Source organism: Bradyrhizobium sp. JYMT SZCCT0180, from assembly GCF_018130165.1.
In the GTDB taxonomy this organism is placed as follows: domain Bacteria; phylum Pseudomonadota; class Alphaproteobacteria; order Rhizobiales; family Xanthobacteraceae; genus Bradyrhizobium.
This window is the reverse complement of sequence record NZ_JAFCLZ010000019.1, coordinates 114,661-170,697: the sequence shown is the minus strand read 5'-3', so window position 1 is coordinate 170,697 and position 56,037 is coordinate 114,661. Positions and strand designations below refer to the sequence as shown.

Genomic DNA, 56,037 nt, shown 5'->3' with positions numbered 1-56,037 from the left:
CACCGTATCGCCGCCTTCGGAGACGCCAGGCCATGGCATCGCCCGGTGCCGGTCGATCTTCGAGGCCAGCCGATCGAGGGCACAGGCGGAAAGATAATCAAGAACATTCTCGGTCATGGCGTCCGGATCTCCGATAATCCGGTCGCGGACCAGGAAAGCCTGCTTTGTCGCTTCCACCAATCCATGCAAATGTTCGAAGCCTTCGGCCTCCCTGACGCCGAGCCTATCAAACAGCGCCAGAATCATCAGAGAAGACAGGCCCTGAGTCGGAGGCGGAAAATTATACAGCTCGGCATTCGCCACGCGAACGGACAAAGGCACGCGAACGCGCGACCGATGAGCGGCGAGATCGCCGAGGCTGACGGGAGAACCACAACGAGCCAGATCAGCGGCGATGCTCGCCGCGAGTTCACCGCGGTAGAAGTCGGCGGCGCCGAATTCTCCGATCCGACGCAACGTACGCGCCAGCGCCGGCAGCTTCATGACTTCGCCAGCAAGCGGCGGATGACCATCGCGCAGATAGGTGGCCGCAAAGCCCGGCACATCTCGCAGTTCGGCGAGTTTCGCAGCGGTCAGTTCAGCCTGGCTTTGCGTGACGGCAAAGCCATTCTCGGCGTACCAGACGGCATCCTCGACCAGACGCGACAGCGGCAAACGGCCGCCCAGGCGCCGGCTTTCGTTGACGGCTGCATCCCAGCCGGAAATTGTACCTGCCACCGTGTTGGCGGCAAGTGGGCCCCGGGTCGGAATCGCGGTCAAGCCGGCCGCGTGGTAGAATTCAGGAGTCGCGGCATCCGCCACGCTCCCACAGCCCTCGATCGCAACTGGATCACCTCCTTGCGCCGCGATCAGCCAGAATCCATCCCCGCCGATGCCGGTCATGTGCGGATAGACCGCGGCCAGCGTCGCGGCCATCGCGAGCGTGGCTTCGATTGCGTTTCCACCCTCGCGCAGGATTCTAAGTCCAGCCTCGCTGGCAAGGTGATGCGGCGAGGTGACCATTCCCCGAAGCGATCGCGGCGTGTTCAGCATGTCGAACGGCCCCCATTCGAATTTGACGAGCGGAAGGGCTGCGATATCACCTGAGGAGCCGTGTGTCCAAGGCTAGCCCTTGGCCGCGCGTTCGGAAAGATAGGCGCCGGACGCCGATGCTTTTCTGGCAATGGCGACCGGATCGGCGCCGACCAAACTACCGGCGTGCTTCTTCACGACTCCACCCACGATGACGGTATCGACATCGGCGACGGTTGCCGCTGAAACGACTGCCCCGATCGCGTCGGCCGGCGAAGACAGGCCGGGTCTATCGGCCCGCAGCAACACGAGGTCTGCCCGCTTGCCTGCCTTCAGGCTGCCTATCTTGCTGTCGAGGCCAATGGTTCGAGCGGCATCGATTGTTGCGAACCCAAGAACGTCGCGGGCGGTGATTGGAGGAAAAGCCTTGTCCTGGAATGCCTGCATTCGCGCGACCTGGTGCGCCGCATGCATCTGCGTAAACATGTCTCCTCCGGTCGTCGTGACGACGTCAACGCCCAGGCCCGGACGCATCCCCGCGGCAAGCGTCGCGTTGATCGCTGGAATCCCGAAATCCATCATCATCTCAACCGATGGAGTGGAGATGCAATGGCCGCCGCTGTCGCGAATAAGCTTGCGATCCTCGGTGCTCAACGTGACGCAATGGACATAGTTGGTGCCTTCGAACAGCAATCCGGCGTCGCGCAACTTGCGCAGCGACTGATACGGCACGCCACCGTTACCGATACCCACATGGACCGATACAGGCAGGCCGAGTTCCTTGGCCAGCGTCCAGTCGCTGCGCGTGACATCGAGTGTCGACATGAACTCGGGACCCCGCAAGGCCAGCGCCATCGTCGCCAATCCGTCGCTTGCGGTGAAATACATCTCGCGCACGCGCTTGACGTCGTCCCGCACCAACGGCTTCTTGCTCTCGTAGAACCACTCTGCCGAAGTATTCGGAAACCCGTACCCGAACACCACGCGAATGCCGCTGTTGCGGTGCGCCCGCACGGCCTCATCGGCATGGGCCGGCGTGTTCATGATATGAGCCCAGTCATAGACGGTGGTAATGCCTGCGTTGAGAGCCTCGATGTCGCTCGACATTGTGCCGGCATAGACGTCATCTGGACGATAATGCGGTGCGAGTTTAGCCAGTATGTTGCCGAAGTAAGCGCCGAGATCCGTGTCTACGGCAGCATGGCGAATCGACCCCTGCCAGCAATGCCGATGCGCATCAACGAAGCCCGGAAGCACGATCATGTCGCGAGCATCGATAATGGTGGCATCGGTTGCAGAAAGATTGCTGCCAATCGCAGCAATGTATCCGCCATCGAGGAGAACATCGTTTGCCCGCAGCACACCAGCACCTTCCATGGTGATGATGGTCCCGCCCTTGATCAGCAACCGCGACGGCGACTTCTGGCCGGTTTGTCCCATCGCGGGTATCGGGAGCCCCTGCGTAGCGGCAACCGCGCCTGCTGCGGAAGCGATCATGAGTGCGCGCCTGTCAATCATCATACGTTCTCCATTGCATTGCTTTGAAAATCCACTCAACACCGCTGGCAGTCGATCGGCCATGCGACGGCTATCGGCGCACCGGGAAAGACATCAGGACACCGGACCCGCCGGTTCAGTGCCGCAATCCAGGGAACGTGCTATTTTTCGTTATCCGCGCCGCGCGCCATGCGACTGGGATCGAGCGCCAGTGCCAGGGCAGCACCAAGAAGAGACATTGCCGTAATCTGAATGAGACCGGCCTGTGCCCAGCCAACCAGGCCGGCGAGCGCTCCGATCAGATATCCCGCGATTGCGCCCGCACTGTAGATGCTGGTGACAAAGATACCGGAGGCGCGACTGCCCAGCGTTCCCACGACCGCCTTCACATGATAGCCGGCAAGATTGACATAAATGGTCCCGCTGACCACCAGGCCCCAGGTAAACGAGAGCCCGGCCTGGATCGCAAATGCGCTGCCGGCATGAAACAACAGGTAACCGAGCAGCGCGGCCACAAGGAAAGTCAGGCCAAACACCAACCGGGGCGAAAACCGGTCTCCGAGCCATCCGCCGGCGATGGAGGCCAACACCCCAAGTCCAAAGATGCCCATCACAGAACTTGTGGCGCCGGGCGTGTAGCCAAGTTGTTCTCGCAGATAGGTCGGATACATGCCGAGGTAACCGTAGATAATCAAACCACCGATCATGCTCATCAAGGTCAGCAGCACCGTATTGCGGTTCAGCAATTTGGGCGATCCCTGCGAATTGATGCCTCCCTGCATCTGGGCCCGCGTCTCGGTCAGCCACGGCTTGACACCGAACGCAATGAAAGCCATCGCGACGAACCCCAGCAACCCGAACGCAATCATGGGCGCACGCCATGTACCATACTGCGCAAGCAAGACACCGCCGAGCATCGGCCCGATGATCGCGCCGATCCCGAAGCAGAAGTTCACCGAACCGACGGCCGCTGCGCGGTAACGCGTGAAATAGCTCGTCGCGATCGCCAGCAAAGCAGTCAATTGCATCGCCTCGCCGATACCCGTGACGGCCCGGTAGGCAAGCATGTCGGCAAAGCCGTAAGAGAATGCAGTGAGCGCCGTACCAACCGAGAAGATTGCGATACCTATCTGTCCCACGGCTTTGCGTGAGAAGCGCGCCAGGAGGTAGCCGGTGGGAACGCCCGCAACCGCCATGCCGAGCGTGAATACGGTCGACAGCAATCCGGTATGGGAGAGAGCGAAGCCGTATTCCTTGCGAACGTCGGCGGCAAGCAACGGAAATATTTGACGATCCATCGCGTTGACGGCGTAGGAGGCGAGCAAGATTCCGAACATGACGAGCGCCATCGTGTGCTGGCTGCTCGCCTTCGCAACGGTCGAACCCGGAAGGCTGTCGACCTCTCCAGCAAAACCCGTGTCCCGCATAATGCTTCCTTTCGAAATGGCGTGATGAGGCTCAACGTCGGGAACAGTTGTTCCCGACGATTTCCGTTCAAAGGCTGCTTGCCGCTCGGAATCCTGCGCGAAAGCTTGAAGCTGGGCTCTAGGTAGCTGTGCTCGCGACGTACCAATCAAAGATCTGTTCGCCCGTCGCAAACATGACCTGCGGACGCTGCGCGATGTGCTGCAGCGCCTCCTTGAAGTAGCGCAGGCGATGTGGCGCACCCATGATGTAGGGATGAACGACGAGCGCCATGATGCGAGCCGAAGCTTCCGCGTCGGCGTAGAGTTGCTCGAACTGATCGATGGCACGATCGCGATATTCGGAAGCCTTGTGATGCTGGATCAGCATCATCGCGACATCGTTGCATTCTTGCGTATAAGGAATGTTGACGATGGGGCGGCCCCGCGTTTTCAGCGTGACGGGCTGATCGTCGAGCACCCAATCGCAAACGTAATCATATCCTTCTTCGGCAAGGATATCCGGCGTCTCCCAGGTTTCGGTCAAACCAGGCCCCAGCCATCCACGCGGCGGACGGCCGGTATAGTCGCGGATTGCAGCCGACGTCCTGGTGATATCGGCGCGTTCGTCGGCCACCTTCTGCATGTTCTTCTGGGTGAAGCCGTGACCAATGAACTCCCAGCGCCGGTCCAGCGCGGCCTTTGCTATCGGCTCATAGGCCTTTATCGCCGAGCCGTTGATCGCGAGCACGGCCGGAATCTTGAGCTGGTCGAGAACCGGCAGCATGCGCCAGAACCCGACGCGGTTGCCGTACTCGTGCCAGGCCCAATTGGGAATGTCGGGACTGGGAACGCCACCGGCCGGCGGCGTCAGTACCGTTCGCGGCATCGGCTGCTGCGGATCCCATTCTTCGACGTTGACGATGACCCATACCGCAAGCCGCGCGTCGTTGGGCAGTTGAAGCCGCGGACGGGCGGAAATCGGAGAATATTTTATGCGCTCTGTAGGCAGCATCGACGTCAAGCCTCCCTTGAACCGATAGTCAGCGCCAGCTTTCCTATCGAAGCGATCTCCGCGACCAGCCTGTCACCGGGCCCAACGGGACCCACGCCGGCTGGAGTGCCGGTGAAGATGAGATCTCCCGCAGCCAACGCATATTGAAGGGAGAGATTGGCGACGATCTCCGAACAGTTCCAGATCATCTGGGCGATGTCGCCGGTTTGCCGTGTATCGCCGTTTACGCTGAGCGTGACCTTGCCGGCAGACAGATGTCCGATATCGGCGGCCCGACAAATGGGGCCGCACGGCGCCGAAGCATCGAATGATTTTCCGACCTCCCACGGCAAACCTGCGGCTCGCGCGTCGCGTTGGCGGTCCCGCCTCGTCAGATCGATGCCGACGGCGTAACCGAACACGTGATCCAGCGCACTTGCGATGCCGATGCTGCGTCCACCGCGTCCCACCGCAATGACAAGCTCAACTTCGTACTGGAAGTCCGAAGTGTGCGGAGGATAAGGCACCTCTGCGCCGTGCTCGACGATGGCGTCGGCTGGCTTTTGAAAGAAGAAGGGCGGATCGCGCTCGTCGCCCTCCTTCATTTCGCGGATGTGATCGACGTAATTTCGTCCAACGCAATAGATGCGGCGAACCGGAAATCGCATCGACTGCCCCGCAATCGCGACAGACGTCACCTCCGGTTCATAGACATATTTCCTGACACCAGCGTTCATATCAGCACCACCTCAGTTCCATCAATTATGGATACACTTAGGCCATTGTCAACAAGAATTGTACACACTTTGGCGGTACAGGAGGATAACTAGAACAATGTTCGTTATTTCGGACTACGGCTGATACACTTGCAACTGCGTTCGCGGATGGTCCAACCGCCGGAAATTGGGAGAGCAATGAGAACTGCAACTGAAACTGACGCGAGCGATCTGCCACGATCGCAGACGGTCCTTGATATGCTGCGCGCGCTCCTGCTCGACGGTCGCCTGGCGGCGGACACACGGCTGAACGAAGTACACCTCAGTCACGAATTCGACGTTTCACGCACGCCGATTCGGGCAGCACTGCAAACTTTGGCGGGCGAAGGTCTGCTCGAATATCTGCCAAATCGCGGCTACAAAGTTCGGGCCATTCCGTTGTCCGAGATCGTTGACGCCTACGAGATGCGCGCCCTGGCGGAGGGCCTTGCCGCCCGGCTGGCCGCGGAACGCGGACTTACACCGCTGCAACAGGGCGAGATCGAGAGCGCGCTTGCGTTGGGCGACGACATTTTGAATGCTCCCGGGGAGACCCTCGACAACCAGCGCTCTGCATACGGCGCGATCAACGACCGCTTTCACCGCAATATTCGTGACGCCGCGGAATCGCGTCTGGTCAGGGACGTCGTGCAGCTATGTCAACGCGTGCCGCACGCTTCGGCGCACAACATCGTTGCGTTCGAGATCGATGACGTACGCAAGCGCCACGGTGAGCATCACAAGATATATGAAGCAATTCTGTTCCGAGAACCAAAAAAGGCCGAAGCACTTATGCAAGCTCATGTGCTCGGGGTGAAATCCGCCGCGGCGCGCGCAGTCGCGCGGCTGGAATTCGAGAAGGGCTCCAGCGTTCAAACCGGGAGACAACGTCAACGCCGCGCATAAGGCGGTGCTGACGTCGTACCGGGTCGGCGCCTCTTGGCACCCGCATGCGCCCGTGCTGACCGTCACTGGCCGTAACTCAGCGGCGCCAGATTCTATCCTCGCTCCAGCCGAGCTCCGCGAACTCGCCTGCGCGCAATGGCGCCTCTTCCGCGGCAAAGAATTCGTCGAGTTGCGGCGGACGGACACCGGTCGCGCTCAACATCGCATGCGCCTGGCCGCGATGATGGATCTGGTGCTGGAACAGATGCAGCAGCAGCCGGTCCATCCGCTCATGTTGAATGCGACTGCCGCGGTGGACGTTGACGATGCGATCGAGGCCTTCAGCGCCGAGGCGCTCGACGAAGGTGATCAACCGGCGGTCCATCTCGCCTTGTGCGTCGCGGAGAATGCTGACGGTTTCGCACGGCTCCTGGTTGGCCCAGGCCGCCGGCCCCAATGTGCCGCCTTCCAGGGCATCGATGTAGAAGCGATCGATGATCAGGATGTGATTGAGGGTGGCGCGCAAGCTTGGAAAGAAGCCGGTGCGCGGCGCGGTGAATTCGGCCTGTGATAGCGCTGCACAGGCGGTCAGCAGGCGATGATTGGCCCAGCCATTGTTGTAGGCCATGGTGCGGAAAGGAAGCACGGCATCCATCGCATCTGCTCCCGCCTGACGGCTCAGACCTTGACGAGGCGCACGCGCGTGCCCCAGGGGTCGGCGGCCTCGAGACCACCAGCAACAGACGCGACCTGGACGCCGGCCTGACGCAGGCGCTCTTCCTTTGCCGCGAACAAATCCGCCTTCTCGATCTCCAGCGAAAACCAGGCGAGGCCGGTGGCCGCGTCGTTCCGTTGCCCGGCGCCGGCGCTTTGCCAGACGTTGAGACCGAGATGGTGATGGTAGCGCCCGGAGGACAGGAACGCGGCGCCGCTGCGCGCCCGCGTCGGATCGAAGCCGAGCGTGCCGCGGTAGAAGCCGTCGGCCTTCGCGAGATCGCCGACGCGCAGATGCATGTGTCCGATGCGCAAGCCGTCGGGCGCCTTGGCGTAATCGCTGACGTTGGTGTTGGTGAGCGAGACGAGGTTGTCGATATCGAGTTGGTCGGTTCCCATCGTCACGGTGCCCTCGCTCCATTGCCAGAGCGAGGGATCGCGATCGGCATAGACCTCGATGCCGTTCCCCTCGGGGTCGTCGAGATAGACGGATTCGCTGACGCGATGATCGGCAAAACCCGACAACGGAACGCGGTGGATCGCGGCGTTGACCAGCCAGCGCGCGAGATCCTTGCGCGTCGGCATCAGGAAGGCGGCGTGATAAAGCCCGGCTGCGCTGCGGGCTTCGTTCGCGGCGTCCGGGCGCGCCTCGAGCACCAGGAGCTTCACCCCGCCGGCGCCGAGCACCGCGCCGGTGGCCGAGCGTTCCATCACGGCAAGGCCGAGCACGTCGCGATAATAATCCGCCACCACATCGAGCTTGCGGACGCGGATCGTCACCATGCCGATCCGCATCGGCGTGCGGTTGGCGAAAGTCGGCCCACCGCCGCTGCCGCCCTGCTCGGCGCGCGCCGCGGCCGTGGCGGCCGCTGCGAGTGAGGAGGCGCCGGCGAGATGCAGCAAGGTGCGACGGGTCATATCGAGGTTCATGGTGAGCGTGTTGCCTGGGTTCGAATGGGATGACGGCGGGTCTATCACATTTTCGATCGGCGAACTGCCCGCCATCGCGCGCGTTTCAATCACATCTGCGTCGGCGGAATGGCAGTCACCCGGAGGTTACCAGGCCTACCCCAGCGCGCGATAAATCCCGCGCTCGAACTGCCGGTAGGCCACCAGCGCCTGTTTGTCGACGAAGGGCAGGATCTGCATCATGATCACGCCCGCAATGCGTTTTTTCGGATCGATCCAGTAATAGGTATTGAACAGGCCGGCCCAGGTGAGACTGCCGGCCGCGCGACCCTCGCGGACCGGATCGACATTGATCATGTGGCCAAGCCCCCAGCGCAGATGGACGCCCGGGAAAAAATCCACGTCGTTTGAAAGCGCGGGATTGGCGGTCTTGAGAATTCCTGCTTCGATATTGCCGATCTGGTTGGTCGACATCATTGCGACGGTATCCGGCCGCAACAGGCTTGTGCCGCGAAAACGTCCGCCGCTCAGCAACGCCTGCAGCAGGACCAGATAGTCCGGCGCCGTCGAATAGATGCCGCCGCCGCCGGAAAAGGCTGATGTCGGGGCCAGCTTCTCGAACGGTTTTGGGACGAGCTTTCCGCCGGCGTCGCGCACATGCAGGCTGGCCTGACGGGCGCGCTGCTGCTCGGTGATGACAAAGCCGGTGTCGCTCATGCCGAGCGGGCCGGTGATGTGTTCACTGAAATAGCGATCGATGCTTTGCCCGCTGGCGATCTCAACCAGCTGGCTGACATTGTCGATGCTGCCGCCATAGGCCCATCGTGCGCCTGGCTCGAACATCAGCGGCCGGCGCGGCAGCGCCGGATCGGACCGCGCCGCTTTCTGGTAGCGAACCACATTTGGATCCCACAGCGGGTAGCTGAAGCCGGATGTGTGCGTCAGCAGGTTGCGCAGCGTGATCGGCTTGTGCGCCGGTCGCAACTGCGGTGTGCCTTTGGCATCGAAGCCTGCGAGGACCTGGGGCGAGGCAAGCGTCGGATCGATGTTGGCTGATGGTTCATCCAGTTTCAGTTTGCCGCGCTCGACCAGCTGCAATGCGGCCACCGAGGTCAGCAATTTGACCATCGAGGCGATACGAAAAACCGTATCTGACGACATCGGCGTTGCGGCCGCGACGTTGCGGGTGCCGAACGTGCCCTGATACACGACCGAGGTTTCGTTCGCGGCCATCGCGACCACGCCGGGTATTTCCCTGGCAGCAACTTTCGCCTGCAACGCGGCGTCGATCGCATCGCCTGAAACCGGCTTGCGGGCGGGTGCGGCAAAACCCGCATTAGAAACCAGGCCTGCCGCCGCAAGCCCGGCGCTCCGCACCAACACATCACGCCGACTGAGCAATCCTGTCATCGCGTTCCCGAATGCCGCGCCGAGATTCGGGCATTCTAGACGCTTCGAAACCGATGACGCCAGTGGGCTGAACCGGCGCGGCGACGCCGCGCCGGGCGCGTTCGCTTCAGCCTATTTCCATTTCGTCAGATAGAAGCGCGGCAGCTCGTCCGAATAGGGGGTGAAGTCGAGCTGCCTGGAATAGCCGTAGGTCGTCACATAGGTGTGCAGCGGCGCGAAATAGGCCTGCTGGGTGACCCGCTGGATCACGGCCGAGTAGGCCTTGTTGCGGACTTCCGTGTCGATGGATGAACCGCCTTCGATCAGCCATTTCTGCACGTCGGGATCGCGCGCATAGTCGTCGGCGCCGCCGTCAAGGAAGTTCGGCATGAAGGCCGACACGTCGTTGATCGAGTAACTGCCCCAGCTTCCGATGTAGGTGCGCAGTTCGCCGGCCTTCGCCTTCTGGATCAGTGCCGCCGTCTGCAGCTGGTTGAGCTTGGCGCGAATGCCGACGGCGATCAGATAGTTCTGCACCGCCGAGCCCCATTGCGGCAGCACATAGCTCGCCACTTCGAGGTCGAAGCCATCGGGATAGCCGGCCTCGGCGAGAAGCTGCTTTGCCTTGGCAGGATTGTAGTCGTACAGCGTCGCGGCCTCGCCGTTGCAGCCGAACTGGGTCGGGAAGCAGGGCGCCGCCGGAACACGGCTGCCGCCGGTGACGAGCTTGTCGGCCATCGCCTGCCGGTCGATCGCGTGCCAGATCGCCTGGCGTACCTTGAGCTTGGTGATCGGATTATCCGCGCCGGTGCGACCGGCCGCGTCGAGCGAGAGATAGCCGACCCGCATCGATTCCTTGCGCACGGCCGCAATGTGCGGAAGCTTGTTCACGTTTTCGAACTGGTCGGGATTCATGTTCCAGATCCAGTCCGCACGGCTGGCCAGCAACTCCGTCATTTCCGTGGTCGCGTCCGGCACGAAACGCACGCTCATCTTCTTGATCGCCGGCTTGCCCTTGGGGCTGCCGGCCCAATAATCCTCGAAACGCTCGAAGTCGATGGAGGCGCCCGCTTCGACCTTGGTGATCTTGTAGGGGCCGGCGCCGACCGGCGCCTTGGCGTAGCCTTCCGCGCCAACCTTCTCGCGGTAGGCCTTCGGATAGATCGGCACGACCATGGCGAAATAATCCAGCGCCGCGGGCGTCGGCCGCTTCAGCTTGACGCGTACCGACAGGTCGCCGGTCTTCTCGGCCTTTTCAATCCAGTTGTAGTTCGCGGGCGTCGACACCTTGCTCCCGGGATCGGACACCAGATTGAGCGTGTAGACGACGTCATCGGCCGTGAACGCGCTGCCGTCGTGGAATTTGACACCCGGCCGCAGCGTGAATTCGATCGTGGTCGTATCCGGCAGCTTCCACTCGGTGGCGAGCAGCGGCTCGTTCTTGAACGTTTCAGGATTGCGGTAAACCAGCCCGTCCCAGGCCTGGTGGTGCATCACCACGCCGGTGCGCAGATTGTTGTAGTAGGGATCGACGTTCGGCAGCGCGTCACGCATCGTGATCCGCAACGTGTCGGCGGACTTCTGCGCCAGCGCCGGGGAAGCGCCGGCACCGACCAGTGCCGCCGCGAGGATCGCCGCACCAAATCTCAATTGCACGCCCATGCCGTCCTCCTTTGGTTCCGATCGCAAGACCGATTTCAAGCACACTCTATGCCAGATGGCACTCTACCATTCCCTGGGGGGCGCGGGCCATGGGCGTTGGTGCCACACGGCGGCAGCGTTCGACCGCGATACCGCAGCGCGGATTGAACCGGCAGCCCGGGGGAATATTGGCCGGATCCGGCATGGCGTCGCCGAGGCCGATATCGGGCACGCCGCGGCCCGGCTCCGGCGTCAGCACGCTTTGCAGCAACGCCTGCGTGTAGGGATGACCGGGCGCACGAAACAGTGCGTCGGTTTCGTTGCGCTCGACGAAACGACCGAGATACATCACCGCGACCTCGCTCGCGACATGCTCCACGACAGCCAGATTGTGGCTGATGAACAGATAGGTCAGTCCGAGATCGCGGCGCAGATCGGCGAGCAGATTGAGGATTTGCGCCTGCACGGAAACGTCGAGCGCGCTGGTCGGCTCGTCGCAGATCACGATCCGCGGCTCGAGCACCAGCGCACGGGCAATCGCCGCCCGCTGGCGCTGCCCGCCGGAGAGTTGCGAGGGCATGCGCTCGCCCATCGCCGCCGAAAGCCCGACGCGTTCGAGAATTTGAGCGACCCGGCGCTCGATGTCCGCGCGTGAGAAGGTGCCCTGGGCGGTCAATGGCAGCGCGACGATGTCCTTGATGCGGTGGCGCGGATTGAGCGAGGCGAACGGATCCTGGAACACCGGCTGGATCAATCGCGCCCGCGCCTTGCGGTCGAGGTCGAACAGGCGCTTGCCGTCGACCAGCACGGTCCCCGCCGTCGGCTTCAGCAGCCCGAGGATCAGCCGCGCGAGGGTGGATTTTCCGCAGCCGGATTCGCCGACAATGCCGAGCACGCTGCCCGCCGGCACGCTGAAGGTCACGTCGTCGACCGCGATCACGCGTTTTTCCGGCGCGAACCAGCCGGCGTTGACCCGGAACTCGCACCGCAAATTCTGGACTTCGATCGCGACGCTCATGCGGGCTGCGGCTCCGAGAATTGCGGTGCGAGCCGGCAAAGATAGTCGTGCGCGCTACCTGCCTGGCGGCGCGGGATTTCGCGTTCGCAGCTGGCGTCGGCATGCGAACAGCGCGAGCGGAATGCGCAGCCTGCAAAGCCGGGTCCGATCGCCGGCACCACGCCCGGGATCGAGCCGAGCGGCCGGTCGCGCTGCACCCGGCCCGGCACCGGCACGCAGGACAAGAGGCCGCGCGTATAGGGGTGTTGGGGGCTGCGGAACAATTCCGCGGTCGGCGCGCGCTCGACCACCTCGCCCGCATACATCACCGACACCCGGTCGGCGACGCGGGCGACGATGCCGAGGTCATGGGTGATCAAGAGGATCGCAAGGCCGAGTTCGCGCTTCAAGGTCGCCAGCAGCCGCAGGATCTGCGCCTGCACGGTAACGTCGAGCGCGGTGGTCGGCTCGTCGGCGACCAGCAGTTCGGGATCGCACATCAACGCCATCGCGATCATGACGCGCTGACGCAAGCCGCCGGAAAGCTGGTGCGGAAACTGGCCGAGCCGCATCTCCGGCGCGGTGATACCGACGCGGCCCATCAGTTCGACCGCGCGCTCGAGCGCGGCGGTGCGCGAGCCGCCCTTGTGGCGGGTCAGCACCTCAGCCATTTGCGAGCCGATCGTAAAGGCCGGATTGAGGCTGGTCATCGGCTCCTGGAAGATCATCGAGATCCGATTGCCGCGCAGGCGCGCCATCTCGCGGTCGGACAGCGAGAGGAGGTCGGTGCCGGCAAAGCTCATGCGTTTGGCGGAGCGCCGGCCGCCGCGCGCGAGCAGGTTCATGATCGACAGCGCGGTCACCGATTTGCCGCAGCCGGATTCGCCGACCAGGCAATGGGTCTCGCCCTTCTCGACCTGCAACGAGGCGCCGCGCACCGCCGCGCTGCGGCCGCCGAACATCACTTCGAGATCCTCGATGTCAAGCAATGCGCTCATCGCGACCGCTCCGAGCCGAGCAGATTGCGCAATCCGTCGCCGACCAGGTTGATGCCGAGCACCAGGACGAACAGCGCGACGCCGGGAATCATGATCACCCAGGCCGAAAAGAACATGTAATCCTTGCCCTCGGCGATCATCAGGCCCCAGGACGGCAGCGGCGGCGGCACGCCGAGGCCGAGGAACGACAGCGCCGCCTCGAGCAGGATCGCAAGCGCCATTTCCAATGTGGCCACCACGGCAAGATGGCTCGCGATGTTCGGCAATATCTCCCTGACCAGCAGATGCGAGGTCGAGGCGCCGGCGCAGCGGGCCGCGTTGACGTAATCGAGGCTGCGAATCTGCATCGTGGTCGCGCGCGCCACCACCGCAAAGCGGTCCCACAACAGAAGCCCGAGGGTTGCGACCACGAGGCCAAGGCCCGAGCCCATCAGCCCCACGACGGCGAGCGCCACCAGCACCACCGGGATCGACAGCCGCGTGGTGATGGCGAACAGCACCGCATCGTCGATGCGGCCGCCGAAGAAGCCGCCGAGCACGCCGAGCGTGATGCCGATCAATCCCGACGTGATGACCGTCATGATGCCGATCAAGAGCGAGATGCGCGCGCCATACACCAGCCGCGCCAGATAATCGCGGCCGAGCTGATCGGTGCCGAGCAGATGCCCGGCCTGGGTGCCCTCCATCCAGAATGGCGGCTTGAGGCGGTTGCCGAGATCCTGGGTGAAGGGATCATGCGGCACCAGCTGATTGCCGATAATCGCGGCCACCGCGATGATGCCGACGATGACGATCCCGACCGTGAAGCCGGCCACGCCGACCCGCGACGTCAGCGGCGCATGGATTGCAATCGGTTCGCTCATCCGGTCCGGAGCCTCGGATCAAGCAGCGCATTGAGGATGTCGGAAAGCAGCGTGAGGCCGATATAGATCGCCGCCAGCACCAGCACCACCGCCTGCACCACAGGAAAATCGTTCTTGGCGATGCTCTCCCAGCCGAGATATCCGACGCCATGCAACGCGAACACCGTTTCGATAACGATGGAGCCGCCGAGCATGAAGCCGAGCTGCACCGCGGCGATCGACACCACGGGGATCGCGGCGTTGCGAAGCGCGTGCTTGAAGATGATGCGTGCGCGCGACAGGCCCTTGGCGCGCGCGGTGCGGATGTAGTCGGACGCCATCGCCTCGATCATGCCGGAGCGCGTGAGTCGCGTCAGGGCAGGGATTGCCGTAAAAGCGAGCACGATGCCCGGCATCACGAAGTGCTGCCAGGTGCCGGTGCCTGAAATTGGCAAGATGCCGAGATTGAGACCGAGCACGATCATCAGGATCAGGGCGAGCCAGAAGCTCGGGATCGCCTGCCCCACCATCGTGAACATGGTGACGCCGCGGTCGAGCCAGGTGTTCTCGCGAACCGCCGCGAGGATGCCGAGCGGGATCGAGATGATCAGAGCCAGGCTCAGCCCCACCAGCCCGAGCGTGAGCGTGATGGGCAGGCGCTTCGCGATCAGGTTGGAGACGCTGTCCTTGAAGAAATAGCTCTGGCCGAAATCGCCGACCATGGCGCGGCCGACCCAGGAAAAGAACTGGACGTAGAGCGGACGATCGAGGCCGTACGCCTTGCGAATGATTTCGACGTCGGCCTGCGTCGCGGACGGGCCGGCGATGGAAATGGCAAGGTCGCCCGACAGCCGCGTCAGCATGAATGCAAGCGTCATCACCGTGAGCGCGACCAGGAGGCCGAGACCGAGACGCCGGGCAATCAGAAGCAGCATCGAGAAGTCCAATACCGAAACGCAACGAGAGTGTTCAGGTCGGTGTCCCCTACCCGAAGCGACCGCACGGTGTCATCAAACAGACCCTCCATGCAAGAGCACGACTTGCCACATGCAAGAGCCGCGCCGCGGCCACGAGCAAGAGCCGCGCCGCGCGCTGGTTTCAGGTGCGGCGTTGCCCGAGGCAGCTTAGAGCGTTGCGTACGTCACGTGAAACTTCGGCTTGAGACCTTCAGGCGACCTCCGGGCTCATCAACGTCTCCAGCTTGGCCTTGAAAGCCGCGCCGTCTGCGCACTGGCGCAGCGGCGGACGCACCCGCAGCCAGCCCGCGTCGCCGCTTTGTGCGGCGAGAATTGCCTTCAACGTCGAGGGGAACGACGGCCCGCTGGCCACGACGTCGATGGCGGCCTGCATGCGCGCTTCCGCGCCCGCGCCGTTGATCATGGCCTGAACCAGGCCGGGCACGACATTGCCCATTCCGCAGATCGTGCCGGCGCCGCCGGCGGCGATGGCACGGGTGATATCGGCTTCGTTGCCGACCGTAATCGCAAGATCAGGCGCGGCGGCACGAAACGCCTGGAATTGCCTGAAGTCGCCGCTTGAGTCCTTGAGACCGGCGACGACAACGCCGTAGCGCTTGCGCAGACTGGCCGCCACCGCGACCGGCACGGCGACGCCGGACACCTGCGGGATATGATAGAGCGTGGCGCGAAGGCGGTCGTCAGCCACGGCATCGAAAATCGCGGCGAACGCATCCTCGATTCCCTCAGGCGTAACGGCACGGTCGAAATAGGGCGGCAGGATCAGCACATGGTTCAATCCGAGGCCCAGCGCCGAACGCACCAGGGCGATGCTGTCGGTGATGGCGGGAAAGCCGCCGCCAAGCCCGATGCGCGACGACGCCACGCCGGCCTTGAGCAACGCCTCGACGGTCGCGATTCGCTCGGCCACACCGAATGAGGCGCCCTCGCCGGTGGTGCCGAACAGCACGACGCCATCGATGCCTTTCTCGAAGAGGTTGAGGGCGTGCCCCGCCAGCTTCGCGTGATCCACGGTCCCACTGGCCGTCAGCGGTGTGGGCGCAGCCGCCCAAAACCCGCGAATTGCTGCTGTCATGACCTCTCCCATTGCATTTGGACGCCCCAAGGGGCCTTCTTGACTTCTCTTGTACCTTACATACAAGAATATTCAACTCGGTTTTGAGCAGGCCGCGCCGCCGAAAAACGCATGGGCGCGACAGACCAACAAAGGCTCCGCCATGGATGCGATGACGCGACCCGAACGACCGCTGGAGCTGCTCAGTGCCCTGCAGCTCAAACTCGGCCCGCAAGCAGTGCTGACCGGCGCCGAAATTCCCGCCCGCAATTGCAACGACTGGAGCGCGAGCCTGCCGCAAACACCGATCGCGGTGGTTCGGCCGCTGGACGCGGCGGGCGTATCTGAGACCATCGCGACGTGCCGCAAGGCGCGGCTGCCGTTCGTGCCGCAAGGCGGATTGACCGGCCTGTGCGGCGGTGCCGCACCTGAGCCAGGCTGGGTCGCCATTTCGCTGGAGCGAATGGTCGGCATCGAGGAGATCGATCGCGCCAGCGCGACCATGACGGTGAAGGCCGGCACGCCGCTGGAGACGGTTCAGAAAGCCGCGGATGAAGCCGGCTTCTTCTTCCCGCTCGATCTGGGATCACGCGGCTCCTGCGCGATCGGCGGCAATCTTTCCACCAATGCCGGCGGCAACCGCGTCATTCGTTACGGCATGACGCGCGAACTGGTGCTTGGCCTCGAAGTGGTGCTGCCGGACGGCACCATCGTCACCAACCTCAACAAGCTCTTGAAGAACAATGCCGGCTACGATCTGAAGCATCTCTTCATCGGCTCGGAAGGCACGCTCGGCATCATTACCCGGGTCGTATTGCGGCTGTTTCCGAAACCGCGCTCCACCATGGCAGCACTCTGCGCAGTGGCTGATTATCCTGCGGTGCTGGATCTCCTCGACGCGGCGCGTGGCGGGCTCGGTCCACTTTTGTCCGCATTCGAAGTGATGTGGCCGGACTATTGGGAGGTGATTACCGCGCGGGCCGGCGTGCGCTCGCCGGTCGGCACCGGTCACGGCCTCTATGTGCTCGTGGAGGCGCAAGGCACCGATGAGAGCATCGATGCGCCGCACTTCGAAGCCTGGCTCGAAGACCTGATGGCGCGCGGACTGCTGCAGGACGCCGCCGTCTCGCAATCGGTGGCGCAGACCAAGGCGTTCTGGGCGGTGCGTGACATCTGTTCGGAATTCGGCCAGGTGCTCGGCCCGCACATCTCCTACGATATCGGGCTTGCGGTGGCGCGGATGGATGAGTTCGCCACGCGCTGCAAGGCCGCGCTGGCCAGCGGCATCGCCGGATGCGAGAGCGTCTATTACGGCCATATCGGCGACGGCAATTTGCACCTGGTGTCCTGGGTCGCGGGCCTGCCGGTCGGGCGCCAGCCAAAGGAAGAAATGGACGCCATCATCTACGGGCTGGTGCGCGACATGGGCGGCAGCGTCTCCGCCGAACACGGCATCGGCACGATGAAGAAAAAATGGCTCGGCCATGCGCGCAGCGAAGCGGAGATCACGCTGATGCGCACGCTGAAGGCGGCGCTTGATCCCGATCATTTGCTTAATCCCGGAAAGGTGATCTGATCGGGGCGGAGGCAAGAGGGCCCATGAAATCGCTCAAGCTCGATGCACCGAAGTCGCTGTCGCAGCGGGTCATGCTGCGGCTGCGTCAGGCCATCATCGATGGCGAATTCGGACTGGGTGCGGTCATTTCCGAAGAAATGATCGCGCAATCGTTCGGCGTCAGCCGAACGCCGGTGCGGGAAGCGATGGGCCTCTTGCAATCGCAGGGGCTCGTGGTGATCCGGCCGCAGGTCGGCAGCTTCGTCTTTACCCCGAGCGCTGCCGACATCTCGGCACTTTGCGCGTTCAGGATCATCATCGAGCCCAAGGCCGCCGAGCTCGCCTATCGTCATGACCGCGCCGGGACGGTCGCGGCGATGCAGTCCGCGATCTCGGAGATGGAGCAGGCGCTGGCGGCTAAAGACAACGTCGCCTATGGGCGAGCAGATACAGCAATGCATGAGGCCTTCTTCGCGCATTGCGGCAATCGCTATCTCGTCGAGTCCTATCAACTGGTATCGGGACGCGTGGCCGCGCTGCGCACCAATTTGAGCGCACCGGTCGACGTCCAGACACCGGCCTCGTTCGACGAGCACCGCAAGCTGCTTCACCTGTTCGAGCGCGGCGAGTTCGCGGCGTTCGAGGCGCTGATGACGTCGCACATCGCCAATTCAGGGCTGACCTACGCGCGGGCGCTGGAAGTTGCTTAGGCGCGCCCGCCGGAAAATTTCAAGCGATCGGCGGACGCGCTGAGGCCCATGGACGCGCGGCCTCGAACGCCGCGGACATTTGCAGCACGCCGAGATCGTCGCAACGCCGGCCGACGATCTGCAAGCCCACCGGCAGGCCGGATGCGGTGAAGCCACAGGGAACGGACGCCGCCGGATTCTGCGCCAGGTTGAACGGATAGGAAAACTCCGCCCACGACATCCAGTCCCACTTATGCTGCGGCCAATGGTCGGGCTGCAGCTGCGTGGCTGGGAATGCCGCGACGGATACCGCGGGTGTCAGCAGAAAATCCCAATCCTCGAAGAAATGGTGGATCTCCGCGCAATAGGCGAGCTTTGCGACTTTCATTTTCAGATAGTCTGGCAGCGTGATGTGCTGCCCGGCCTCAAAGCACGCGACAAAGCCCGGATCCAGCCGGTCGCGGGATTCGGCGACGCGATCCGCGTAACGGCTGTAATGCGCCGGCCAGAAAAAACGCGCCAGCTCCGGGCCCTTTGGTCCCCACGGCGTCTTGACCTGTTCGACGCGCCAGCCGAGCTCGGTTTCGAACGCCTCCGCGGCCTTGCGCACCAATGCCGCCACATCAGGATCGACTCGGGCGTGGCCGAGATCCGGACTGAACGCGATACGCGGCGCGCGCGGCCGGTTCGCAAGCTGTGCGGGATAGTCGGCCGGCGGCCCTTCAAGGCTCGACTGATCGTCGGGATGACGGCCGGCCATCACTTTCAGCATCAGCGCGGCGTCCGCGACCGTGCGCGTCAAAGGACCGAGATGCACGGTGTTGTCGCTCGGCGTCATCGGCGATTGCGGCACGCGGCCGTAGGTCGGCTTGATTCCGTAGACGCCGCAAAAATGCGCGGGCATGCGGATCGAGCCCGCGCCGTCACTGCCTTGATGCAGCGGGCCGTAACCTGCGGCGGCACCGACACCGGCGCCGGAAGAAGACGCGCCGGCGTTCAAACCGAGCTTCCAGGGATTATGCGTGACACCGGTCAGCGGACTATGGCTGACACCCTTCCAGCCGAATTCGGGCGTGGTGGTCTTGCCGAGGATGATGGCGCCCGCCTCGCGGAGCCGCGCGACCGCGACGTTATCTGCGGGCGCGACCTCGCCGCGAAACAAATAGGTCCCGCGTTCGAACGGCATGCCGCGCACCGGTTCGAGATCCTTGATGGTGACGGGAATGCCGTGCAGCGGCCCAAGCGAATCTCCCTTGGCGAGCGCGCTGTCGGCCGCCGCCGCGGCGTCCATCGCCTGCGCTGCCGCCAGATGCGCGAAGGCATTCAGTTTGGGCTCAAGGGCTGCGATGCGCTCCAGCACCGTCGACGTGATTTCGACGGAGGACAGTTTTTTGGAGCGGATCGCGCCTGCCAGCTCCGTTGCCGGCGCAAAACAGAGATCAACCTTATCCATGGCCTAGCTTCCGCGCTTCGCGGTCACGGGCGGATCGTAGGCCTGGATCGGCGGCAGGTTGCCGGTGAAACGTTCGACCTCGGCGGTCGTCAGTTGCCCGGTGCAGCCCTGCGCCAGGGAGGACGTACCGACGTCCCGCGTCAGCACGTTCGGATTGCCGTGCACGCAAAGCGAGGCCTCTTCCTGCGGATCGGCGGGATCGTACCAGGCGCCGGTAGCAAGCTGGATCACGCCTTGGCGGATATCGTCGGTGACGCGTACGCCTGCAAGACACGCGCCGCGCTCGTTGAACAGCCGAATGATGTCACCGTCGGAGATGCCGCGTGCGGCGGCGTCGGCCGGATGCATGCATGCGACCTCGCGTCCGCGTTGCTTCGACGCTGCACTGTGGCCACCAAAGTCGAGCTGGCTGTGCAGCCGCGTCGCCGGCTGGTTGGCGACAAGGATCAGCGGCGCGGATGGCGCCGGCACCTGCACCCGCTCCAGCCAGGCCGGATGACCCGGACAGTCGGTCTCGCCAAAGCTCGCGATGGTTTTCGAGAAAATCTCGAGCTTGCCGCTGGGCGTCGGCAGTTTTGCTCCATCCGGATCTTCGCGGAAACGGCGCAACTGCCCGCCATCATCAGGGTGTTGCGGCATGATCAGGCCGTCGCCCTTCCAGAATTCGTCGAAGCTCGGCGCCGCTAATCCGCGCTCTGCCAGCCCCTTCCGTGTCGGTTCATACAGATACTCCAGCCATTGGCGGACATTGCGGCCTTCGGTGAATTCCTCGCGCTTGCCGAGGCGTTCGGCGAGATCGGAGAAGATGACGTAATCGTCCCGCGCGTCACCATAAGGCGGCGCAATCTGCTGCATCGGCACGATTAAGGGATCGTTGGCGTTGGCGCCGATATCCTCGCGCTCCAGCGTCATGGTCGCGGGCAGCACGAAATCGGCATGGCGTGCGGTGGCGGTCCAGCCCAGTTCATGCACCACCAGCGTATCGACCCGCGCAAAGGCCTTCCGCAGGCGATTGATGTCCTGATGATGATGGAACGGATTGCCGCCGGCCCAGTAGACCAGCTTGATGTCGGGATAGGTCTTGGTCTTGCCGTTGTAGCGATAGGAGCCGCCGGGATTGAGCAGCATGTCGGCGATGCGGGCGACCGGAATGAATTCGGTGACGCCGTTACGCGCTTGCGACAACGTCGGCGTCGGCACGGAATTGTAGCGCCGTCCGTAATAGGCGATGGCCCCGAGCGCGTAGGCATAACCGCCGCCCGGCAGACCGATCTGCCCCAGCGCTGCGGCAAGAACGGCGCCCATCCAGACCGGCTGCTCGCCATGTTCGGCGCGCTGCAGCGAATGCGAGACCACGATCAGCGCGCGGCGGCCGTGAAGTTTTCGGGCGAGCGCCACGATGTTATCAGCCGCAACGCCTGATATCGCGGAGGCCCATGCCGCATCCTTGGGCTGGCCATCCGTCTCGCCCAGAACGTAACGCTCGAACACCGGCCAGCCGACCGTGAAGCGATCGAGGAAAGCCCGATCGTGCAGTCCCTCGGTAACCAGCGTATGCACCAGCGCCAGCATCAGGGCGACATCGGTGCCGGGAATGTTGCTGATCCATTGCGAGCGGGCTTCATCAGGCAAATCGCCGCGCAGCGGGCTCACATGGACGAACTGGCAGCCGCGCGCGGCGGCACGCGCCATGGCGCCACGCTCGACATGCTTGCTGGTGCCGCCGCCGGCCACCATGCTGTTCTTCAGCGCCATGCCGCCGAAGGCGAGCACGACATCGCTGTGCTCGGCAATCTGCTCCCAGGAGACGTTGCGCTTGGTCAAATCCTCGTAGTCGCCGATGATGTGGGGCACCACGACGGTGGCGGCGCCGGAACTATATGAATTGACCGACTTGACGTAGCCGCCCATCGCGACGTTCAGGAAGCGATGGACCTGGCTTTGCGCATGGTGAAAACGGCCCGCGCTCGACCAGCCGTAGGAACCGCCGAACACCGCGCCTGGACCATAATTGTCCCGCACGCGGGCGAGTTCCGCGCCGAGCAGGTCCAGCGCGTCCTTCCACGACATCGGGACGAATTCATCGCGGCCGCGGCGCGCGTCCGGCCCGCGCTTTCCTTCCAACCAGCCGCGGCGCACCATCGGCTGCGCGACGCGCGCGCGATGGCGCAAGGCGCCGGGAAAATTGTCGATGATCTGGTTCGGATCGGGATCGTCAGGATGCGGCCGAACCTCGAGTTCATCGCCCTGCCAGCGCGCCGAAAACACGCCCCAATGGGAGGAATGCGGCCGGAAAGCTGCGTCGGACGCGGAATCGGGAGGGGTTTTCTCGGTCACATCGGTCATTCGCAATCTCTCATCGCCATTTGGTGCATGCCAGCACAAATCTGCCGCCGACAGTGTAGACCCATCGGGCGCCGAGAGTATTGCGAAATTGGGAGAGAGGCCTGCTTGACCCGCGCCCCGGGGGCGAACGCCGCCGTGCGCGAGTTGCATCGATTCGGTTTACAGCTGACGCCTGTGGGGGTTCATTGGAGCCTCCCCGCGCCCATCAATCCGGAAAGCCAAACAACCTCGCCGGATTGGTCACCAGAATTTTCTGCAGCTCGGCCTCATCGGGCGCATAGCGATAGAGCAATTCCAGCAAATCCGCGTCGTTGGGCGGCTGCACCACCGAAACCGGGTGCGGCCAGTCGCTGGCCCATACGCAGCGGTCGGGCGCGGCCTCGATATAGGCGCGGGCGATCGGAATGACGTCATTCCACGGCGGGCCCGCTTTCGAGGTCTTTTCACCCAGCGAAAGCATCACCCAGAAATTTCCTTTCGCGAGCAGGTCGAGTACCGCGCGCAGATTCGGGTCGTCCTTGCCGCGCTCGGGATCGGGCCGGCCCATGTGATCGATCAGGACAGGCACGTTCAGCCCGCGGATCTTGTCGAGGTTCCCGACGATGCCGTCCTTCTCGGGCTGAAACTTGGCGTACCAGCCGAGCTCGCGGATGCGCGCGATGGCGCGCTCGAAATCCTTGTCCGACAGCACCGCGCCAAGCTCTTTTCGGAAACTGAAGCGGGCGCCACCGACGCCGGCGGCATTGAGCTTTTCGAGGTAAGCATCATCGGCTTCGGCAAAGACCAGCGCGTTGGCGCAGGCGCGATAGTTCGGCCCCATCGCGGCCAGGCCGTCGAGCACGACGGAATGATCGGCGCCATAGGTCGTGGTTTGCACGATGATGCCGCGCGCGATGCCGAGTGCCTTGTGGACGCGCAGCGCCGCCTCCCACGTCGCTGACGGCATCTGGTAGGCCGCCCCTGCCCGGATCGGATATTTTTCCACCGGCCCCAGCACGTGAAACTGGCTGTCGATGCTCTTTGGCGGCGGCAGCCTCGAAGGACGACGCGGGTTCGGATCGAACGGAAGATAGTCCGGCATGGTGCGTCTCTCTTTTCAGGCTCAATCGATCACGGCGGTGAAGTCGCATTGCACGAGCGCGCCGCCATCCATGTTCATTTGCAGCGCATGACGGGCGGGGCGCGAATGCTCGTCGGGAAACATCTTCAGCCACTCGACGTTGACAGGCGCACGCTGGGTGCGGTCCTGCAGCCACACCGTCATCTTGATGATGTCGTCGGTGCTGCCGCCACCGGCCTCCACAATGGCTTTCATGTGGGCGAACATGTTGGCGCACTGATCCTCGATACGTTCCGGCATGGCGCCGGTTGCGGGATCGCGACCGAGGATGACGCCGGACATCAGAAGATTGCCGATCCGGGACGCATTCGGAATTGGATTGGCATGCTTGAACTCACCGATATGGATGCTTTTGCGTCGCGTCATTTGCACACCTCGCTTTGATAGATATTCGCTCAGACGAATTGGCAGGAGACCGATCCGAACGGACCGTAATCGGCATGAAACGTATCGCCCCTGCTGATTTCGACCGGGCGCGTAAAGGATCCCGCCAACACCACTTCGCCTGCGGCCAGGTGCTCGTCATGGAGCGCCAGCCGATTGGCGAGCCACGCCACGCCATTGGCCGGGTGGTTGAGGACGCCGGCCGCTATCCCGGTCTCCTCGATTTGCCCGTTGCGAAACAGCAATGCGCCGATCCAGCGCAGATCGGCCTCCAGCGGCCGGAACGGCCGGCCGCCGACGACCAGCGCCGCGTTCGCCGCATTGTCGGAGATCGTATCCATGACCTTGCGCGGCGCCTTTGTCTGGGGATCGACCCGGTGCATGCGCGTTTCCAAAATTTCGAGCGCGGGCGTGACATAGTCGGTGGCGTTGAGCACGTCGAACAGCGTGCAGTCCGGCCCCTTCAGCGGCGCCTTCAGGACGAACGCCAGTTCGACCTCGATGCGCGGGGCATGAAAACGGTCGAACGGAATGGTGCCGGCGTCCGCATAGAACATGTCCGCGAACAGCACGCCGAAGTCAGGTTCGGAGATACCCACCGCGTTCTGCATCGCCTTCGAGGTCAGGCCGATCTTGTGGCCCTTGATGATCCGGCCGCGCGACAGCTGGACCTTGGTCCACGCCCGCTGGATCGCATAGGCGTCCTCGATCGTCAGATCCGGATATTCCGACGTGAACGCAGGGATCAGCGACTTGCTGCGTTCGGCCTCGTCGAGACGCTGCGCGAGGCGGTCGATGGTTTGCTGGTCGAGCATGACTTAAGCTTCCGCCGCAACGACGTTGCGTAAGGTACCGATGCGGGATGATTCCACCTCGACCACGTCGCCCACCTTCAGCCAGCGCGGTGGATCGAGCCGCGCGCCCGCGCCGGTCGGGGTGCCGGTTGCGATCATGTCGCCTGGCTTCAAGGTCGCGAAGGTAGAGAGATAGGCGATCAGGAAGTCGAACGGAAACATCAGCCGCTCGGTGGAATCGCTCTGGCGCACCTCGCCGTTGACGCGGGTGACGATATCGTGCGGCCCGCGCGGATCGCATTCGTCTGATGTGACGATCCACGGTCCGACGCTGCCGGAGCGGTCGAAATTCTTGCCCTGCGTGACGTTGAACTTGCCGTGGTGCAGCCAGTCGCGCACGCTGCCTTCGTTGCACAGCGTCATGCCGAAGATGTGGTCGAAGGCCCGCTCGCGCGGGATATGGCGGCCCGCCTTGCCGATCACGATGACGAGTTCGCCCTCGTAATCCAGTTGCTCGGATATTTTCGGCTTCTCGATCGGCTGACCGGACCCGACCACCGAGGACGGATTGCGGACGAACAGGCTCGGATATTTCGGCAGGTCGGAATTGTCTTTATATTCGGCGTTGCGATCCCGGTAGTTGACGCCGATGCACCACAGCTTTTCCGGTGCCGGGATCGGCGAGCGCAAAGTGAGATCGCCGAGCGCATGGTCCGGCGCTTGTCCGGCGATGGCGGCGCGCGCGGCCTCGAGGCCGTCGCCGGCGATCAGGGTCCGCAGATCGGGAAATTTTGATCCGATCCGGCTGCTCAGATCGACGACACCGCCGGGAACGGCCGCGCCAAAGCGCGGTTGCCCGTTCGAGAGATAGCTCAGAAGACGCATATCGCTTCCTTCAGGATTCGGATTTCGAGGTCTGGAACACGGACTTCAGGGTGACGATCTCGCCGAGCCGCGCGTAGCGCGGACCGCCGATGCGGGCGATCGGATCAAGCGCCTCGGTCTCGATCTTGCCGTTCTGCAGCAGCCCGTCGCGGACATGGAACACCAGTACTTCGCCGACGATCAGCCGGCTGCGGGTGTCGCCGAATTCGAGGCATTGCCGAAAGCGGCACTCCATCGCGATCGGTGCTGCGGCCAGACGCGGCACCTTGATGCGCTCGCTCGGCAGTGTCTCGAGCGCCAGCTCCTCGACCTCGCTGACATCGGGCGGATGTTCGGTGGAACTCTCATGCACCGCAATCATCAGGCTCGAATCGGCGATGTGGACGACGTATTCCTCGTTGTTGAGAATATTATGCGCCGTGTCCTTGTAGATTCCGGCCTTGCGGCCGACGCTGATCGCCAGCATCGGCGGCTTCGGCGAGACAAAGGTAAAGGCGCTGAACGGCGCAAGGTTGACGGTGCCGCCGCCCGACAGGCTGGTGACCCAGGCGATCGGACGCGGCACCACCACGCCGGTGATCAGCCGGTAGGCCTTCTCGGCATCGAGATCTGACGGATCGATCCGCATCGCAGCTCCCTCAATCGGTCTTGATATTCGCCTTGCGGACCACGGGGATCCATTTGGCGTCCTCGGCCTCGAGATAGCTCTTGAACGCCGCCGGCGTCATCGTGACGGCCTCGGCGCCGAGCGTATTGAACTTTTCGACGATCGCGGGATCCTTCAGGATCGCCGCCATCGTATCGTGCAGCTTGGTCACGATCTCGGCGGGCGTACCTGATGGCGCGAACAGGCCGGTAAAGGTCTGGCCGTCGAATTCCTTGTAGCCGAGTTCGGCGAAGGTCGGCACGTCAGGTATCCACGAGGCGCGGTGGCTGCCGGTGACGGCAAGCGCGCGCACATTTCCATTCTTGATGAAGGGCAGTCCGACCGAAATCTGGTCAAAGGCAAACTGCACCTGGCCGCCGATCAGATCGTTGATGGCGGGCGCGTTGCCGCGGTAATGCGCCGTCACCCATTGGACGCCGAGCGTCGACTGCACGAGTTCGCTGAGCAAATGATTGGTGGTGCCGGCGCCGGGCGAGGCCATCGTCATCTTGCCGGGCTCGCGGCGAGCGAGATCGAAGAATTCCTTCAGATCCTTTGCCGCGACCGACGGATGCACTTCGAGCACCAATGGCGTCATCGAAATTGAGGTGATGGGCAGAAAATCGCGTTTCCAGTTGTAGGCGTCGCGCTTGGCGATCTCGGGGGCGAACAGAACCGGTCCGTTGGCGCCGACAAACAGGGTGTAGCCGTCGGGCGCGGCCTTCGCGAATGCCTCGCCGGCAATCAGACCGCCAGCACCGGCCTTGTTTTCCACGATGAAGGGCTGCCCCAGCATGGTTTGCAGCTTGTCGGCGATGATGCGCGCGGCTCCGTCGACATTGCCGCCGGCCGGATAAGGCACGATGAGCTTCACCGACCGTGCCGGCCATTGCTGGGCCGCGACCGGAGCGCTCGACAGCGCCGTCATCAATGCCGCGACCGCGATGCCAGCGATGGCGAACAATCTCATTGCATCCTCCCGAAAGCGAGCAGCTGGAGCAATCCGCTGCCCTTGTTTGTTGTAGTGCGAGCGGCCGCCCGTCTGCCGATACGTTGATCCGATCTTGCCCTGTGGGCTTCCCTTGTCGATGGAATTGTGGTGTTTTTGTCCACATTATGGACATCGGGTGAACCCAGATGACGGATGGCCGGCGGCGCGACAGACCGGAGCCTCAGCAGGGCGGACAGGCGATCCGCCGCGCCTTGACCGTGTTGCGGATTGTGGCGGCCGGCCGGGAAACCGGCGTGCCGTTGTCGGAGGTCGTTCGGGCAACGTCCCTCACCCGTCCTACCGTGCACCGGATCGCGCAGGTGCTGATCGAGGAAGGCATTGTCGAGCGCAGCACTCAGACCGGACGCTACGCAATCGGCCGCCAGGTGGCGGAACTGGCGCTGGCGCGGCAATCGCGCTCGCCGCTGCTGGTCGCGGCCGAGCCTTATCTGGCGCGGGCTTCCGCACAGCTCGGCGATACCTTGTTCCTGACGGTGCGCACCGGGCTCGATACGCTGTGCGTGGCGCGCCGCATCGGCTCATATCCGATCCAGGTGCTGTCGATCGAGGTCGGCGCGCGGCGGCCGCTCGGGGTCTCCAGCGCGGGCGTGGCAATTCTGGCCGCGATGCCGGCTCCGGAGGCGCGCGGGATCGTCCTCGCCAACGAGGCACGATTCATGGCCTATCGCACCGACCTGTCGACGGTACTGGGGCAGATCCGGCTCGCGCGGCGCCGGGGCTACAATTTGCGCGACGTCGGCCTCGTGCAAGGAACGAAATCGCTCTCGGCCTGGATCAGGAGTCCCGACGGTCAGCCCGCGGCGGCGATCACCCTTTCCGCGGTAAGAAACAGGCTGAGCCCGCGCCGTGCCGTCGAAGTGTCTGATGTCCTCATCGCCGCTGCACGAGAGATCGAGCGAACGATACCGAATGCACCAGGCGGCTGACCGACGGGGCTTCGAAACGGAACAACAGCGTAGCGCCGGACTGTGGTCTTAGGACTTGTCCTTCAAAAACACCCGGCTGGCGAGCACGTCCGACGCCTGCAGCGACATCACGTCGTCGGCGTCCAGCATGCGGTCGAGATCGGCGACGAGACGATTGGCCTGGCGCAGCCGCATGCGGTCGAGCGCGTTCCGGATCGAGCGCGCGTTGGAGAACAAGGGCTGGGTGACGCGTGCCGCGATGTAGCGGATGAACGCCTCCCGCGCCTCGTTGCTGAACTTGTAGTTCATGTCGTGCAGCATCAGCTCGGCGATGGCGAGCAGCTCATTATTGGAATAGTCCGGAAAATCGATGTGATGGGCGATGCGGGAGCGGAAGCCCGGATTGCTGGCGTAGAATTTTTCCATGCGGTCGCCATAGCCGGCGAGGATCACCACCAGATCCTCGCGCTGCGATTCCATCACCTGCAGCAATATCTCGATCGACTCCTGGCCGTAGTCCCGTTCATTGTCCGGCCGATTGAGATAATAGGCCTCATCGATGAACAGCACGCCGCCCATCGCCTTTTTCAGCACCTCCTTGGTCTTGGGCGCGGTGTGGCCGATATATTGCCCCACCAGCTCATCGCGGGTAACCGAGACGACATGACCGCGGCGAACAAAACCAAGCCGGTGGAGAATGCCCGCGATCCGCAGTGCCACCGTGGTCTTGCCGGTGCCGGGATTGCCGGTGAACGACATGTGCAGCGTCGGCGTGTCCGTCGTCAGATTCATGCGCTTGCGGATACGTTCAATCAATAGCAGCGACGCGATCTCGCGAATGCGGGTCTTGACCGGCTTCAACCCGATCAACTCGCGGTCGAGCTGGGTCAGGATCTCCTCGATGCCGACGGCTTCGAGCTCTTCGCGGAGATTGACCCTGTCTGTCATTGGTGAGGCATCCAAATCCATCTGCGAACCGCCTTTTTGAGAAAAAAACTCCGTCGCCACCCTTATGGCGACGGAGCAGTACTTCCGGCTGGGGTCGATGAGGGAGCACCGCCGGCCGGCATGCGAAACCCAGAGCTAGAGCCGAATGACTTTTGTTTGAACCGGTCCGGCTGCGAACTCGCTTCACCTCTCCCGCTTGCGGGGGAGGTCGGCGCGCGAAGCGCGACGGGTGGGGGTCCTCCACTTGGAATGCGTCGTGTGGATAGACCCCCACCCCAACCCTCCCCCGCAAGCGGGAGAGGGAGCGCAGTCCCTGCGCGGGTGCTATTCAACCTAATCTCATCCCGAGCTAACCGTAGCGACCGCCTTCGGGGCGATCGACCGCGTAGGATTTCGTGGTGTAGCGGATGTTGCGGCCGGCCATCTCGTGCCGCTCGAGGCGGAAGCCGGGTTCGTCCTTTGGCCGGTTGACGATGAAGGACAGCCGCACCGATTCCCAGCCGTGGCTGTTATCGAACGCCGACAGGCGGATGTAGCTGTTGCCATACACCTTGCGGCATTGATCGAGCTCCATCATCACGCCGGCGGCGTCGCGGAGATCGAACATCGGCAATCCCCACATCTCCCAAAAACTGTTGCGGGGATGCGGGTCGTCGGTGAACTCGATGTTCACCGCCCAGCCTTTCTCCAGGCAATACTGGACCTGGCGGGAAATCTGCTCGTCGGTGAGGTCAGGCAGGAACGAGAAGCAGCCCTGGGTAACACGCATAATATCAGCTCCTTACATTGCGACGCTGGGTGTGGGGACGTAGTCCGGCATGTCGGTCGATTCGTAGTTGAAGGTGACGTTCTTCCAGACCTCGAGCGCCGACTTCAGCGGCGTGCAGGTCTCTGCCGCCTTGGCGAGAATTTCCGGCCCTTCGCGCAGATAGTCGCGGCCCTCGTTGCGGGCGAGGATCATCGCTTCCAGCGCCACGCGATTAGCGGTAGCGCCAGCCTGAATGCCCATCGGGTGACCGATGGTGCCGCCGCCGAACTGCAGGATCACGTCTTCGCCGAGATGATCGAGCAATTGGTGCATCTGGCCCGCGTGAATGCCGCCGGACGCGACCGGCATCATCCGGTTGAGGCTGGCCCAGTTCTGGTCGAAGAACACGCCGTGTTCGAGCCGCACCGGATTGTAGTCCTCGCGGCAGATGTCGTAATAGCCGCGCGTGGTCGCCGGATCGCCTTCGAGCTTGCCGACCACGGTGCCGGCGTGGATATGATCGACCCCCGCCAGCCGCATCCATTTCGCGATGACGCGGAACGAAACGCCATGACTGCGCTGCCGCGTGTAGGTCGAATGCCCTGCCCGATGCAGATGCAGGATCATGTCGTTGCGGCGCGCCCATTTCGCCATCGACTGGATCGCGGTGTAGCCGATGACGAGATCGATCATGATGATGACCGAGCCAAGCTCCTTGGCGAATTCGGCGCGCTCGTACATGTCCTCCATGGTTCCGGCGGTGACGTTGAGATAGGTACCCTTGATCTCGCCGGACGCGGCCTGCGCCTTGTTGACCGCCTCCATGCAATAGAGGAAGCGCTCGCGCCAATGCATGAAGGGCTGCGAGTTGATGTTCTCGTCGTCCTTGGTGAAGTCGAGCCCGCCCTTCAGCGCTTCATAGACCACGCGTCCGTAGTTGCGGCCGGAGAGTCCGAGCTTCGGCTTCACGGTGGCCCCGAGCAGCGGGCGGCCGAACTTGTCCATGCGCTCGCGCTCGACAACGATGCCGGTCGCGGGCCCCTGGAATGTCTTCACATAAGCCACCGGCAGCCGCATGTCCTCCAGCCGCAACGCCTTCAGCGGCTTGAAGCCGAACACGTTGCCGATGATCGACGCCGACAAATTGGCGATCGATCCGTTCTCGAACAGGTCGAGATCGTAGGCGATGTAGGCAAAGTATTGCCCCGGCGAGTTCGGCACCGGATCGACGCGGTAGCACTTGGCGCGGTATTTCTCCGCTGCCGTGAGCCGGTCGGTCCACACCACGGTCCAGGTCGCGGTCGAGGATTCGCCGGCCACGGCCGCCGCGGCCTCGATCGGATCGACGCCATCCTGCGGCGTAACGCGGAACAGCGCGATGATGTCGGTGTCCTTTGGCACATAGTCGGGCTCCCAATAGCCCATCTTCTTGTATTCCATGACGCCGGACTTGTAGCGTTCCTTGCCGCGAATGGTCATCGAGTGCTGGTTCATCTTGGTTTCCTCTTGTTGCGTGCGGCGGCTGGTCGGGAGCGTGGGGATCAAAAGATCAGGCGGCATGGGTCATCTCCCCGATGCGTGGGTCGAGCGCGCCGGAGCGATAGCGCCTCGCCATCTCGGCCAATGGAACGACCTTGATCTTCGAGGCATGGCCGGCGGTGCCGAATTGCTCGAAGCGCTCACGGCAAAGGTCGCGCAGCGCGTCCATCGCCGGTTTGAGAAATTTGCGCGGATCGAATTCGCTTCGGCTTTGGGTCGCCACCTTGCGGAACGCCGCGGCCATCGCCAGCCGGCAGTCGGTGTCGATGTTGACCTTGCGGACGCCATGCTTGATGCCGCGGACGATCTCCTCGACCGGCACGCCCCAGGTCTGCGGCATCTCGCCACCGAACTGGTTGAACATGTCCTGCAGCGGCTGCGGCACCGAGGAGGAGCCGTGCATCACCAGATGCGTATTCGGCAGCCGGCGATGGATCTCCTCGACCACCCGCATCGCAAGGATGTCCCCGTCCGGCTTGCGCGAGAATTTGTAGGCGCCGTGCGAAGTGCCCATCGCAATTGCCAGCGCATCGACCTTGGTGGCGCGCACGAAATCGACCGCCTGGTCCGGATCGGTCAGCAGCTGGTCGTGGCTGACCTCACCCTCGACGCCGTGACCGTCCTCCTGTTCGCCGCCGCCATGCTCCAGCGAGCCGAGCACGCCCAGTTCGCCTTCGACCGAGGCGCCGATCCAGTGCGCCATGTCGACGACGCGGCGGGTGATGTCGACGTTGTAGTCGTAATCCGCGGCGGTCTTGGCGTCAGCCTTGAGCGAGCCGTCCATCATGACGGAGGTGAAGCCATGCTTGATCGCGGTGGCGCAGGTTGCTTCCTCATTGCCGTGGTCCTGATGCAGGCACAGCGGAATCTGCGGATGCATCTCCTCCAGCGCGTCGATCATCTTCGAGAGCATGATGTCGTTGGCGTAGGAGCGCGCGCCGCGCGAGGCCTGGATGATGACAGGCGCATCGACGGCGGCCGCCGCCTCCATGATCGCAAGGCCCTGCTCCATATTGTTGATGTTGAACGCCGGCACGCCGTAGCCGCGTTCGGCGGCATGATCCAGCAATTGCCTCAGTGTGATCCTGGCCATCGGTCCCTCCGTGTCGTTGTCTGTTTGCAGGCGCTCATGTGTCGTTCACCGCCATCCTCGCCCGCGCGATGCAGCGCAGCGCGGCCTTCGCCACCCCGTCCGCGGTGATACCGAACTCGCGGTAGAGCGTTTCGGCCGGTGCGGAAGCGCCAAAGCCGGTCATGCCGACGAACTCGCCGTCATCGCCGAGCCAGCGTGCCCAGTCGCCCTCGACCGCGGCTTCGACGCCGACCCGCGGCACGCGTCCGAGCACCGCGGTGCGATATTCGCGCGATTGCTGGCGAAACAGTTCGAAGCACGGCGCCGAGACCACGGCCGCGCGGACGCTGACGCTCGCCAGCCGTTCGGCCGCGTGCATGGCGATCGATACTTCCGAGCCGGTCGCGATCAGGGTGACGTCGCGGCCTTCCTCCGGATCGACAACGACGTAAGCGCCAAACGCGACCAGATTCTGCTCGCCGGCTTCGCGGAACGTCGGCATCGCCTGCCGCGACAGGCACAGCAGCGACGGGCTATTCTGGGCGCGCAACGCGCAATCCCAGGCTTCTGCGGTCTCAACGGCATCGCCGGGGCGAAACACCAGCAAATTGGGGATCGCCCGCAGCGACGCCAGATGCTCGACCGGCTGGTGAGTGGGGCCATCTTCGCCCAGTCCGATCGAGTCGTGCGTCATCACATGGATGACGCGGATACCCATCAACGCCGCCAGCCTGATCGCGGGGCGGCTGTAGTCGGCGAAGCTGAGAAACGTACCGCCATAGGGAATGAAGCCGCCATGCAACGCGATGCCGTTCATCGCCGCCGCCATCGCGTGCTCGCGGACGCCGTAGTGAATGTAGCTGCCGCTGAGGCAATCGGCCTGAACGGGCTTATGCGTCTTGGCGCGCGTCAGGTTGGAATGGGTCAGATCGGCCGAACCGCCGAGCAAATTCGGCAATGCCTCGGCGATCCCGTCGATCACCAGCTGCGAGGCCTGCCGGGTCGCGATGTTGGGCCGCTCGGCGGCGAAGCGATCGCGCAGCAGCGCCATCGCGTCGACATAGCCGCACGGCAGGTTGCGATTGAGGGCATCGTGAAACGGCGAGCGCGCCGCGGCACAGCGCTTGGTCCGCTCGATCCAGCTGCGGCGGGCGGCATGCCCGCGTGCGCCCGCGTCGCGCCATTGCGCGAGGATGGCATCGGGAACGTGGAACGGCGGGTGCGGCCAGTTCAGCGCATCGCGGGTCTTTGCGACTTCATCGGCGCCGAGCGGCGCGCCATGGGCTTTTTCGCTGCCCTGGCGGTTCGGCGACCCGAAGCCGATCAGCGTGCGGCAGGCGATCAGCGACGGCCGGTCGCTGGTGCGGGCCCGTTCGATCGCAGCGGCGATGGCCTCGGGATCGTGGCCGTCGATCCGGCAGGCCGACCATCCGGAAGCCTTGAACCGTGCGAGCTGGTCATCCGAACACGACAGCGAAGTCGCGCCATCGATCGAGATCTCATTGTCGTCGAACAGCACGATCAGGCGGTTGAGCCTGAGATGGCCGGCCAGCGAGGTCGCCTCATGGCTGAGGCCTTCCATCAGGCAGCCATCACCTGATATCACATAGGTGAAGTGATCGACGTAGTCGTCGCCGAAGCGCGCATTCATCAACCGTTCGGCGAGCGCCATGCCAACGGCGGTGGCGATGCCCTGCCCGAGCGGCCCGGTGGTGGTCTCGACGCCAGGGGTATGGCCATACTCGGGATGTCCCGGTGTCTTCGATCCCCATTGCCGGAAGGCCCTGAGTTCGTCCGATGTCACGCCCTCGTAGCCCGTCAGGTGCAACAGCGCGTACAGCAGCATCGAGCCGTGACCGGCGGACAGCACAAAGCGATCGCGGTCGGGCCATGCCGGGTCGGCCGGATCGAATTTGAGGAACCGCGAGAACAGCACGGTGGCGACGTCGGCCATGCCCATCGGCATGCCGGGATGGCCGGATTTCGCCTGCTCGACCGCATCGATCGCCAGGAAGCGGATCGCATTGGCCATTTCCGCGTGCGAAGCATCCGGACGAGTGACAATACGGGACAGGGGAGCGTTCATGTCGTGCGCCTCTTGCGTTCCATCAGTTGCAGGATCAGCGGGGTGAGGATGAGCTGCATCGCCAGATCGAGTTTCGCGCCGTGGATAACGATCGAATTGGCGCGCGACATGAAGCTGTGCGGAATCATCGACAGCAGATACGGAAAATCGATGCCGCGCGGATTCCTCAGGCGGATCACCACCATCGATTCGTCCGGCGTCGGAATCCACCGCGCGATGAACGGGTTCGAGGTATCGACGGTCGGCACGCGCTGGAAATTGATGTCGGTATCGGCGAATTGCGGACAGATGTAGTTCACGTAGTCGGGCATGCGCCGCAGGATGGTGTCGGTAACCGCCTCCGCGGTATAGCCGCGGGCGTTGCGGTCACGGTGCAGCTTCTGGATCCATTCCAGGTTGATGACAGGCACGACGCCGATCTTGAGATCGGCATGCTGCGCGACGTTGACCTTGTCGGTCACGACGGCGCCGTGCAGCCCTTCGTAGAACAGCAGGTCGGAGTTCTCAGGCAATTTGCGCCAGTCGGTGAACGTGCCCGGTTCGGCGCCGTAGAGCTTCGCTTCTTCATCGTCGTGGATGTAATGACGCGTGGTTCCGGTGCCGGATTCGCCGTAGTCGCGGAACACCCTTTCCAGTTCGACAAACAGGTTGGTTTCCGGACTGAAATGGCTGAAATGCTTGTTGCCACGCTCGGCTTCCTCCAGCATTTTCGTGCGCATCTCGAAGCGATTGTAGCGGTGGAAGGCGTCGCCCTCGATGTAGGCCGCAACCACCTTTTCGCGGCGGAAGATCTGCTCGAACGTCTTCTTCACCGACGTCGTGCCGGCGCCCGACGAACCCGTGATCGATATGATGGGATGAGCCCGTGACATGTCGATCGCCCCGTCAGAGAAACAGACCGCGCCGCGCAAACAGCGGTGCGTCGCTATTGTCGAACATCGGTTCGATCCTGTCGTGAATGGCCGTAACGTCGCGCACGTGGTGCACGGATCCCATGATCAGCGGCACCCGCTGATGCGGGGTTTTCGCAGCCAGTTCCAGAATTCGCCGGCGCCCGGTCGACGCCGCGCCTCCAGCCCATTCCATGATCAGCGCCATCGGATGGGCTTCGTACAGCAGGCGAAGCCGCCCTTCCCGATAGCTCGGGCGGGCATCGGCCGGATAAAGGAACACGCCGCCGCGCACCAGGATGCGAAGCGCCTCCGCGACCAGCGAACCGATCCAGCGCATGTTGAAATCCGCATCGCCGCCGCCGCTGATGCCGGAAAGGCACTCGTCGATATAGGTGCGGACCGGCCCGTGCCAGTGGCGGTGATTGGACGCGTTGATGGCGAACTCCGGCATATTGCGAGCTATCTGCACGGCCTGCCGGGTCTGCACGAACTCTTGCGCGTGGCGATCGAGCATGAAGACATCGACGCGCGCGTTGAGCGCGAGGACGAGCGTGGTCTGCGGACCGTAGACGATGAAACCCGCGGCACACTGCGCCGTGCCGGGCTCGAAGAAGGTCGAAAGCAGGTCGTTGCCCCTGGGGCGGATCGAAAAGATCGTGCCGACCGAGATATTGTTGTCGAGGTTGGCCGATCCATCGAGCGGGTCGATCGCAACGCAGAATGGCGCCGAAGGACGCAGGGTTTCCGGAAGCGCCGCTTCCTCGGAAAGAACCGCCGCCACCGGGGTGCCGCGCAAGGCGCGCCGTATCATTTCATCGGCGGCGACATCGATATCCCGTTGCTGATCGCCGTCGGAATTGATGCCGCCGTGCCGTCCGGTAATGCCTGCGAACGGTCCATCCGCGATCAGCCCGGCAAGTTCGATGGAAGCTGACGCAATCGCCTTGATCACGTCGGCAAGCGCAGCGCCATGCAGCGGCGTCTGCAACGCGGACCGATCGAGATGTGAACGCAGCGTCACGCGCTCGTCCATGGCCGTCTCCCCTGTGCCCTCTTTCGGGGCTCTCGAAGCGTCTCGCCGGTTTGGCAATCCGCGATGTCAAAGGAAACGCAGTTTGCCGAATTAGTAAAATTTTGTTATCTTTGGTCTTGGCAAAGTTTTTGTTATAAAGGGTGCGGCGATGGCAGGCCGGTTATTGCGGGAAGTGACGATCCGCCAGTTGCGTGCACTGGCCGCTGTTCAAAAAAGCCGATCGGTCACATCAGCAGCCAAACAGCTCCACCTCACCCAGCCCGCGGTCACGCTGCAGCTTCGCAATTTGCAGGCACTCGCCGGGCTGCCGCTGATCCAGCGCACCGGCGACGGCATGCTGCTGACGGATGCCGGGCGCGAAGTGCTGGCGCTGACCGAGCGGATCGAGGCGGCGATATCAGATTGCGAAACCACGATGGCGATGATGGCGGGGAAGACCGCCGGCCGCATCTCGATGGGCGCCGTCAGCACCGCGAAATATTTCGTGCCGTTCATGATTTCAGGATTTTCGAAGCGGCATCCGGACGTCGAAGTCACGCTCTCGATCGGAAACCGGCAGGAGATCGGCACGGCATTGCGCGGCTACGATCTCGACTTTGCGATCATGGGCCGTCCGCCGGCCGACATCGACATGAACGTTCACCTGATCGGCGACCACCCCCACGTCATCATCGCGCCGACCGGACATCGGCTGGCGCGAAAATCCCGTATCGCGCCGGGCGAACTCGCCAGCGAAACTTTCCTGACGCGCGAGCCTGGATCCGGAACCCGCGGCCTGATGGAGCAACTGTTCGAAACCGCCGGCATTCGCCCCAAGATCGGCCTTGCCATGAGCAGCAACGAGACCATCAAGCAGGCCGTGATCGCAGGTTTGGGCATTGCATTCATTTCAGCGCACACGGTCGCGACCGAACTCGACGAACGGCGATTGACGACCCTCGACGTGGTCGGCCTGCCCGTGATCCGGCAATGGTTCGCGCTCACCCGCAAGGACAAGGTCCTGCTGCCGCCGGCGCAGGCAATGCTCGATTTCCTCTCTACCAGGGGCAAGCAGTTTCTGCCGCGCACCTATGGCCGCCTGCGTCTCACCCGGTCGTCAACCCGCAAAAAGCGCGGCTGAAATGCCCCGCAAGTTCCGCTCGCGCTGCTACCATGGCCAAGGACCCCGGTACACTGGAAGCCGCAATGCTCTCTCGTATCAAATCGTGGGCCAAGGGCCTGAAACGCGACGCTCACGCGATCTATCTCGCGTCCCGCGATCCGCGCGTGCCGTGGTATGCGAAGGCGCTCGCCATCGCCGTTGCCGGATATGCGCTGTCGCCGATCGACCTCATTCCGGACTTCATCCCCATCATCGGTTATCTCGACGAGTTGATCCTGCTCCCTTTGGGCATCTGGCTCATGGTGACGCTGATTCCCGATGAGATCATGGTCGAATGCCGCGCCAAGGCGAGCGCGGCCGCGCATCGTCCGACCAGCCGAGCGGGAATGGCAGCCATCATCCTGTTGTGGATTGCAGGCGCATTGACGCTGGGATGGATTGGCCATGCCTGGTGGAACCGGCCGTGAAGGTTCGCCTCAGAAGGTCGCCTTCAGGCCAGCGTAGAAGGCGCGTGGCCGCGCCGGGCTGAGCGATCGCGCGTCGGTGAAGGGCGCGCCGCCATTGGTGAAATTCGGCACGTCGCCCGTATCGAAGAAGGTACCGAAGGTCGCATAGCGGTTGTCGAAGATGTTGTCCGCGCGGGCATAGATCTGGAACGTCTTGTTGATCTGATACGAGGTGTGCAGGTTGAAAACCGCATAGGACGGCAGTCGCCGCGCCTGATTGGATTCGTCGCCCGCAAAGTACTGGTTGCCGACGAACAGCGCATCGCCTCCGACCTTGAAGGCGTCCGTGACCGAATAGTCGATGCCGAACTTGATCCGGTTGCGGGGGATCGCCGGAATTCGATTGCCCGGCAGGATCTGGACATTGCCGTTGTCGTCGGCGAACGGGCTGTTGGATCCGACCTGCAGCGTGTCGAGGAAGCGCGCATCCACGAGGGCATAGCTGGCATAGAGTTGCAGGGTCTTCGACGTCAGATTGACCTGGGCCTCGATGCCCTGGCGCCGTGTCGAACCCACGTTCTGGAAGTAGCCAAATCCCTGCAGCTCCGGGCTCGGAATCGCGAGGATGTCATCGGCATTGGTTGCGCGGAACGCACCAACTTTCCAACTCAACGTTCCGATATTGAGTTCCGACGTTCCGCGGAAGCCTGCCTCGATGGTACGGGACACGACTTGTTTCAGCGGCGGGTCGGCGATCAGGAATGCGGCGATGAGACAGGGGCGCAAGGGGTCGGCGCATGCGAGTTCCAGCGGGGTCGGCGCACGATTGGCCTCGGAATACCCGGCATAGGCCGTCAAACCTGATGTGATCTTGTAGGTGCCGCCGATCATCGGATTGAAGCGGGTAAACGTATGCTCTCCGTTGAGCGCCGTACCGATCTGATCCTCCAGCTTAATATGCGCATGGTTAAACCGGCCGCCGCCCGTGATCGAAAATCTATCGGTCACGTCGAACGTGTCTGACGCGTAGAGCCCGGTGTACCGGTTGGTGGCGCGAAGCGAAACCGGACCGATCGAAATCGGCTCGCCGGATGGCCCGAGATAGATGCCGCTGCCATTGACGACGTAGTTTGAACCGATGGTTCCAAGCTCCGCGCTGGCCCCGAATCGGGTGACGCCGGAGTCGATACTGGCGCCAACCATGAACTGGTTGTTATGCCCAAACAGCTGGTCGGTATTGGTGGCCTGCAGGGTTGCCCCCGTCGTGACCGAACGGGTCGTGGTCCGGTCGATCTGTCCCAGCACGGCGTTGTCGGGGAAGGGATTGGCGAGCTGGGCGCCGTTCAGGCCATTCGCCGGGACGTCGTCGTCGTTAAAGCAAAGCAGGCCCGGATCGGCGCCACATCGCTCCGTCTCGGTTGGATTGCCGTCCACCGTTTTTTGCCTGAATGCGCGGACGCGCGCCGAGCCTTCGATCGTCCAGGTCGGCGTGGCCTCGACCTTTCCGGTCAGATTGGCATAGGCAACCTGGTTGGATGTCGTCTGCGGCGTGGTGTAGGTGGCGCCCCAGTAATTCTGCAGCAATTCAACCGGCACCGTCGCAGCCGCGCCGAAATTGTTTTTGGCCAGGCCCACGTTGAGGTGAAATTCACTGCTATCGGTCCGGTAGCCGACATCGCCGTAGAACCGGCGAATAGCCGACTCCGAAAAATTGCGAAAGCCGTTGTCACGCACGCCTTCCAGCGCGCCATAGACGGAAAAATTGTCGACCTGCTTGCCATACTGCGCCGAACTCTGGATGCGCCCGAACGAACCGCCCATCGTGTTGATTTCGGCGCCACGATAGTTGAAGCCATCCTTCATCTGGACGTTGACGGCACCGCCCAGCGCATTGAGACCGAAGGCGGGATTGTTGGTGACGACGGTGACCGACCTGATCGCGGCTGTCGGGATCAAGTCCCAATTGACGGTATCGCCGAACGCTTCGTTGACGCGCACGCCGTTCTGGTAAACCGCCAGTCCCTGCGGCGTACCGGCGACCGGTGATGCAACGAAACCCCGAAACTGTATGTCGGGCATAAATGGATTTCCGGTCGTATCACTGATGATGATACCCGGCACCTGTTGCTGTAATGCGTCCGCGATGTTGAGCGAGCCGGTGCGCGCAATCTGTCCGGCCCCCACCGCATTGACGCTTGCCGCCACCTTGTCGACGTCCATTCCGGAACCCACCGTCGGCGTCGGCGCGGTTGGATAAATCAAAACCCTGCGGGTGCTTCTGGTTGCCCGAGGCGCATTTCTGCTGCGGGCGGGCCTGGCGGCTGTCCCCGGCGAAACCACCTCGATGGCGGGAAGGACCTCGGTCGAACCGCGCGCATCCTGGGCTTGAGCACAGTCACTCCCGGGAACCAGACACAGTGATATTGTCCCGATAAACAGGAATCGCGCGCCCATTTTACTTCGTCCCATCCCAATCCGGCTGCATTGGTGTCTGCCGGTACGCCGCTTGTGATCTTAGGGCGTCAAAAAAAGTTGCGCACTATACAAAACGTCCCGAACGCGTTCGGGAAAAATTCCCGACTAGAGCGTTTTCCAGCGAAAGCCTGCCCCGGACTTGATCCGGGGTGGACACCGGTTCGCGTGAAGAAAACGCGTCAAAAAAAGAATCTAACGCCCCACGTCCCGGGGAACCAAGGCTTCGACCGTGACCCCGCTGTCCCCGGAGGCAATCGTAAGCGAGCCGCCCAGCGCCAAAATGCGCTCGCGCATGCCGGTTAGCCCGAAGCCCAGCTTGTGATCGGGCCCCAATCCGTTGCCATTGTCACGAACCCGCACCAAGGCGCCGCCGCGGCCGGTACGCGCAAGCCCCACGGGCAGTTCGGCCGGTTCAACGCTTACCTTGATGGTGGTGGCGCCGGCGTGGCGAAATACATTGGTCAGCGCTTCCTGGATGGTGCGGTAGATCGTCAGATCAGCCGTCTCGCCGGTGTCGCCCAACGAGGGCGAGATCGCCGTTTCGATCGCGACTTCGGGGTGAGACTCGCCCCACAGGCGCAGCAGCGCCCCGAGCGCCTCGCGAAGGCCGAGTTCCGTCAGTCCCACCGGGCGCAATTTTTCAAGAACCCGGCGATTGGACGCCTGCAAGGCGTTCAGCTGTTCCAATATGGCACTGCCGTGCCTTCGGGTGGCGTCCACGCTCGGATCCCCCGCCTCCGCAATCCGCGTCAGGGCGCTGGCGTGCACTCGCAAAGCGAAGAGATAGGGGCCAAATTCATCGTGCAGTTCGCGGGCAATTTCCTTGCGTTCAACATCCTGCAGCGAGACAACGCGCTCGGCGAGGCGCCGCTTGTCCTCAACCGCATCGCCCAGAGTGGCCGCAAGGTGATTCAACTTGTCGCAAATGGCTACGAGTTCCGGCGGCCCGTCCGGTTTCACACGCGTGTCGTAACCGCCGGCCTCGATCTTCGCCATCGCATCCGAAAGGGTCTGGATCGGCGCGAGGGCCCGGCCAACGACCCTGCTGGTAATGAGGAAAAGAACGATCGCGATCGCGGCGCCGACCAGAAGCTGGGTGAATATCCCGTCCCAGATTTCGGCCACCTCGTCGTTGGGATGCGACGTGATCAGCAGCGCGTCCGGTTTTCCCTTGATCGAAATCGGCACGTTCACCGTCGTCTGTTCGGGGTGAACAAGCCGGACAAACCATGCCGGCGGCGAACGTGCATCGGGATTGTCGTCCGGCTTGTCGGCGATCCCGGATCTTGCGATGGCTTCGCTCTGCCGCGTGATGCTGACGTGACGCAGCTTGTTGAGGTCGTGAACAATCTGGTTCAGTCGCGCTTCGGGATCCGGCGCCTCTTTCAGTCCTGCAACGATCGTACCGATGAACTCGCGCGCCAATCGTATGACGCTTTGATCTTCAGCCTGAACCCGAGGGCCGGCCTCGAGCACAAGCCGCGCAACGTTGATGGCCAGACCAAGCGTGAGGACGAGCACGAGCAACAGGTTGATCCGGGCGCGCAAAGAAAGCTTTTGCCACATATCATTTGTCCAGGAGTGAAGTCGCTTAGTCCGAGAGCGAAATCGCCTTCGATTTCCTATCGATAGGAGCGTTGACAGATAAAACACGCGTCTATCTAATCGAAGCGTATAGCAACATCGCCCGGGTTGCATGACCATCGACGGCAGCTATCGCCCCGAAGTCTGCGCCGGTGTTTCACCTGATGCGGTGCACAACGGGATTGACGAGGCTATTCGGGACCAATGCCAATGCGCGTTCTGATCGTAGATGATCATCGCATCGTAGCTTCAGGCTGTCGTGCCTTGTTCGCGGACGAGCCGGAGATCGATGTCGTGGAAGCCTCCGACGCGGAGAGCGGCGAGCGCGTGTTCGGCGAACTGCATCCCGATATCTGCGTGCTCGACATCAACCTGCCGACGGTGTCCGGATTCGAACTGGCGCGACGCCTGCTCGGGCGCGATGCGTCGGCGCGCATCATCATGTTCAGCATGAACGATGACCCGGTATTCGCCGCACGCGCCATCGACGTCGGCGCCAAGGGTTTTGTCTCCAAAACCGGCGATCCCCAGGACCTTGTTGATGCCATCCGCGAGGTAGCAAAGGGCGGGGTCTATTTGCCGCCGGCGATTGCGCAAAGCATTGCATTCGCCGGCCCCTCATACGCAAAGAGCCCGCTTTCAAAACTGACGGCGCGCGAGATGGAGATACTGCGCCTGCTCAGCGCAGGAAAATGCCTGTCCGAAATCGCGTGGCTGGTCCATTCCTCCTACAAGACCGTCGCCAATACATCCTCGATCATGCGCCACAAGCTCGGCGTGCGCACATCCGCCGAACTGGTGCGGTTGGCCATCGACAACGGCGTGGCCTGAAACGGCGCGACGCGGCACGGCAACGGAGAGTTCATGACAGTTCAGACGGTTTCGCTCAACAAATCGCATGGCGGCACGCAAGGTGTTTACAAGCACGCCAGTGCCGAGACCGGGACCGACATGACATTTTCGGTCTTCGTCCCTCCCCACCAGGATGGCGCAAGGCTGCCGGTGGTCTGGTATCTGTCGGGATTGACCTGCACGCACGCCAACGTCACGGAAAAGGGTGAGTTCCGCAGTGCCTGCGCTGACCTCGGACTGGTGTTCGTCGCGCCGGATACCAGCCCGCGCGGCGACAAGGTGCCCGGTGATCCCGCCGGTGCGTATGATTTCGGGCTCGGCGCCGGCTTTTATGTCGACGCGACACAAGAGCCGTTCGCGCGTAACTACCGGATGTGGAGTTATGTCACCGAAGAACTGCCGAAACTGGTCGCCGCGAATTTCCCCGTCGATGCCGGGCGGCAATCCATCCTCGGTCATTCGATGGGCGGTCACGGCGCACTGACCGTCGCACTGCGCCATCCCGACCGCTACCGCGCCGCCAGCGCCTTTGCGCCGATCGTCGCGCCCTCGCAGGTACCGTGGGGCATCAAGGCGCTGGGAGGCTATCTCGGCGGCGACAGGCAGGCCTGGCGCAGACATGATGCGGTGGCGTTGATCGAGGACGGCGCCAGATTCTCCGATCTACTGGTGGATTATGGCGACGCCGATTCGTTTCTGGCCGAGCAGCTTCGCCCCGAACTGCTGAAAAGCGCCTGCGAGAAGGCGAACATTCCGCTCACGTTGCGCCGCCAGGGCGGTTACGACCACAGCTATTTCTTCATCTCCAGCTTCATGGGCGATCATCTGCGCTGGCACGCCGCGCGCCTGAGAGCCTGAAATTCTACGCGGTCCATTATGGCTGGGGCCTGCCATAATTGGGCGCCAGCAGCCGGTTGCGCACGAGATAGCTCGTCGCCCGTGTCCAGGATTCATCGGTGTTGCCGCGAAAATCGGCGTTCATTGCGGTGATGAGCTGTCCGGTGTGGGCGTCGCGCACGAAGATGGTCAGGTTGAGAATAAGGGTCGATATCTTCTTCATGACACCGGTGATGACGAGATCCGCGCCGATGCGCTGCGCATACTGGACGTCGCAACCACCGCATGCCTGCAGGTTGCTGCCCTCGGCCGCAGCCTTCACCGGCGAGATGTCCAGAAGCTCGAACTTGCTGGATTCCGTCAACTGCCGGCGCACCAGATCGCTGATGCGGATCAGTCGATCATGCTCGTCGGCCTGAGGCCCCCTCATCTCGCCTTCGAGGCTGGTATCCAGCAGTTCGAAATCAAAAATCGCGAGCTTCGGCGGATCAGCACGCGCCGGCACCGACACCAGCAGCATCAGCGCGGCAAAGACACATTGCGCTCTCATGATCGTGATCCCTCACATCGACCGTCGAACAACGACGAAATGCGGACTTGCAAGCTAGAACAATTCAGTCAAGTTTCAAGTCGAGCGTGCTTGCGAGACAAGTATCCCTCCATCGCCGGCAAGTCGAGGAGGAGAATTGAGGGAGCGTCCATGATCCGATGGTTGATCGGCGCAATCGGACTAAGCGTGGTGGCCAGTTCCGCGCTCGCGGCCGACCCGATCGACATCCGCGTCGGCTATCTTGGTCAGGCCGGAATCAAATCGAAACTGTCCCTTGCCGAGCAACCGTCGGAAAATGACGGCATCGCCGGTGCGCGTCTGGCGATCGAGGACAACAACACCACCGGAAAATTCCTCAATCAGCGTTTCTACCTCGAGGAGGTTCGCCTGAAAGATGGCGAGGATGTCGCCAAGGCGGCGACGGCCCTCGCCGACCGCAATGGCATCATCATCGCCGATCTAGCCGCCGACGCGCTGTTAAAGGCGGCCGATGCGCTGCGCGATCGCAAAACCGTGCTGTTGAACAGTGGTGCGATCGACGACCGGCTGCGCGAGCAGGATTGCCGCGCCAACGTGATCCATGTTGCCCCGACCCGATCGATGCTCGCTGACGCGCTGGCGCAGTATCTGGTGTGGAAGCAGTGGAAGCGCTGGCTGCTGGTGGTGGGCTCACACGAAGCCGACAAGCTTTATGCCGATGCGCTGCGGCGCGCGGCGACCCGCTTTGGCGCCAAAATCGTTCAGGAAAAGGTCTTCGAGGATACCGGCGGCGCGCGGCGCACCGACAGCGGTGTAACGCTGATCCAGCGTCAAATGCCGGTATTTACGCAAGGTGCGCCGGCCTATGACGTCCTCGTCGCGGCGGACGAAAGCGAAGTGTTTGCATCCTATCTGCCCTACCGGACCTGGGACCCGCGGCCGATCGCCGGCTCGGCAGGCCTTGTACCGACAAGCTGGGACGCGGCGCACGATCAGTGGGGTGCGATCCAGATCCAGAACCGCTTCGTCAAATTGAATTCGCGGCGCATGACGGCGCGGGACATGCAGGCCTGGACCGCCGGGCGCATGATCGGCGAAGCGACATCGCGCACCAACTCCGGCGACCCGAAATCGGTGTTTGATTTTCTCAAGAAGCCGGATTTCTCGGTTGCTGCGTTCAAGGGACAGCGGCTGACGCTGCGGGACTGGAACCTGCAGCTTCGCCAGCCGATCCTGCTGGTCGACGGCCGCATGGTCGTCTCGGTTTCCCCGCAGGAGGGTTTCTTGCATCAATACTCCGAACTCGACACACTCGGCGTCGACCGGCCCGAAACCAAATGCAAACTGAACTGAAAACGGAGGAATGGCGGATGTGGCGTCGGTGTCTGCTTTCCGGAATGGCGGTGTGGCTCGCGGCCACCAGCCCCGCCTTGGCCTTCGTCGCCTATGTATCGAATGAGAAAAGCAACACGGTGTCGGTGATCGATACCGACAAATGGGCCGTCACCCATACCATCAAGGTCGGTCAGCGCCCGCGCGGCATCGAATTCACGAAGAACGGCAAATTCGTGCTGGTTGCGGTCGGCGATGACGACAAGATCGAAGTGATCGATACCGCGACCCATCAGGTGGTGGACAGCCTGCCCTCCGGTCCGGATCCGGAACTGTTCACCCAGGATGCCGCCGGCAAACTCCTCTACGTCGCCAACGAGAACGATAACACGGTGACCATCATCGACCTCGAGAAGCGCGTCCGCCTCGGCGACATCCAGGTCGGCGTCGAGCCTGAGGGCATGGCCCTCAGCCCGGACGGCAAGATCCTGATCAATACTTCCGAAACCACCAACATGGCGCATTTCATCGACACCGCGACGCGCGAGATCGTCGCCAACGTGCTGGTCGATGCGCGGCCACGCTATGCCGAGTTCAAGCGCGACAGCTCCGAATTGTGGGTATCGTCGGAGATCGGCGGCACCGTTTCCATCCTCGACCCCGCCAAGCGCACCATCACGGGCAAGATCGAGTTCAACATTCCCGGCCTGCGGCGCGAGGCGATCCAGCCGGTCGGCATCGGCATCACCAAGGACGGCAAGACCGCCTTCATTGCGCTCGGCCCCGCCAACCGCGTCGCCGTCGTCGACGCCACCACGCACAAGGTCACGAAATATCTTCTGGTCGGCCAACGGGTCTGGCATATGGCATTCACCCCGGATGAAAAATATCTGCTGGTGACCAACGGCGTTTCCAACGACGTCTCGGTCATCGACGTGTCGGCGCAAAAGGTGATCAAGACAATCCAGGTCGGCGAGCTGCCCTGGGGGATTACGTTTGCTCAGCCATGACAGCAATCGACGCACACAGCACAGGACCTGCACCGCCGGACCCCCGTCCGCGAGGCGATCCTGCGGCTACGCCCGCATTGTCGATCGAAGGCATCAGCCATTCTTACGGCACAAGGCGTGCTTTGATCGACGTCAGCTTCGCGGTTGCGCCGGCAAGCTTCACGGCGCTGCTTGGCCTCAATGGCGCCGGCAAGAGCACGTTGTTCGCGCTGATTACGCGGCTGTTCGGAACCCAGGCTGGGCGCATCGGCATTTTCGGCCACGACATCAGCCTTGCGCCAGGCGAAGCGCTGCGGCTGCTCGGCGTGGTATTCCAGCCAAGGACGCTCGATCTCGATCTCTCGGTGACGCAAAACCTGCTCTATCACGCCGCCCTGCATGGCATCGCCAAGCGCGAGGCACGGCTGCGCAGCGACGAAGTGCTGACGCGCATCGCCCTTGCGGACCGCGCCGGCAGCAAGGTTCGCGATCTCTCGGGCGGCCAGATGCGGCGGCTGGAAATCGCGCGCGCCCTGCTGCATCGCCCGCGCCTGCTGTTGCTTGACGAGGCAACCGTCGGGCTCGACGTCAAGGCCCGCGCCGACATTCTCGGCCACGTCCGGCAGCTCGTGATCGAGCAGGATATCGGCGTGCTATGGGCCACCCATCTGTTCGACGAGATCGTGCCCGGAGACGACCTCGTGGTGCTGCATCAGGGCCGGGTTCTTGCGCATGGCCCGGCCACGAATATCATCGCCGACGCCGGAGCCCGTGACATCAATTCCGCATTCATGCGCTTGACCGGCGCTGCGGTGGATCCCGGGAGCCCCGCGCCATGAGCTCCGTGACCGTCAACCGACACCAGAGCGGCTTCTCGCTCGCGCAATATGTCACCTGCCTGAACGGCATCGTGTGGCGCGAGGCGCTGCGCTTCGTGCACCAGCGCGAACGCTTCGTTTCGGCGCTGGTCAGGCCGCTGGTGTGGCTGTTCATCTTCGCCGCGGGCTTTCGTCAGGTCCTCGGCATTTCCATCATCCCGCCATACGAAACCTACATTCTTTATGAGGTCTATATCGCGCCGGGATTGATGGCGATGATCCAGCTCTTCAACGGCATGCAGTCGTCGCTCTCAATGGTCTACGATCGCGAGATGGGCAATATGCGCACCCTGCTGGTGAGCCCGTTGCCGCGCTGGTATCTGTTGTTCTGCAAGCTGGTTGCGGGAACCGCCGTCTCGTTGCTCCAGGTCTACGCCTTCCTCCTGATCGCGTGGTTCTGGGATATCGCGCCGCCGCCGATCGGTTATCTCACGGTGCTGCCGGCGCTGGTCGTTTCGGGCTTGATGCTCGGTGCGCTCGGAATGCTGATCTCCTCCGGCATCAAGCAGCTCGAGAATTTTGCCGGCGTAATGAACTTTGTGATTTTCCCGATGTTCTTTGCTTCATCGGCGCTCTATCCGCTGTGGCGGGTGCAGGAGGGAAGCCCCTTGCTCTACTATGTCTGCCTGTTCAATCCGTTTACGCACGCCGTCGAACTGATACGCTTTGCGCTGTATGGACAGATGAACTGGATTTCGCTGGCCATCGTGGTTTGCTGCACGACGGCTTTCATGATCGGTGCGATATACGCCTATGATCCATCGCGCGGCCTGGTTCGCCGCGGGCCCGCCGGAGGCGAAGCATGATCCGCCGGAGCAAAACATGAGATGGCAGATCGCAATCGGGACGCTCTTTCTTGTCGCGGCATCGACCGAGCCCGGCTTTGCCGCCGATCCGCGCTATCCGGACTGGCCGTGCACCCAGGCCAAGGTGCCGGAAATCTCCCTCACCGCGGTGTGGGCCGGTCCGCCGCTCGACGACATCAAGGACAAGTGGAGGGACGATGCCAAGGTCAGCCCGTTGGTGTCGAGGCTGGCCGCAAGACGGACGTCCCTCGACGAGGCCCAGAAGCTGATCACGGAATTTCTTGGCAACCCGGCGACCGACAAGGCCACGGCAGGCAAGCTGCTGTTCGCCGGCCTGTTCGACAGCCTCAACGCGCAGCGCGCATCTGTCATGAACGGATTGGAACGGATCACCCGCAAGCAGCGCGAGGCCGCGGACAAGATCCGGTCCGACGTGTCCGCCCTGCATGCCCTGCAGGGTGCTGCGTCGCCCGATCAGCCCAAGATCGACGAGCTCAGCAATCAAATGGTCTGGCAAACCCGCATCTTCGAAGACCGGCAGCGTGTGGTCAAATTCGTCTGCGAGGTGCCCACCGCGATCGACCAGCGGTTGTTCGCGCTCGGCCGCATGATCCAGCAGGAGATCGAGTAGCGAAAGAGAGGTCCTTCTTACTTTGCATGGGGTTGTTTTCGCAATTTTGTGTCCAAGCCCCTCATCTGCTCCCATTCTCATCCATTCTGGGCTCGGGCTGTGATTCAACGGCCGGCAGGCTGGCGCGCTCCCAACCTTCGGTTCCGTCCGGGTACCAGGCCACATTGGAATAGCCGTAGGACAGGACCCGTTTCGCCGCGTTCCAGGACATCCAGCAATCTTCCTGACAGTAGATCACCAGCAGCGCGGCTTTATTGCCATGAGACGCCTGCTCCAGCCCGCGCCGCAGATAGGCCTCGGTTGGCTCTGCCAGTTTGCCGTACCCCGTATCGGGCAACCAGATGCTGCCGGGGATGTTGAGCCGCGGCTTGTCGCGCCAGACCGTGCCGGCGGGAAGATTTGGCGGCTTCGGCGCACGCGGCAGCACGTCGATAAAAACACCGCTGCCTGCGCGCCAGATCGCCTCGGCCTCCGCCGTCGTAAGGACGCGTACGCCGGCGAGGGTTGCAGGAACAGCCGCGCGATAATTATCCGTGCGATATCCGTCCGGCTCCGGCACATTCTGCTGCGCGAGAACATTGGCTGCAGGGGTAAACGCTGCGAGGGCAAGGGTCGCAACGACCACGCACGCCAGCCTTCGTATCACGGCGACTTCTTCGCCGTCTCCGCGCCGATCGGCCGGTCATTCTCGTCGAGCAAGGGAACGCCGAAGTCGAGCAGTATCCTGTTGATGGCCGGCTGGTTCTCCTGGATCAGACGGTTGAGCATCCGCTTCCAGTTCTGGTCGGCCGGCCGGACGCCCATGCCGATGCGATAGACGAGCCGAGGCCCCGTGGTTTCCTTGACAAGCGGCGTGACGTGAAGCGGCGGGTTCGCGTTTTTGGCGTAAAAGCCCGCGAGCGGTCCCCACAGAATGGCGGCGTCGATCTTCCCCGACGTCAGATCCTTGATCATGACTTCTGCCGATGAATCGATCCGCGTATCGACCATCAGCGGATAGGACTTGGCTTCGGCCATCAGACCATTGGCGGTCATGTTGGTGGCGGGCGGCGTGCCGGCGACAATGCCGATATGCTTGCCCTTCAGGCGTGCGTCGCCCAGCGCCGCGACATCGTCAAGGCCGCTGCCTTGCTTGACCACCAGCGCGTAGGCGGTCCGGTAGTAGGGATTGGTGCTCTGCACCAGGTCGTCGCCTTGGGGATAGCCCATAATGACGTCGCAACGATGCGCGGCAAGCGTCATCCGGACAAAGCCGGCCGCCTGCGGATAGTAAGCATAGTCCAGCTTTTTCTGCAGCTTTTCGGCGAACAGTTCACCGAGCTTGTTTTCGATTCCCTCACCCTTGTCGTTCGAGAACGGCAAATTGCGTGGGTCGGCGCAAACCCGCAGCACCTTGGGATCGATCAGCTCGATCGACAGGTCGGTGCTGTCGTTGGTCTGGGCTCCGGCGATATCGCGACCGGCGAATATTGCTGTGATCGCGAGCAGCGAGACCAGCAAGCGGCGGCGTTGTCCCCAATCTGTCATCATGCATTCCCTTCTTGATCGAACGCCCGCCATCCATCAATTGCTCAGCGTGCCAGAGCGTGCAACAGGAATATCCCCGTGCTGGATTTGCGTTGCATGCTGCGACGCAAACCAGCTCGACGGAAACCCGCGGCGATCGAAATCGCGCCCGGACGAGACTGAGGCAGAAACATGGCTCATGGCGTTTCGGTTCTTGCCTTACTCGTGGTTTTCGCGGCGTCCACCCTAGCGCAGGCGAAGGCGCAAGAATTGCCTGTGAGCGAAGTCGCTGCCGGAATATTCGTGCACCAGGGCCAGACCGCGCTGATGACGGGCGAGAACGACGGCGCGACCGCGAACATCGGATTCATCGTCGGCGAGAGCGCGGTGGCTGTCATCGACACCGGGGGAAGCGTTCGCGAGGGTCAGCGGCTGCTAGCGGCGATCCGTGCACGAACCGACAAACCGATCCGCTACGTCATCTACACGCACGTCCATCCCGACCATGTCTTTGGCGGCGCCGCATTCGTGAGCGATGGAACCGAGTTCGTCGGTCATCGGAACCTGCCCCGCGCGCTGGCGGCGCGCGGAGCATTCTATCTCGATGCATTTCGCCGGATCATGGGCGAGAAGTCCATGGATGGGGTGCGGATGATACCGCCCACGCTCCTGGTCGATGGCACAATCAAGCTCGATCTCGGCTCGCGAATCCTGACCTTGACGTCGTGGCCGGCGGCGCACAGCGACAATGACGTCACTGTATTCGACGAGCAAACCAAAACCCTGTTCGCGGGCGATCTGGTGTTCCTTGGCCACATTCCGGTGCTGGACGGCAGTATTCGCGGATGGCTCGGGATGATCGACGAACTCGGCGCGCTCCCCGCGCAACGCGTGATTCCCGGTCACGGACCTGTGAGCGAATGGCCCGGCGCCCTCGCCGACCAACGCCGTTACCTCGAAACCCTGGCGTCGGATGTTCGCAGGCTGGTCGCCCGTGGCGCTCCGATCACGGTCGCCGCCGACACCGCCGCCGCCAGCGAGCGGCCGCGGTGGCAACTGTTCGACGACTACAATGCCCGCAATGCAACAACCGCATTTTCGGAAATTGAATGGGAATAGCCTGCCCGATGACGTATACTGGCGGCGCTATGTTCCATCCCAGCGAAGGGGTGCCGCCATGCCCGGACGTCGTTTCCACCTGCTCTGCATCGCCAGCCTCCTGAGCGTCGTGCTCGTCGGCGCGCGCATTGCGCCTGCGGCAACTCCCGAGGCGAACGATCCGTGGCCCGGACTGGTCCAGGACATCTTCAACAACCGCCCGATGAACGACGGCGCAGAGGTGATCGGCATCGAGATGCCGTACCGTGCCGAGGATGCGGCGATCGTTCCCGTCACCCTGCGCACCAAACTCCTGCCTGGCGACAGCCGCCGCGTGTTGAGAATCACGCTGGTGATCGACCAGAATCCGGCGCCGATGGCGGCGAAGTTCGAACTGGGGCCGGACGCCAATGTGACGGAAATCTCGACCCGCGTGCGCGTCAACAACTATACCGATGTTCATGCCGTGGCCGAGCTGAGCGACGGCAAGCTCTATATGACGAAGACTTACGTGAAGGCCTCCGGCGGCTGCTCCGCACCGGCCACCAAGGTCGCCGACGATGCCAAAAGCCGCCTGGGGCAGATGCGATACCGGCAGTTCGCGCGTGCCGGTGAAGGACTTCGCCAAGGTCCCGCCAGCGGCACCCGCGAGGCGCAAATCATGATCGGCCATCCCAGCCATTCCGGCCTGCAGATGGATCAGGTGACCCAGCTCTACATCCCGGCCTTCTTCGTCGACCAGTTGCGGCTGTGGCAGGACGATAGTCTGGTGCTGGCGATGGAAGGCGGAATCTCGATCTCGGAAGATCCCAATATCCGCTTTACCTATGTTTCGAACGGCGCGAAGCGGTTCCGGGCCGAAGCCAGGGATACCGAAGGCCACGTCTTCCAGAAGGAATGGAAGGTCGACGATTCAGGCACTTGACGCGACGCGGCGAGGCAATACCGCCAGCACATCGTGACCACGTCTAGAAACATCGCACTTCTAGAAACATCGCACTTCCGCTTCGGCCTGTGCGCGCCTGAGATCATTGAGCGCGCTCGCCGCCTGCTCTGAAGTGCGGAACTGCCCGCCCAGATTGCCCCGGTGCTGCGCCATGCTGAGCACGGTTTCAGCCGAGACATAGCGCTCATAGGGTACGATCGACGCGATGATATCGATCGAGCAGGAGCATTGTTCGATCGCCTGCCGCGTCTCACCATTCGCCTTGAGACAACCAAAGACGTATTCGGCGCGGGCCGAGGTCGGATAGTCGTTGATGTCTGCGGCCCGCGCCATCGTTGCCATCGCCGTCAACGCTGACAACGCGGCGACAATACGTCGTACCGATCCGACAGCTGCCATGATCTTCCTCCCGCTACGAAGCGTGGAAGCTATGCTATGACAGTCCTCAAGAAAAGATGCGCGCGGAAACGGCTCACCATGACAATTTGCATTCGCATGCTGCTGGCTGCGGTTATTTTGGCCTTTGCGCAGGTCGGTACATGCTACGGCGCCGAGACCGTGCGGGTTGCGGTGCAAAAAACCGGAACATTCGCCTGGGAACTTGCCGTGATCCGCGCCCATGGTCTCGACAAGCAGGCCAATCTCTCGGTGGGGGTTGTCGAACTCGCGAGCCCCGAGGCGGGCAAGATCGCGCTTCGCGCCGGCAACGCCGACATCATCGTCTCCGACTGGCTGTGGGTATCGCGCGAACGTACACTTGGCGCCAAGCTGACATTCTATCCCTATTCGAGCGCGCTCGGCGCCGTCATGGTACCGGCCGCGTCGCCGATCCAGACATTGGCTGATCTGAAGGGCCGCAAGCTCGCCGTTGCCGGCGGCCCGATCGACAAGAACTGGCTGCTGTTGCAAGCGTGGCTGAAACAGGGCGGCATCGACCTGAAGTCGGAGGCGACCATCGCTTACGGCGCGCCGCCGCTGCTGACGGCAAAGACGCTCAGCGGGGAGATGGACGCCACCATGAACTACTGGAATTTCTGCGCCGTGCTGGAAGCGAAAGGCTTCCGCCGCGTCGCCGGCGTCGAGGATCTGCTGCCGAAACTTGGCGCCACCGGCCGCACCGCGATGATCGGCTACGTCTTCGACGAAGCCTGGGCGAACGCCAACCAGGACAAAGTGGCCCGCTTTATCGCCATGACCCGCATGGCGAAGGAGATCCTGTCGACCTCGGATGCCGAGTGGGAGAAAATTGCACCGCTGACCGGCGCCCCCGACACCGCAACGCTCCGCGTTTATCGCGATCGTTACCGGGAGGGAATTCCACGTCGCCCGATCGCCGACGAGGAAGCCGACGCGCGCATCCTCTACCGCGTGCTGGCTGGGATCGGTGGCCGCGAACTTGTCGGGGCGGCGCCGGAACTTGCTTCCGGCACCTTCTATCACGCGATCCCGGGAGACTGAGGTGCCGCGTCTGCTGTCATTCGCCGTGTTTTTCGCAACCTGGTGGATCGCCTCGCTGCTCGCCGGCGATGCGAAGCTGCCGCCTCCGCCCACCGTGCTCGCGGCCATGCTTGCGGAAGCGAAGTCGGGTGATCTGTTCCTCAATCTCGGCGTGACATTGGCGCGTGTGGCGCTCGCCTTCACCCTGGCGATGTCGCTGGGTTCAGCCATCGGCTATTTGATGGGCCGGGTGCGGCTTGCCGACCGACTCGGCGATCCCTGGCTGATTCTGCTGCTCAACCTGCCGGCGCTCGTGGTCATCGTGCTCGCCTACATCTGGGCCGGATTGACCGAAGCCGCCGCAATTGCGGCAATTGCCATCAACAAGCTGCCGACCGCCGTCGTGACGCTGCGTGAGGGCGCGCGGGCACTCGACGCGGCGCTCGACGAAATGGCGACAGTATTTGCGTTGCCGCGCTCAAGGACGTTCCGGCACGTCATATTGCCGCAACTGGCGCCCTATATCGCAGCCGCTGCGCGATCGGGACTTTCCCTGGTCTGGAAGATCGTCCTTGTTGCGGAGTTGCTTGGACGCCCGAACGGCGTTGGCTTCGAGATTGGCGTCGCGTTCCAATTGTTCGACATCCCGCTTCTCCTGGCCTATTCACTGAGCTTCGCGGCTGTCGTGCTCGTCATCGAAACCGTGTTGGTGCAGCCATTTGAGGCCCGGTTATCCCGGTGGCGCCCCCGTGCGGCTTGAGGTCGATATCGCCAGCAAGAAGTTCAGGAACGCGGCGGGCGAACAGCACGACGTGATCGCCGGCGTGGCCTTTGCGCTCGATGCAGGAGAGGTTGGCGTGTTCGTCGGCCCTTCCGGCTGCGGCAAGAGCACCATGCTGAGGATTCTCGCCGGCCTCGACCACGACTTTAAGGGGCGCGTGGTGCGTCCGGCCGGTGCGCGGATCGGAGTCGTGTTTCAGGAACCGCGGCTATTGCCATGGCGATCGGTCGAAGAAAACGTGCGGCTTGTCGCGCCTCTGATCGACGAAGCGAAGCTTTCAGCCCTCTTCGAGATTCTGGAATTGAACGCGCATCGCAAGCATTTTCCTGGCGAATTATCGCTCGGCCTTGCCCGGCGCGTCGCGCTCGCCCGCGCATTCGTCATCGAGCCGGATTTCCTGATTCTCGACGAACCGCTGGCCTCGCTCGATGACGCCCTCGCCGCGCGCCTGCGCGATCAGATTGCCATGCTGGTCGACGGCCGTTCGGTGATGACGCTGCTGGTTACCCATGACGTGGACGATGCGGCCCGTCTCGGCGACCGCCTGTTCCTGCTGTCGCCGCGACCGGCCCGGGTTGTTGCCGAGCTGCCCATCCGCACACCCCGTCGCGCGCGGGGCGACGCCGAGATCGCTGCGATCAAGTCAGACATCATGCGGCGGATCGACGGCGGTCTCACCGAGCGGGATGCCTCATAGGTGCTCGATGTGATTCAGCGAGATTGAAAGCACCAGATAATTTCGAGACGGCGAAAAACCGGAAACGTCTGATAAGGTAGGAAGAGCTTGAGGTTTGCCGCGGGAGGATCTGGTGATGCGATGGATACTGGCCTTGGTCGTGCTGTTGTCGGCGGGCGCCGGCGAACTCGCCGCGCAGAGCAAGGGCAAGGGCATCCGGCTCTGGAACCTGACCACCTCGACGATCTCGGGTTTCCAGCTGTCGCCGGTGGGGAAGGACGCCTGGGGACCTAATCTGACCCTGAACGACAAGGACAAGGAGGTCGACCACGACGAACGCCTGCGCATCACGGGGGTGGAGCCGGGACAATACGATGCCAAGGTGAGTTATCCCGACGCGCGGCAGTGCCTTGTGAGGGGCATCGAGATCAAGGCGGATGCTGTATTTTCGATTGCCGACAAGGATCTAAAGGACTGCAACAAGTAGCCCTTGCGACGGCCTGACAGGATGGCTTCAGCCTGCGGGCGTCACTTCGCCCTTGTCCGCCCGGTCGTTGTGGTGCGGATACTCGCAGCGCCATTTCACCGCGGTCCATTTCGGATGCTCGCCGACCCATTGCGCGATATAGGGCTGCGCAGCCATGACGCATTGCCGCGGGGAAACATCCGAGGAAAACACAAGGTGCCTCTCCTCGCAGGTGGCCGGCGACAGCACGGCACACACTGTCAGTACCAAATCGATCGCATTCATGCCCGAGATCCCAGAGCTAGTGCGTTGAATAGATAACACAAACAGCTACGTAGCAGGCAGCGAAAAGTTTCACCAAACCGCGAAAATCCGGTACCCGGCGACCTCGTGTTAGCCGCACAGGCTCAAAAGTTAACGCCGAAAATCAGCCGCGCGTGATGGCGTTCGAAGTTGACGAGATCGAGCGCCGCATTCGATCCGGCCGGACGT

At 63.0% G+C, this 56,037-nt stretch carries 56 protein-coding genes (2 of these 56 cut by a window edge); 19 read left to right on the top strand and 37 right to left on the bottom strand.

All coding sequences use genetic code 11. From position 1 onward, the window contains the following. The 5 genes from JQ641_RS26745 to JQ641_RS26725 form a co-directional block, all read right to left on the bottom strand. A protein-coding gene (locus JQ641_RS26745; protein WP_211998858.1) for a gamma-glutamyltransferase family protein crosses the window boundary here: on the bottom strand, window positions 1-1,032 show its 5' portion. The gene continues 558 nt to the left of window position 1, outside the view; the window shows 1,032 of its 1,590 coding nt (coding positions 1-1,032); it begins with the start codon at window positions 1,030-1,032; the stop codon falls past the left edge of the window. Between the two features lie 72 nt (window positions 1,033-1,104). Then, on the bottom strand, window positions 1,105-2,508 hold the full coding sequence (locus JQ641_RS26740; RefSeq protein ID WP_211998857.1) for an amidohydrolase family protein: 1,404 nt from the start codon (window positions 2,506-2,508) through the stop codon (window positions 1,105-1,107). Between the two features lie 161 nt (window positions 2,509-2,669). Further along, window positions 2,670-4,085: an MFS transporter gene (locus JQ641_RS26735; RefSeq protein ID WP_211998856.1), complete on the bottom strand. Its 1,416-nt coding sequence runs from the start codon at window positions 4,083-4,085 to the stop codon at window positions 2,670-2,672. After that, the gene (locus JQ641_RS26730) at window positions 4,054-4,926 is read right to left on the bottom strand and encodes a polysaccharide deacetylase family protein (protein ID WP_211998855.1); all 873 of its coding nucleotides are present in this window, start codon (window positions 4,924-4,926) and stop codon (window positions 4,054-4,056) included. The genes JQ641_RS26735 and JQ641_RS26730 overlap by 32 nt, the downstream gene beginning before the upstream one ends. Window positions 4,927-4,931: 5 nt before the next feature. Then, a complete protein-coding gene (locus tag JQ641_RS26725) occupies window positions 4,932-5,642 on the bottom strand; it encodes a fumarylacetoacetate hydrolase family protein (protein ID WP_211998854.1) in 711 nt (236 codons plus the stop codon). A gap of 177 nt (window positions 5,643-5,819) precedes the next feature. Here JQ641_RS26725 and JQ641_RS26720 point away from each other — a divergent pair, with 177 nt between their 5' ends. Next, window positions 5,820-6,566 carry a GntR family transcriptional regulator gene (locus tag JQ641_RS26720; protein WP_211998853.1) on the top strand — a complete coding sequence of 249 codons (747 nt, stop codon included), beginning with the start codon at window positions 5,820-5,822 and terminating at the stop codon, window positions 6,564-6,566. A gap of 76 nt (window positions 6,567-6,642) precedes the next feature. Here the strand turns inward: JQ641_RS26720 and JQ641_RS26715 are convergent, their stop codons facing one another. The 9 genes from JQ641_RS26715 to JQ641_RS26675 form a co-directional block, all read right to left on the bottom strand. Then, window positions 6,643-7,200, bottom strand: a complete 558-nt coding sequence (locus JQ641_RS26715) for a DinB family protein (RefSeq protein ID WP_211998852.1) — start codon at window positions 7,198-7,200, stop codon at window positions 6,643-6,645. A 23-nt stretch (window positions 7,201-7,223) separates the two neighbouring features. Then, on the bottom strand, window positions 7,224-8,189 hold the full coding sequence (locus tag JQ641_RS26710; RefSeq protein ID WP_211998851.1) for a VOC family protein: 966 nt from the start codon (window positions 8,187-8,189) through the stop codon (window positions 7,224-7,226). Between the two features lie 135 nt (window positions 8,190-8,324). Continuing rightward, window positions 8,325-9,578, bottom strand: a complete 1,254-nt coding sequence (locus tag JQ641_RS26705) for a serine hydrolase domain-containing protein (protein WP_211998850.1) — start codon at window positions 9,576-9,578, stop codon at window positions 8,325-8,327. A 111-nt stretch (window positions 9,579-9,689) separates the two neighbouring features. After that, entirely contained in the window at window positions 9,690-11,219 is a 1,530-nt protein-coding gene (locus JQ641_RS26700) for an ABC transporter substrate-binding protein (RefSeq protein WP_211998849.1), read from the bottom strand. A gap of 46 nt (window positions 11,220-11,265) precedes the next feature. Continuing rightward, window positions 11,266-12,216, bottom strand: a complete 951-nt coding sequence (locus tag JQ641_RS26695; protein ID WP_211998848.1) for an ABC transporter ATP-binding protein — start codon at window positions 12,214-12,216, stop codon at window positions 11,266-11,268. Further along, window positions 12,213-13,193 (bottom strand): ABC transporter ATP-binding protein, encoded by a 981-nt coding sequence (locus tag JQ641_RS26690; protein ID WP_211998847.1) that lies wholly within the window; start codon window positions 13,191-13,193, stop codon window positions 12,213-12,215. Before JQ641_RS26690 ends, JQ641_RS26695 begins: the two co-directional genes overlap by 4 nt. Beyond that, window positions 13,190-14,056 (bottom strand): ABC transporter permease, encoded by an 867-nt coding sequence (locus JQ641_RS26685; RefSeq protein ID WP_211998846.1) that lies wholly within the window; start codon window positions 14,054-14,056, stop codon window positions 13,190-13,192. Before JQ641_RS26685 ends, JQ641_RS26690 begins: the two co-directional genes overlap by 4 nt. After that, on the bottom strand, window positions 14,053-14,970 hold the full coding sequence (locus tag JQ641_RS26680; protein WP_192736646.1) for an ABC transporter permease: 918 nt from the start codon (window positions 14,968-14,970) through the stop codon (window positions 14,053-14,055). The genes JQ641_RS26685 and JQ641_RS26680 overlap by 4 nt, the downstream gene beginning before the upstream one ends. Before the next feature lie 232 nt (window positions 14,971-15,202). Further along, window positions 15,203-16,087: a dihydrodipicolinate synthase family protein gene (locus JQ641_RS26675; protein ID WP_211998845.1), complete on the bottom strand. Its 885-nt coding sequence runs from the start codon at window positions 16,085-16,087 to the stop codon at window positions 15,203-15,205. 142 nt (window positions 16,088-16,229) lie between these two features. On the opposite strand from JQ641_RS26675, the gene JQ641_RS26670 reads away from it, so the two are divergent. Together JQ641_RS26670 and JQ641_RS26665 are read left to right on the top strand one after the other, a co-directional pair. Further along, window positions 16,230-17,642 carry an FAD-binding oxidoreductase gene (locus JQ641_RS26670; RefSeq protein WP_211998885.1) on the top strand — a complete coding sequence of 471 codons (1,413 nt, stop codon included), beginning with the start codon at window positions 16,230-16,232 and terminating at the stop codon, window positions 17,640-17,642. A gap of 23 nt (window positions 17,643-17,665) precedes the next feature. Then, a complete protein-coding gene (locus tag JQ641_RS26665; protein ID WP_211998844.1) occupies window positions 17,666-18,331 on the top strand; it encodes a GntR family transcriptional regulator in 666 nt (221 codons plus the stop codon). Between the two features lie 19 nt (window positions 18,332-18,350). Here JQ641_RS26665 and JQ641_RS26660 read toward each other — a convergent pair whose 3' ends face one another. From JQ641_RS26660 to JQ641_RS26625, 8 genes are all read right to left on the bottom strand, one after another. Continuing rightward, complete coding sequence (locus JQ641_RS26660) at window positions 18,351-19,763, bottom strand: amidase (RefSeq protein ID WP_211998843.1); 1,413 nt, start codon at window positions 19,761-19,763, stop codon at window positions 18,351-18,353. A gap of 3 nt (window positions 19,764-19,766) precedes the next feature. Then, complete coding sequence (locus JQ641_RS26655; RefSeq protein ID WP_211998842.1) at window positions 19,767-22,109, bottom strand: molybdopterin guanine dinucleotide-containing S/N-oxide reductase; 2,343 nt, start codon at window positions 22,107-22,109, stop codon at window positions 19,767-19,769. A gap of 205 nt (window positions 22,110-22,314) precedes the next feature. Continuing rightward, window positions 22,315-23,190, bottom strand: coding sequence for an amidohydrolase family protein (locus JQ641_RS26650; RefSeq protein WP_211998841.1), 876 nt, complete (start codon window positions 23,188-23,190; stop codon window positions 22,315-22,317). A gap of 21 nt (window positions 23,191-23,211) precedes the next feature. Continuing rightward, window positions 23,212-23,595 (bottom strand): RidA family protein, encoded by a 384-nt coding sequence (locus JQ641_RS26645; protein WP_211998840.1) that lies wholly within the window; start codon window positions 23,593-23,595, stop codon window positions 23,212-23,214. 29 nt (window positions 23,596-23,624) lie between these two features. Next, window positions 23,625-24,428 carry a 2-oxo-hept-4-ene-1,7-dioate hydratase gene (gene hpaH / locus JQ641_RS26640; protein ID WP_211998839.1) on the bottom strand — a complete coding sequence of 268 codons (804 nt, stop codon included), beginning with the start codon at window positions 24,426-24,428 and terminating at the stop codon, window positions 23,625-23,627. 3 nt (window positions 24,429-24,431) lie between these two features. Further along, window positions 24,432-25,292 (bottom strand): fumarylacetoacetate hydrolase family protein, encoded by an 861-nt coding sequence (locus JQ641_RS26635; RefSeq protein WP_211998838.1) that lies wholly within the window; start codon window positions 25,290-25,292, stop codon window positions 24,432-24,434. A 10-nt stretch (window positions 25,293-25,302) separates the two neighbouring features. Further along, on the bottom strand, window positions 25,303-25,920 hold the full coding sequence (locus JQ641_RS26630; protein ID WP_211998837.1) for a flavin reductase family protein: 618 nt from the start codon (window positions 25,918-25,920) through the stop codon (window positions 25,303-25,305). Between the two features lie 10 nt (window positions 25,921-25,930). Beyond that, the gene (locus JQ641_RS26625) at window positions 25,931-26,908 is read right to left on the bottom strand and encodes a Bug family tripartite tricarboxylate transporter substrate binding protein (protein WP_211998836.1); all 978 of its coding nucleotides are present in this window, start codon (window positions 26,906-26,908) and stop codon (window positions 25,931-25,933) included. Window positions 26,909-27,075: 167 nt separating this feature from the next. Between JQ641_RS26625 and JQ641_RS26620 the strand changes: the two genes are divergently transcribed. After that, window positions 27,076-27,876 (top strand): IclR family transcriptional regulator, encoded by an 801-nt coding sequence (locus tag JQ641_RS26620; RefSeq protein WP_211998835.1) that lies wholly within the window; start codon window positions 27,076-27,078, stop codon window positions 27,874-27,876. A 48-nt stretch (window positions 27,877-27,924) separates the two neighbouring features. On the opposite strand, the gene cbbX is transcribed toward JQ641_RS26620, so the two are convergent. The 7 genes from cbbX to JQ641_RS26585 form a co-directional block, all read right to left on the bottom strand. After that, window positions 27,925-28,803: a CbbX protein gene (gene cbbX, locus JQ641_RS26615; RefSeq protein ID WP_211998834.1), complete on the bottom strand. Its 879-nt coding sequence runs from the start codon at window positions 28,801-28,803 to the stop codon at window positions 27,925-27,927. A gap of 349 nt (window positions 28,804-29,152) precedes the next feature. Next, a complete protein-coding gene (locus tag JQ641_RS26610) occupies window positions 29,153-29,572 on the bottom strand; it encodes a ribulose bisphosphate carboxylase small subunit (protein ID WP_211998833.1) in 420 nt (139 codons plus the stop codon). A gap of 12 nt (window positions 29,573-29,584) precedes the next feature. Then, window positions 29,585-31,045 carry a form I ribulose bisphosphate carboxylase large subunit gene (locus JQ641_RS26605; protein ID WP_192736926.1) on the bottom strand — a complete coding sequence of 487 codons (1,461 nt, stop codon included), beginning with the start codon at window positions 31,043-31,045 and terminating at the stop codon, window positions 29,585-29,587. A 55-nt stretch (window positions 31,046-31,100) separates the two neighbouring features. Beyond that, window positions 31,101-32,183, bottom strand: a complete 1,083-nt coding sequence (gene fba, locus JQ641_RS26600; protein ID WP_211998832.1) for a class II fructose-bisphosphate aldolase — start codon at window positions 32,181-32,183, stop codon at window positions 31,101-31,103. Window positions 32,184-32,217: 34 nt separating this feature from the next. Next, complete coding sequence (tkt, locus tag JQ641_RS26595) at window positions 32,218-34,248, bottom strand: transketolase (RefSeq protein WP_211998831.1); 2,031 nt, start codon at window positions 34,246-34,248, stop codon at window positions 32,218-32,220. Next, window positions 34,245-35,120: a phosphoribulokinase gene (locus tag JQ641_RS26590; protein ID WP_211998830.1), complete on the bottom strand. Its 876-nt coding sequence runs from the start codon at window positions 35,118-35,120 to the stop codon at window positions 34,245-34,247. Before JQ641_RS26590 ends, tkt begins: the two co-directional genes overlap by 4 nt. Before the next feature lie 13 nt (window positions 35,121-35,133). After that, window positions 35,134-36,174, bottom strand: a complete 1,041-nt coding sequence (locus JQ641_RS26585; protein ID WP_211998829.1) for a class 1 fructose-bisphosphatase — start codon at window positions 36,172-36,174, stop codon at window positions 35,134-35,136. A 148-nt stretch (window positions 36,175-36,322) separates the two neighbouring features. Between JQ641_RS26585 and JQ641_RS26580 the strand changes: the two genes are divergently transcribed. Beyond that, window positions 36,323-37,294 carry a LysR substrate-binding domain-containing protein gene (locus tag JQ641_RS26580; protein ID WP_211998828.1) on the top strand — a complete coding sequence of 324 codons (972 nt, stop codon included), beginning with the start codon at window positions 36,323-36,325 and terminating at the stop codon, window positions 37,292-37,294. Window positions 37,295-37,359: 65 nt separating this feature from the next. Next, entirely contained in the window at window positions 37,360-37,743 is a 384-nt protein-coding gene (locus JQ641_RS26575; protein WP_211998827.1) for a YkvA family protein, read from the top strand. A 9-nt stretch (window positions 37,744-37,752) separates the two neighbouring features. Here the strand turns inward: JQ641_RS26575 and JQ641_RS26570 are convergent, their stop codons facing one another. Continuing rightward, complete coding sequence (locus JQ641_RS26570) at window positions 37,753-40,191, bottom strand: TonB-dependent receptor (protein ID WP_211998826.1); 2,439 nt, start codon at window positions 40,189-40,191, stop codon at window positions 37,753-37,755. Window positions 40,192-40,389: 198 nt separating this feature from the next. Continuing rightward, window positions 40,390-41,763, bottom strand: a complete 1,374-nt coding sequence (locus JQ641_RS26565) for a histidine kinase (protein WP_211998825.1) — start codon at window positions 41,761-41,763, stop codon at window positions 40,390-40,392. A 228-nt stretch (window positions 41,764-41,991) separates the two neighbouring features. Between JQ641_RS26565 and JQ641_RS26560 the strand changes: the two genes are divergently transcribed. Further along, window positions 41,992-42,612: a response regulator transcription factor gene (locus JQ641_RS26560; protein WP_211998824.1), complete on the top strand. Its 621-nt coding sequence runs from the start codon at window positions 41,992-41,994 to the stop codon at window positions 42,610-42,612. A 33-nt stretch (window positions 42,613-42,645) separates the two neighbouring features. Next, window positions 42,646-43,491 (top strand): S-formylglutathione hydrolase, encoded by an 846-nt coding sequence (gene fghA, locus JQ641_RS26555; RefSeq protein ID WP_211998823.1) that lies wholly within the window; start codon window positions 42,646-42,648, stop codon window positions 43,489-43,491. Window positions 43,492-43,507: 16 nt separating this feature from the next. Here the strand turns inward: fghA and JQ641_RS26550 are convergent, their stop codons facing one another. Then, the gene (locus JQ641_RS26550; RefSeq protein ID WP_249150718.1) at window positions 43,508-43,990 is read right to left on the bottom strand and encodes a DUF3280 domain-containing protein; all 483 of its coding nucleotides are present in this window, start codon (window positions 43,988-43,990) and stop codon (window positions 43,508-43,510) included. Between the two features lie 180 nt (window positions 43,991-44,170). Between JQ641_RS26550 and JQ641_RS26545 the strand changes: the two genes are divergently transcribed. The 5 genes from JQ641_RS26545 to JQ641_RS26525 are packed head-to-tail and all read left to right on the top strand — an operon-like array spanning window position 44,171 to window position 48,635. Further along, window positions 44,171-45,352: a lanthanide ABC transporter ABC transporter substrate-binding protein PedA1 gene (locus JQ641_RS26545; RefSeq protein WP_211998821.1), complete on the top strand. Its 1,182-nt coding sequence runs from the start codon at window positions 44,171-44,173 to the stop codon at window positions 45,350-45,352. Between the two features lie 17 nt (window positions 45,353-45,369). Continuing rightward, the gene (locus tag JQ641_RS26540) at window positions 45,370-46,341 is read left to right on the top strand and encodes a YVTN family beta-propeller repeat protein (RefSeq protein ID WP_502754994.1); all 972 of its coding nucleotides are present in this window, start codon (window positions 45,370-45,372) and stop codon (window positions 46,339-46,341) included. Further along, window positions 46,338-47,159, top strand: coding sequence for a lanthanide ABC transporter ATP-binding protein PedB/LutE (locus tag JQ641_RS26535; RefSeq protein WP_211998819.1), 822 nt, complete (start codon window positions 46,338-46,340; stop codon window positions 47,157-47,159). The genes JQ641_RS26540 and JQ641_RS26535 overlap by 4 nt, the downstream gene beginning before the upstream one ends. Next, window positions 47,156-48,004 (top strand): lanthanide ABC transporter permease protein PedC, encoded by an 849-nt coding sequence (locus JQ641_RS26530; protein WP_211998818.1) that lies wholly within the window; start codon window positions 47,156-47,158, stop codon window positions 48,002-48,004. The genes JQ641_RS26535 and JQ641_RS26530 overlap by 4 nt, the downstream gene beginning before the upstream one ends. Before the next feature lie 16 nt (window positions 48,005-48,020). Then, the gene (locus tag JQ641_RS26525) at window positions 48,021-48,635 is read left to right on the top strand and encodes a hypothetical protein (RefSeq protein WP_211998817.1); all 615 of its coding nucleotides are present in this window, start codon (window positions 48,021-48,023) and stop codon (window positions 48,633-48,635) included. Window positions 48,636-48,696: 61 nt separating this feature from the next. Here JQ641_RS26525 and JQ641_RS26520 read toward each other — a convergent pair whose 3' ends face one another. Then, complete coding sequence (locus JQ641_RS26520) at window positions 48,697-49,281, bottom strand: PQQ-dependent catabolism-associated CXXCW motif protein (protein ID WP_211998816.1); 585 nt, start codon at window positions 49,279-49,281, stop codon at window positions 48,697-48,699. Further along, a complete protein-coding gene (locus JQ641_RS26515) occupies window positions 49,278-50,162 on the bottom strand; it encodes a substrate-binding domain-containing protein (protein WP_211998884.1) in 885 nt (294 codons plus the stop codon). The genes JQ641_RS26520 and JQ641_RS26515 overlap by 4 nt, the downstream gene beginning before the upstream one ends. 171 nt (window positions 50,163-50,333) lie before the next feature. Between JQ641_RS26515 and JQ641_RS26510 the strand changes: the two genes are divergently transcribed. Both JQ641_RS26510 and JQ641_RS26505 read left to right on the top strand, forming a co-directional pair. Continuing rightward, a complete protein-coding gene (locus JQ641_RS26510) occupies window positions 50,334-51,260 on the top strand; it encodes a quinoprotein relay system zinc metallohydrolase 2 (RefSeq protein WP_211998815.1) in 927 nt (308 codons plus the stop codon). Window positions 51,261-51,318: 58 nt separating this feature from the next. Beyond that, window positions 51,319-52,164 carry a quinoprotein dehydrogenase-associated SoxYZ-like carrier gene (locus JQ641_RS26505; RefSeq protein WP_211998814.1) on the top strand — a complete coding sequence of 282 codons (846 nt, stop codon included), beginning with the start codon at window positions 51,319-51,321 and terminating at the stop codon, window positions 52,162-52,164. A 60-nt stretch (window positions 52,165-52,224) separates the two neighbouring features. On the opposite strand, the gene JQ641_RS26500 is transcribed toward JQ641_RS26505, so the two are convergent. After that, window positions 52,225-52,584: a hypothetical protein gene (locus JQ641_RS26500; protein ID WP_192736673.1), complete on the bottom strand. Its 360-nt coding sequence runs from the start codon at window positions 52,582-52,584 to the stop codon at window positions 52,225-52,227. A gap of 96 nt (window positions 52,585-52,680) precedes the next feature. On the opposite strand from JQ641_RS26500, the gene JQ641_RS26495 reads away from it, so the two are divergent. From JQ641_RS26495 to JQ641_RS26480, 4 genes are all read left to right on the top strand, one after another. Next, entirely contained in the window at window positions 52,681-53,643 is a 963-nt protein-coding gene (locus JQ641_RS26495; protein ID WP_502754996.1) for an ABC transporter substrate-binding protein, read from the top strand. A 1-nt stretch (window position 53,644) separates the two neighbouring features. Next, entirely contained in the window at window positions 53,645-54,382 is a 738-nt protein-coding gene (locus tag JQ641_RS26490) for an ABC transporter permease (RefSeq protein ID WP_211998812.1), read from the top strand. Continuing rightward, complete coding sequence (locus JQ641_RS26485) at window positions 54,372-55,100, top strand: ABC transporter ATP-binding protein (RefSeq protein WP_211998811.1); 729 nt, start codon at window positions 54,372-54,374, stop codon at window positions 55,098-55,100. The genes JQ641_RS26490 and JQ641_RS26485 overlap by 11 nt, the downstream gene beginning before the upstream one ends. Window positions 55,101-55,215: 115 nt before the next feature. Then, the gene (locus tag JQ641_RS26480; protein WP_192736677.1) at window positions 55,216-55,566 is read left to right on the top strand and encodes a hypothetical protein; all 351 of its coding nucleotides are present in this window, start codon (window positions 55,216-55,218) and stop codon (window positions 55,564-55,566) included. A gap of 27 nt (window positions 55,567-55,593) precedes the next feature. Here the strand turns inward: JQ641_RS26480 and JQ641_RS26475 are convergent, their stop codons facing one another. Further along, window positions 55,594-55,830 carry a hypothetical protein gene (locus JQ641_RS26475; RefSeq protein ID WP_192736678.1) on the bottom strand — a complete coding sequence of 79 codons (237 nt, stop codon included), beginning with the start codon at window positions 55,828-55,830 and terminating at the stop codon, window positions 55,594-55,596. A gap of 122 nt (window positions 55,831-55,952) precedes the next feature. Then, window positions 55,953-56,037 carry the 3' portion of a DUF6662 family protein gene (locus tag JQ641_RS26470; protein ID WP_211998810.1) on the bottom strand. Its footprint extends 782 nt past the window's final position, so only the last 85 of its 867 coding nucleotides appear in the window; the start codon falls outside the window, past its right edge — the gene reads right to left on this strand; its stop codon occupies window positions 55,953-55,955.

Coding starts and splice junctions, on each gene's coding strand:
- JQ641_RS26740 (WP_211998857.1), bottom strand. CDS start 2,508: ATGATCGCTTCCGCAGCAGGCGCGGTTGCCGCTACGCAGGGGCTCCCG.
- JQ641_RS26730 (WP_211998855.1), bottom strand. CDS start 4,926: ATGCTGCCTACAGAGCGCATAAAATATTCTCCGATTTCCGCCCGTCCG.
- JQ641_RS26725 (WP_211998854.1), bottom strand. CDS start 5,642: ATGAACGCTGGTGTCAGGAAATATGTCTATGAACCGGAGGTGACGTCT.
- JQ641_RS26720 (WP_211998853.1), top strand. CDS start 5,820: ATGAGAACTGCAACTGAAACTGACGCGAGCGATCTGCCACGATCGCAG.
- JQ641_RS26715 (WP_211998852.1), bottom strand. CDS start 7,200: ATGGATGCCGTGCTTCCTTTCCGCACCATGGCCTACAACAATGGCTGG.
- JQ641_RS26710 (WP_211998851.1), bottom strand. CDS start 8,189: ATGAACCTCGATATGACCCGTCGCACCTTGCTGCATCTCGCCGGCGCC.
- JQ641_RS26705 (WP_211998850.1), bottom strand. CDS start 9,578: ATGACAGGATTGCTCAGTCGGCGTGATGTGTTGGTGCGGAGCGCCGGG.
- JQ641_RS26700 (WP_211998849.1), bottom strand. CDS start 11,219: ATGGGCGTGCAATTGAGATTTGGTGCGGCGATCCTCGCGGCGGCACTG.
- JQ641_RS26695 (WP_211998848.1), bottom strand. CDS start 12,216: ATGAGCGTCGCGATCGAAGTCCAGAATTTGCGGTGCGAGTTCCGGGTC.
- JQ641_RS26690 (WP_211998847.1), bottom strand. CDS start 13,193: ATGAGCGCATTGCTTGACATCGAGGATCTCGAAGTGATGTTCGGCGGC.
- JQ641_RS26685 (WP_211998846.1), bottom strand. CDS start 14,056: ATGAGCGAACCGATTGCAATCCATGCGCCGCTGACGTCGCGGGTCGGC.
- JQ641_RS26680 (WP_192736646.1), bottom strand. CDS start 14,970: ATGCTGCTTCTGATTGCCCGGCGTCTCGGTCTCGGCCTCCTGGTCGCG.
- JQ641_RS26675 (WP_211998845.1), bottom strand. CDS start 16,087: ATGACAGCAGCAATTCGCGGGTTTTGGGCGGCTGCGCCCACACCGCTG.
- JQ641_RS26670 (WP_211998885.1), top strand. CDS start 16,230: ATGGATGCGATGACGCGACCCGAACGACCGCTGGAGCTGCTCAGTGCC.
- JQ641_RS26665 (WP_211998844.1), top strand. CDS start 17,666: ATGAAATCGCTCAAGCTCGATGCACCGAAGTCGCTGTCGCAGCGGGTC.
- JQ641_RS26660 (WP_211998843.1), bottom strand. CDS start 19,763: ATGGATAAGGTTGATCTCTGTTTTGCGCCGGCAACGGAGCTGGCAGGC.
- JQ641_RS26655 (WP_211998842.1), bottom strand. CDS start 22,109: ATGACCGATGTGACCGAGAAAACCCCTCCCGATTCCGCGTCCGACGCA.
- JQ641_RS26650 (WP_211998841.1), bottom strand. CDS start 23,190: ATGCCGGACTATCTTCCGTTCGATCCGAACCCGCGTCGTCCTTCGAGG.
- JQ641_RS26645 (WP_211998840.1), bottom strand. CDS start 23,595: ATGACGCGACGCAAAAGCATCCATATCGGTGAGTTCAAGCATGCCAAT.
- hpaH (WP_211998839.1), bottom strand. CDS start 24,428: ATGCTCGACCAGCAAACCATCGACCGCCTCGCGCAGCGTCTCGACGAG.
- JQ641_RS26635 (WP_211998838.1), bottom strand. CDS start 25,292: ATGCGTCTTCTGAGCTATCTCTCGAACGGGCAACCGCGCTTTGGCGCG.
- JQ641_RS26630 (WP_211998837.1), bottom strand. CDS start 25,920: ATGCGGATCGATCCGTCAGATCTCGATGCCGAGAAGGCCTACCGGCTG.
- JQ641_RS26625 (WP_211998836.1), bottom strand. CDS start 26,908: ATGAGATTGTTCGCCATCGCTGGCATCGCGGTCGCGGCATTGATGACG.
- JQ641_RS26620 (WP_211998835.1), top strand. CDS start 27,076: ATGACGGATGGCCGGCGGCGCGACAGACCGGAGCCTCAGCAGGGCGGA.
- cbbX (WP_211998834.1), bottom strand. CDS start 28,803: ATGACAGACAGGGTCAATCTCCGCGAAGAGCTCGAAGCCGTCGGCATC.
- JQ641_RS26610 (WP_211998833.1), bottom strand. CDS start 29,572: ATGCGTGTTACCCAGGGCTGCTTCTCGTTCCTGCCTGACCTCACCGAC.
- JQ641_RS26605 (WP_192736926.1), bottom strand. CDS start 31,045: ATGAACCAGCACTCGATGACCATTCGCGGCAAGGAACGCTACAAGTCC.
- fba (WP_211998832.1), bottom strand. CDS start 32,183: ATGGCCAGGATCACACTGAGGCAATTGCTGGATCATGCCGCCGAACGC.
- tkt (WP_211998831.1), bottom strand. CDS start 34,248: ATGAACGCTCCCCTGTCCCGTATTGTCACTCGTCCGGATGCTTCGCAC.
- JQ641_RS26590 (WP_211998830.1), bottom strand. CDS start 35,120: ATGTCACGGGCTCATCCCATCATATCGATCACGGGTTCGTCGGGCGCC.
- JQ641_RS26585 (WP_211998829.1), bottom strand. CDS start 36,174: ATGGACGAGCGCGTGACGCTGCGTTCACATCTCGATCGGTCCGCGTTG.
- JQ641_RS26580 (WP_211998828.1), top strand. CDS start 36,323: ATGGCAGGCCGGTTATTGCGGGAAGTGACGATCCGCCAGTTGCGTGCA.
- JQ641_RS26575 (WP_211998827.1), top strand. CDS start 37,360: ATGCTCTCTCGTATCAAATCGTGGGCCAAGGGCCTGAAACGCGACGCT.
- JQ641_RS26570 (WP_211998826.1), bottom strand. CDS start 40,191: ATGGGACGAAGTAAAATGGGCGCGCGATTCCTGTTTATCGGGACAATA.
- JQ641_RS26565 (WP_211998825.1), bottom strand. CDS start 41,763: ATGTGGCAAAAGCTTTCTTTGCGCGCCCGGATCAACCTGTTGCTCGTG.
- JQ641_RS26560 (WP_211998824.1), top strand. CDS start 41,992: ATGCGCGTTCTGATCGTAGATGATCATCGCATCGTAGCTTCAGGCTGT.
- fghA (WP_211998823.1), top strand. CDS start 42,646: ATGACAGTTCAGACGGTTTCGCTCAACAAATCGCATGGCGGCACGCAA.
- JQ641_RS26550 (WP_249150718.1), bottom strand. CDS start 43,990: ATGCTGCTGGTGTCGGTGCCGGCGCGTGCTGATCCGCCGAAGCTCGCG.
- JQ641_RS26545 (WP_211998821.1), top strand. CDS start 44,171: ATGATCCGATGGTTGATCGGCGCAATCGGACTAAGCGTGGTGGCCAGT.
- JQ641_RS26540 (WP_502754994.1), top strand. CDS start 45,370: ATGTGGCGTCGGTGTCTGCTTTCCGGAATGGCGGTGTGGCTCGCGGCC.
- JQ641_RS26535 (WP_211998819.1), top strand. CDS start 46,338: ATGACAGCAATCGACGCACACAGCACAGGACCTGCACCGCCGGACCCC.
- JQ641_RS26530 (WP_211998818.1), top strand. CDS start 47,156: ATGAGCTCCGTGACCGTCAACCGACACCAGAGCGGCTTCTCGCTCGCG.
- JQ641_RS26525 (WP_211998817.1), top strand. CDS start 48,021: ATGAGATGGCAGATCGCAATCGGGACGCTCTTTCTTGTCGCGGCATCG.
- JQ641_RS26515 (WP_211998884.1), bottom strand. CDS start 50,162: ATGACAGATTGGGGACAACGCCGCCGCTTGCTGGTCTCGCTGCTCGCG.
- JQ641_RS26510 (WP_211998815.1), top strand. CDS start 50,334: ATGGCTCATGGCGTTTCGGTTCTTGCCTTACTCGTGGTTTTCGCGGCG.
- JQ641_RS26505 (WP_211998814.1), top strand. CDS start 51,319: ATGCCCGGACGTCGTTTCCACCTGCTCTGCATCGCCAGCCTCCTGAGC.
- JQ641_RS26500 (WP_192736673.1), bottom strand. CDS start 52,584: ATGGCAGCTGTCGGATCGGTACGACGTATTGTCGCCGCGTTGTCAGCG.
- JQ641_RS26495 (WP_502754996.1), top strand. CDS start 52,681: ATGCTGCTGGCTGCGGTTATTTTGGCCTTTGCGCAGGTCGGTACATGC.
- JQ641_RS26480 (WP_192736677.1), top strand. CDS start 55,216: ATGCGATGGATACTGGCCTTGGTCGTGCTGTTGTCGGCGGGCGCCGGC.
- JQ641_RS26475 (WP_192736678.1), bottom strand. CDS start 55,830: ATGAATGCGATCGATTTGGTACTGACAGTGTGTGCCGTGCTGTCGCCG.